Annotated in this window: 30 protein-coding genes and 1 riboswitch (2 of these 31 cut by a window edge); of the genes, 22 read left to right on the forward strand and 8 right to left on the reverse strand. The window is 47.0% G+C overall.

The annotated features are described in order from the left end of the window. On the reverse strand, positions 1-230 hold the 5' end (the start) of the coding sequence (locus FJQ58_RS13065) for a DNA-primase RepB domain-containing protein (protein WP_139994049.1). It extends 625 nt beyond the left edge of the window; only the first 230 of its 855 coding nucleotides appear in the window; its start codon is at positions 228-230; the stop codon falls past the left edge of the window. Positions 231-469: 239 nt separating this feature from the next. Between FJQ58_RS13065 and FJQ58_RS13070 the strand changes: the two genes are divergently transcribed. Together FJQ58_RS13070 and FJQ58_RS13075 are read left to right on the forward strand one after the other, a co-directional pair. Continuing rightward, entirely contained in the window at positions 470-2,365 is a 1,896-nt protein-coding gene (locus FJQ58_RS13070) for an AraC family transcriptional regulator (RefSeq protein ID WP_139994050.1), read from the forward strand. A gap of 405 nt (positions 2,366-2,770) precedes the next feature. Then, positions 2,771-2,954: riboswitch (cobalamin riboswitch) on the forward strand. 152 nt (positions 2,955-3,106) lie between these two features. After that, entirely contained in the window at positions 3,107-8,914 is a 5,808-nt protein-coding gene (locus FJQ58_RS13075) for an S-layer homology domain-containing protein (RefSeq protein WP_139994052.1), read from the forward strand. Between the two features lie 166 nt (positions 8,915-9,080). On the opposite strand, the gene FJQ58_RS13080 is transcribed toward FJQ58_RS13075, so the two are convergent. After that, a complete protein-coding gene (locus tag FJQ58_RS13080) occupies positions 9,081-9,488 on the reverse strand; it encodes a DUF6855 family protein (RefSeq protein ID WP_139994054.1) in 408 nt (135 codons plus the stop codon). A 130-nt stretch (positions 9,489-9,618) separates the two neighbouring features. On the opposite strand from FJQ58_RS13080, the gene FJQ58_RS13085 reads away from it, so the two are divergent. Then, a complete protein-coding gene (locus FJQ58_RS13085) occupies positions 9,619-10,437 on the forward strand; it encodes a methyl-accepting chemotaxis protein (protein WP_139994056.1) in 819 nt (272 codons plus the stop codon). Between the two features lie 129 nt (positions 10,438-10,566). Here the strand turns inward: FJQ58_RS13085 and FJQ58_RS13090 are convergent, their stop codons facing one another. From FJQ58_RS13090 to FJQ58_RS13100, 3 genes are all read right to left on the reverse strand, one after another. Next, positions 10,567-11,607: an NADH:flavin oxidoreductase gene (locus tag FJQ58_RS13090; RefSeq protein WP_139994058.1), complete on the reverse strand. Its 1,041-nt coding sequence runs from the start codon at positions 11,605-11,607 to the stop codon at positions 10,567-10,569. Between the two features lie 76 nt (positions 11,608-11,683). Further along, positions 11,684-12,259, reverse strand: a complete 576-nt coding sequence (locus FJQ58_RS13095) for a TetR/AcrR family transcriptional regulator (protein WP_139994060.1) — start codon at positions 12,257-12,259, stop codon at positions 11,684-11,686. A gap of 68 nt (positions 12,260-12,327) precedes the next feature. Next, positions 12,328-13,782, reverse strand: coding sequence for an MFS transporter (locus tag FJQ58_RS13100; RefSeq protein ID WP_139994062.1), 1,455 nt, complete (start codon positions 13,780-13,782; stop codon positions 12,328-12,330). 157 nt (positions 13,783-13,939) lie between these two features. Here FJQ58_RS13100 and FJQ58_RS13105 point away from each other — a divergent pair, with 157 nt between their 5' ends. The 3 genes from FJQ58_RS13105 (at position 13,940) to FJQ58_RS33195 (ending at position 15,649) form a co-directional block, all read left to right on the forward strand. Beyond that, positions 13,940-14,371 (forward strand): MarR family winged helix-turn-helix transcriptional regulator, encoded by a 432-nt coding sequence (locus FJQ58_RS13105; protein WP_139994064.1) that lies wholly within the window; start codon positions 13,940-13,942, stop codon positions 14,369-14,371. Positions 14,372-14,526: 155 nt separating this feature from the next. Further along, positions 14,527-15,108 carry a bifunctional transcriptional activator/DNA repair enzyme AdaA gene (locus FJQ58_RS13110; RefSeq protein WP_139994066.1) on the forward strand — a complete coding sequence of 194 codons (582 nt, stop codon included), beginning with the start codon at positions 14,527-14,529 and terminating at the stop codon, positions 15,106-15,108. Further along, positions 15,098-15,649, forward strand: a complete 552-nt coding sequence (locus tag FJQ58_RS33195) for a methylated-DNA--[protein]-cysteine S-methyltransferase (RefSeq protein ID WP_139994068.1) — start codon at positions 15,098-15,100, stop codon at positions 15,647-15,649. The genes FJQ58_RS13110 and FJQ58_RS33195 overlap by 11 nt, the downstream gene beginning before the upstream one ends. 40 nt (positions 15,650-15,689) lie before the next feature. Here the strand turns inward: FJQ58_RS33195 and FJQ58_RS13120 are convergent, their stop codons facing one another. Continuing rightward, positions 15,690-16,481, reverse strand: a complete 792-nt coding sequence (locus FJQ58_RS13120; protein WP_139994069.1) for a nucleotidyltransferase domain-containing protein — start codon at positions 16,479-16,481, stop codon at positions 15,690-15,692. Positions 16,482-16,751: 270 nt separating this feature from the next. On the opposite strand from FJQ58_RS13120, the gene FJQ58_RS13125 reads away from it, so the two are divergent. The 3 genes from FJQ58_RS13125 to FJQ58_RS13135 are packed head-to-tail and all read left to right on the forward strand — an operon-like array spanning position 16,752 to position 20,362. After that, positions 16,752-17,519 (forward strand): hypothetical protein, encoded by a 768-nt coding sequence (locus tag FJQ58_RS13125; protein ID WP_238404027.1) that lies wholly within the window; start codon positions 16,752-16,754, stop codon positions 17,517-17,519. Then, positions 17,509-19,197 (forward strand): vWA domain-containing protein, encoded by a 1,689-nt coding sequence (locus tag FJQ58_RS13130; RefSeq protein WP_139994071.1) that lies wholly within the window; start codon positions 17,509-17,511, stop codon positions 19,195-19,197. The genes FJQ58_RS13125 and FJQ58_RS13130 overlap by 11 nt, the downstream gene beginning before the upstream one ends. A gap of 25 nt (positions 19,198-19,222) precedes the next feature. Continuing rightward, complete coding sequence (locus FJQ58_RS13135) at positions 19,223-20,362, forward strand: toxic anion resistance protein (protein WP_139994073.1); 1,140 nt, start codon at positions 19,223-19,225, stop codon at positions 20,360-20,362. A gap of 114 nt (positions 20,363-20,476) precedes the next feature. Here FJQ58_RS13135 and FJQ58_RS13140 read toward each other — a convergent pair whose 3' ends face one another. Continuing rightward, positions 20,477-25,069 (reverse strand): endo-1,4-beta-xylanase, encoded by a 4,593-nt coding sequence (locus FJQ58_RS13140; RefSeq protein WP_139994075.1) that lies wholly within the window; start codon positions 25,067-25,069, stop codon positions 20,477-20,479. A 339-nt stretch (positions 25,070-25,408) separates the two neighbouring features. Beyond that, positions 25,409-26,038 carry a YfbR-like 5'-deoxynucleotidase gene (locus FJQ58_RS13145; protein ID WP_139994077.1) on the reverse strand — a complete coding sequence of 210 codons (630 nt, stop codon included), beginning with the start codon at positions 26,036-26,038 and terminating at the stop codon, positions 25,409-25,411. Between the two features lie 346 nt (positions 26,039-26,384). Here FJQ58_RS13145 and FJQ58_RS13150 point away from each other — a divergent pair, with 346 nt between their 5' ends. The 13 genes from FJQ58_RS13150 to FJQ58_RS13210 all read left to right on the forward strand — a co-directional run. Then, the gene (locus FJQ58_RS13150; protein ID WP_139994079.1) at positions 26,385-27,971 is read left to right on the forward strand and encodes an AraC family transcriptional regulator; all 1,587 of its coding nucleotides are present in this window, start codon (positions 26,385-26,387) and stop codon (positions 27,969-27,971) included. Positions 27,972-28,060: 89 nt separating this feature from the next. Continuing rightward, entirely contained in the window at positions 28,061-29,104 is a 1,044-nt protein-coding gene (locus FJQ58_RS13155) for an ABC transporter substrate-binding protein (protein WP_162341479.1), read from the forward strand. 13 nt (positions 29,105-29,117) lie between these two features. Beyond that, positions 29,118-29,687, forward strand: a complete 570-nt coding sequence (locus FJQ58_RS13160; RefSeq protein ID WP_139994083.1) for a nitroreductase family protein — start codon at positions 29,118-29,120, stop codon at positions 29,685-29,687. A gap of 274 nt (positions 29,688-29,961) precedes the next feature. After that, positions 29,962-43,656 (forward strand): S-layer homology domain-containing protein, encoded by a 13,695-nt coding sequence (locus tag FJQ58_RS13165; RefSeq protein WP_162341481.1) that lies wholly within the window; start codon positions 29,962-29,964, stop codon positions 43,654-43,656. Positions 43,657-44,076: 420 nt separating this feature from the next. After that, positions 44,077-48,018 carry an S-layer homology domain-containing protein gene (locus tag FJQ58_RS13170; protein ID WP_139994087.1) on the forward strand — a complete coding sequence of 1,314 codons (3,942 nt, stop codon included), beginning with the start codon at positions 44,077-44,079 and terminating at the stop codon, positions 48,016-48,018. A gap of 385 nt (positions 48,019-48,403) precedes the next feature. Then, complete coding sequence (locus tag FJQ58_RS13175; RefSeq protein ID WP_139994089.1) at positions 48,404-49,087, forward strand: hypothetical protein; 684 nt, start codon at positions 48,404-48,406, stop codon at positions 49,085-49,087. 114 nt (positions 49,088-49,201) lie between these two features. Further along, entirely contained in the window at positions 49,202-49,804 is a 603-nt protein-coding gene (locus FJQ58_RS13180) for a TlpA family protein disulfide reductase (RefSeq protein ID WP_139994091.1), read from the forward strand. 269 nt (positions 49,805-50,073) lie between these two features. Next, a complete protein-coding gene (locus FJQ58_RS13185; RefSeq protein ID WP_139994093.1) occupies positions 50,074-52,860 on the forward strand; it encodes a glycoside hydrolase family 3 C-terminal domain-containing protein in 2,787 nt (928 codons plus the stop codon). A 161-nt stretch (positions 52,861-53,021) separates the two neighbouring features. After that, a complete protein-coding gene (locus tag FJQ58_RS13190; protein ID WP_139994095.1) occupies positions 53,022-53,621 on the forward strand; it encodes a TetR/AcrR family transcriptional regulator in 600 nt (199 codons plus the stop codon). A 95-nt stretch (positions 53,622-53,716) separates the two neighbouring features. Next, entirely contained in the window at positions 53,717-54,535 is an 819-nt protein-coding gene (locus FJQ58_RS13195) for an SDR family oxidoreductase (protein ID WP_139994097.1), read from the forward strand. Positions 54,536-54,741: 206 nt separating this feature from the next. After that, positions 54,742-56,499 carry a cache domain-containing sensor histidine kinase gene (locus tag FJQ58_RS13200; RefSeq protein WP_139994099.1) on the forward strand — a complete coding sequence of 586 codons (1,758 nt, stop codon included), beginning with the start codon at positions 54,742-54,744 and terminating at the stop codon, positions 56,497-56,499. A gap of 1 nt (position 56,500) precedes the next feature. Next, entirely contained in the window at positions 56,501-57,241 is a 741-nt protein-coding gene (locus FJQ58_RS13205; RefSeq protein WP_139994101.1) for a response regulator transcription factor, read from the forward strand. Positions 57,242-57,354: 113 nt separating this feature from the next. Beyond that, positions 57,355-57,671, forward strand: partial view of an ABC transporter substrate-binding protein gene (locus FJQ58_RS13210; protein WP_139994103.1) — the start only. Its footprint extends 994 nt past the window's final position; only the first 317 of its 1,311 coding nucleotides appear in the window; the start codon lies at positions 57,355-57,357; the stop codon falls past the right edge of the window.

Consider the following 57,671-nt stretch of genomic DNA (forward strand, 5'->3'; position numbering starts at 1 on the left):
GTGAACTGAGGTGTGCGTTTTTCAAGTAGATTGAGAGGTTTATGGAGTGTTATCGCTGGGTGAATAGAAGAGGAGCTGAATTTCTTGTTTTTGTTTTTAGGGTCATGGACTAAAATAAAGTGAAGTTGTTCGTTCGGCTTGCAGCCTAGTTTTTTAATAAAATGGCGTGCGTGACTGGAGAACCTTCGCAAATTTTTGGAATATCTCTTTGAGCTTAGACGTTGTGCCATTGGACCACCTCTCCTTTAAAGCATGCGTTACAATCTCAGTTCTGTTCTAAACAATCATATTCTGGCAAGAGGATACAAGTGTAAGGGGCGGTACCCATTTTTCGATATTAGATATGCGGTTGTGGAATATGCATTCCCTCGAGCTTTTATTGCGGAATCGTCATCTTGACAAACCGTCATTGTAAAAAGATACTTATTCGAAGTGGAGATTGTTGGCACAGTCAGAGGGGGGAGAAAGCATGGATTGGGAAGCCCACATCGAAAGGTGGAGCCGAACTGCCGTTAGATTACTGGATATTAGACAGTATTGTGTGGAGAATGGAACGGTACCAGATCGCTATGTGGCGCAGGATAGCTTTTTTGTAGTTACTACCCATGGAGAGGCGAGGGTGAGCCTGTCGGGAGCGGCGTATCATACCCGTTCATTTCACATTTTGCACGGAGGAGCGGGATTGGAACTAGCTTTTATGCCGATGGGAAACGACTTCTCTTTCTATTTGATTCTGTATAAAGCCGAATGCGTCTTGCCAGAGGATCGGGAGAGCTTTCAAATGTCATATTCATTTACTCCTTATGCAATGCTGCCTTTGCAGGAAAAGTGTCAAGCGATGGATCGCCAGTGGAATCAAGCAACCCCGATAGACAAGCTGCAGGCACAGTCTGCCTTCCTTCCATTTGTGCATGAGATCATGCGACAATTGTTCACGTCAGCAACAGAAAACAGTAGACGGAACGTGGTCACTGAAGCCATTCACTATATACATGAGCATTACAGGAAGTCGATTACAGCCGAGGAATTAGCCGGATTTTACAACTGCAGCGCGAGCTATTTGTCTCGCTTGTTCAAAAACCAGATAGGGGTAGGCCCGATTGAATACCTTATTCATGTGCGAATCCACAAGTCAAAACAGCTCCTGCTGAGATCGGAGGCGCGTATTCAGGAAATAGCGAGCAGTGTGGGCTATGCGGATGTCTATTATTTCAGTCGCTTGTTCAAAAAGTATACCGGCTCCTCTCCGATTCAGTTCCGGGAGGACAATCGGCAGACTGTTCAGTATAATCCATTAAGACTGTTAAAATCGTCTATTGTATCTCCAAAGCTTGTTTCCCATAATGAGAATGAGAGTTATTATCAGTACAATGGGGAAGGGGACACATCGATGTTCAGATTTTCAAGACCAACGTTCGGAGCAATGATGCTTTTATGCACAGCTTTGCTTTTGAACGCATGCCAGGCAGGCAACAATACAGGGGCACCGGTATCCTCGCCTGCTCCAACAGAGCCCACTGCGGCAAACACAGCTGCAGAAACGCGTATTTACGAGCATTTGAAAGGCCAAACGGAAATTCCTGTGAAGCCTCAGCGTGTAGTTACCCTTTTTCATTTGGGAGAACTGCTGACGCTTGGCGTGAAGCCGGTAGGTGCAACTAGCTTTATTCTGAAAAATCCGCTGCTAAGCGATGTTTCTGATATTGTAGATGTTGGGGTTCCGCCTGATGCAGAGAAGATTCTGTCACTGGAGCCTGATCTCATTATTACAACAGGACCCTTTGCCGAGGTAGTTGAGGGCGGGTACGAAGCGCTAAGCAAAATCGCACCAACCATTATTGTGGAGCAATACAATGATCCAATCAAGGATGTTGAAATGTTTGGCGATATTCTTGGCAAGGAAGAGGAAGCGAAGCGGTGGAATGAGGCGTTTGCAACAAAAATAGCCGATTACAGGGAGAAGATTAGCCCGTTCATTGGGGCCGATGAAACCTTCTCGATTTTGAATGTGCGTCCCGATGCGCTTTATGTTTATGGTGATACCAACATGGGAGGCAATATTATCTACAAATATCTGGGTTTAAAGCCCACAGATAAAGTAGAGACTGACGTTATTAATGGAGAAACATGGGAGATATCTGCCGAGGTCATCCCTGATTTTATAGGTGATCGGTTATTCCTAGCTGTGAATAAAGGGTCAGAGGAAAAGCTGAAGGAAGTGGAAAAACTTATTCAGCATTCTCCAGCAGGAAAAGCGGGAAGGGTCTACAAAATTGATTTCGATCAATTTCTTCCCAGTGATCCGATTTCTGTAGAAAAGCAGTTGGATATTATCGTTAATATGTTGGTTGAAAGCAGTAGTTGAGAAGCGGCAATTTGACTCTGTTTCAATAAAAGTCGAATACGACATGGTTAGATGGAGCGGTTGGCAGGATTATTTATAGTAGTAAGCAAGCCCCAGACCGTCGTTAGGTCGGGGTTTTCTTTTTCGGACATAAAACTATGTATTAATAGATTCGTAGACCGGCCATCCATATCATCTTGTTCACTTCTTCTCACTAACTTACGATTGCGCTCTGTTCTTAAATGGGTTATTCTTCAATGAGCGCCCCATTTGTGCTGTGTAATTACATACTCTCGGTGATAGAATTGAGCAAGTGTGGGATTGATTAGGAGGAGTAGATTGGTATACATATGCTGTTTTTTGATAGGTTTGTTTCTTCCCGTTCCGGGAGCCTAGTCTTAAATCGGTAGGATTAAACGATAACTTCATAATACTTAGGTAATTGGTGCTGTGTGAACACAGCTTAAAATGGAAGATCAGTGCAAATCTGACGCGGTCCCGCCACTGTAATGCTGAGTATGCTAACGTGTTTCCACTGTATTGTATACGGGAAGGAGTTAGCCATACGATGAAGCAAAGCCAGGATACATGCCATTTGCTTTTTCTGCGACTTCACGAGGATGAAAGGAGAGATGTTTAACTGTGCATTTATTTGGGCATTGCTGTGTCCTTATGTCCGTTTGTCAAACACCTTTCACAATGACGAGTGAGAGGTGTTTTTTGTTTTGCCATAATAAAAAATAATAAAGGAGATGGATCAATTTGTTGCGAAAAACGAGGGAAAAATGTCTGGCATTAAGTTTAGCGCTACTCATGATTTTTTCATTGTTGAGCCCAATAGCTACCATGGCAGCGGGGGATGTTTCAGATGCTAAGGGCATAAAGGGGTATGCGACGGTATCTGTTGAGAAATTCACATTAGGACAAGGCTATATCATTGAGCCGGTTCGTGTTCCTTTCCACGAAGGAGACAATGTGGCAGCCGTTATTTCAGAGCTGTTGGGAGAAAACCATTACAGGCATAGCGGTAGTGTAGCTGATGGTTTCTATTTAGCTGCGATTCACGATCCGGGCGCCGGAGAAGTCAATATTCCCTCTTATATTTTGCAAGCCATTGGAGGAAAAGGGGAGATTGGTGACCGGACGAACGCGGATTGGTTAGGCGAATTTGATTACTCTAACCAATCAGGATGGATGTACGCGGTCAATAATAAATTTCCAAATGTGGGATCCTCGTCCACCTTTGTTGAAAATGGCGATGTTATCCGTTGGCAATTCACGGTCTACGGATTAGGGGCTGACTTAGAAAGTAGTGGCAATCTTATTAATCCGGCCAACAAGGACGCATTAACTGACAAAGTAGCAGAGATTAACAGCCGTGTCGATAAACTAGAAATTCTTGCCGACGATGCCATTCGAATCGCGTATGATAACGCTTATGATGCACTCACGGATATGGAAAGCAGCCAGACTGTTGTTGACGCTGTGCTGGAGGATTTGGTTGAAGCATTGGACGAAGGCCATGAGCTGAATACAGCTAAATTGGAAGCATCCATAAAAGATGCCGAATTAAACAAAGCATCCGTAAAGATTAGTAAAGACGGATCAGACATAATTACAACTGATTATTGGGTTGTCGAAGCAGAGCTTGACGCATTGGTCGAAGTAATTATATCAGCCCAACAGTTAGTTGCTGATTTGAATGCGACTCAAGAAGAAGTAGATGCAAAGACATTAGCACTCGATCAAGCTCAGGCTACCTTCAATGAAGCGAAAAAACCAGGTTTGTGGGAAGAAGTTAATCAGCCTGAATTTAATGTTACGTTTACGGTAGCGCCTAAAACAACTAAATTAGAGCTCTATAATGCTAAAGATCAGCTCGTGAATATTGGCGAGGGTGAAGAGGGCACTTATAAAATATATAAAGCATCTTTGCCTGCTGGCGTCTATAGCTACAAGGGGACTGACGCTAGCGGGAACAGTATTGGAGGAGGCAAGTTAAAGGTAACGACGGAGCCTGACCAGTCCTTTGGATTCCGTCAATTGAACCTTAAAGCAACCAATGCGGGATGGAACGCGGATGTAGATTATACGGTTCGGATCGGTCAGGACAGTCCTAGCGATACGTCTCTAACTTTGGGAACGAAGACGGCTGCCGGTCAATATCCAATCCTCGTTCTTGCGGGCAATACGTATTTTTACTCTTTTGAGCCAAGCAAAGCGCGCGAAGGTGAAGAATATATTGCACTTAGCAACAGCGTCACGGTTACGTTAGCCGCTCAAGCACAAGCGATTACAGGAGCCATTCCTTTATCGCGAATCATTACTTTTACAGTGCCTGAGGAAGCATCATTGTTCGTAGGCCGAAAAATCAAACATTTTGTTTCGTTTGAAAATGTTCAACCTCTGGAAACAAAAATTCAAGACGGTAAGCGAGTATCTAGCTACAAATTGATGAACAGCCAGGAATATAACTATCGGGTTAGCCAGACAGGCAAGCTGACGAACACAGGAACGTTCAGGGCGATTGAAGCGAATGAAGCAATGGAGATTACGGAACAACAATTAAATGTTCTCTCGCCGAATTCGATCTTAAACCGGGGAACTTATCTGGAAGGGAATATTTATCTCAATATTAATGAACAAAATCACTTAAAGCTGGCAGCGCCGGGCTCTGAATTCAAATTGTTAACTTTACGGAGCTGGCAGGCGTTAATTGAAGGTATCAGTAATTACTTCTTTGAACCTGATTTTCATTATGAAATTATTTCCGGTGAGGATGTCATCTCTATTGCAGAAGGAGAGCCGGGCAGCTATTCAACGATCCGTGCGAAAGCAAACGGTACAGCGATTGTTAAAGTAACTTATGATGCTCTTAAGGTGAATGGATCTGCATACATTGCAGCTGCAAACGATGCTTTTAGCGCAATTTGGCCGGAAAATGTCGGCTTGTTCGCTGTCACGGTAGGTCAAGGCAATACCGGTATTGTAACGGGTATCGAAAGCAACAAGGCACGCAATCAGAAGGCCAATGAGGGCAAGACAGGCAATCAAGTCATGAATCTTCAAAACGGTGCGTTCGATGCGGATATCGATAGCGTGTACTTCGTGGATACAGAGCCCGGAGCTACCTATACGTTTACCCCTACTGCAGACAGTGAAGTCAGTATTCTTCGGTCTGATATTAATCATGCAGCTGGAACCGTATCTTATGGAGACGGTACATTCTCAACAGAGAACGTAACAAAACATTCAGACGGATCGTTCAGTGTACTGCTGACGGAAGGCCGCAATATTGTCAAAGTGGAACGATCTGGAAAGGCCGAGTATCAGGTCATGACGGCAAGGCCGCTGAGCGTGACTATCGAAAATATAACTCATCCATCAGAAGAAGTTGGCCCGGGAGATCAAGTCAAGGTTATATTCCAAGGGCTATCGTTCCCAGCTAACAAGCTAGCGGGTATTTATAATTTCAATGCACAGCTAAACTTTTTTGCAGGATCGAATCGGACACTAATTACCAATGCTGCTAAACAATACAACATTACGACGCAAGGCAATAGTGTGGAGTTCAAGGTACCGCAGGATTTGGAAGGCGGTTATATTCTTAAAGACGGACATCTAAAGTTAGGCTTTTTCGGCAGTCCTATTGGAGATCATCGTAATATTAATCCGTTAGTAGGGGCTAATCCTAATTTCACGGCGTTGACTAGAGAAGGATACTATAGTATCTTTCCCAAGATTGTCATTGTTAAAGAGGCAGATAAGACTTTTCTGCAGCTTGCCGTGGATGATGCCAAGGAACAAGTCAAATCAGTCTCCGTGAGCACAGACGGAGTGGATGTTTATCCAAGCGAATATTGGGTGACAGAAGAAGTATACAGTCAGTCCATTCAGCTGATTGAATCAGCCCAGGCTTTAATAGCTGACGAAAACGCCAGCCAAAATAAAGTCGATGCGAAGGTGCTGGCGCTAGAACAAGCGCAAGATGTGTTTAATAATGCCAAGCAATCAGGATCGAAAAAAGAACCTGTAGAAGATATAAACGAACAGTTAAATAAGCATTTGTCTTATTTAGTTAAAACCGTAAGCAACCCTATATTCAATACGCTTGCTGGGGATTGGAGTGTTCTTTCTCTTGCACGCGCGAATTATGATGTTCCCGAAGACTATTTTGCAACCTACTACAGCAATGTAGTGAGTGAAGTCAGAAAGCAAATGCCTAAAGGAAAGCTGGATCCCAATAAAGGCACCGAGCATTCGAGGCTTATCTTAGGTCTTACGGCAATTGGCAAAGACATCTCTAATGTAGCCGGGTATGATATTGGCGCAGCGTTAGCGGACTTTGCTTACGTCACCAAACAAGGGATTAACGGGCCAATCTTTGCGCTGATTGCACTTGACAGCCATCAATATGATATCCCTGATCAAAATGGGGTTGCGAACCCGACGACGCGCGATAAGCTGATCAATTATATTGTGGATAAAGAAGTTGACGGTGGCGGGTGGTCCTTAAAGGGAGCTGCCGATCCGGATATGACGGCCATGGCGCTTCAAGCTTTAGCACCATATTACGATAAGAATGATGAGGTTAAAGGTGCCGTAGATCGTGCACTGCTATGGCTATCTTCTGTTCAAAACGAAGTTGGCGGTTATTTGAGCGGTGGCGCCGAAAACGTCCAAAGCGTCGCCCAAGTAATTGTCGCATTAACCAGCTTGGGTATTGATCCTCATACGGATGTGAGGTTTAATAAGAACCGCCATTCAGCAGTCGACAACTTGTTGACCTATGCGGCGCCGACAGGCGGGTTTGTTCATCCCAAAGGCGGCAGTGTAGACGGAATGGCAACGGACCAAGGCATTTATGCCCTAGTCGCGTATGCCCGTTTCCTAAATGAAGAAACTAGTCTGTATGATATGACAGATGTTGTGATTGAGAAAACGGAGCCGGGCGACACGGTTCAACTTCCCGACAGCGGGCAATCTATCGTCATACCAAACGATGGTAAAGATTACACGATACGTGTGGAGGAAGCGGATCAGGGCAAGCAGGTCTCTATTGAACTGCCTGATCGTGGGCAATCGAAAACTTTCATTAATCTGCCGGCTAATGCAGCTCTGCCGAATCTGTCGATTTGGAGAGGCGGCATCACTGTCGACTTCCCGCAAGGGATTGTTATGGATGAGGGTTCCAATCAAACGCTTGAACTAATCACGTCTAACAATAAAAAGGACGAGACGCTTAAGACGGGCTTGATCGGCCTGATCGAATCAAAGCAGCAATTAAATGACGTTCACGAATTTTTTACAATCGGCGGAAATGGATCGATTCACTTTAAGAATGGATTTGTTGCTATTACCTTTAAGGACATGAAGGGCAAAGAGGCAGCATTTATACAAAATAACCAGCTTTCCTCTATTCAAAAGTTTGCTACCAATCAAGAAGGATTAGCAAGCGGCAAGCACGAGTATGCGTATGAAGTTGGAAATGATCTTATTGTTAAAACGAATCACTTTACCGACTTCGTCGTCTATTCGCTCAAAGAAAAGGACGATAATGGAGGTGGCACTCCACCGGGCGACGGCGGCGGTGTTGGGCCAAACCCTGAAAAAGGAACGATTCAATTATCGATTGATAAGTTAACGATTAAAAAGGGTTTTGTGTTGTCGCCAACTACAGTTGAATTCACGCCGGGCGAATCGGTCTGGGAGGTTTTGAAAAGAGAGCTGGATAAACGCGGTATAGCGTATAAAAACTCATTTTCAGAAGAATTCAATAGTATCTACATTGAATCCATTGCAGGCGATGGAGAGTTTGATCACGGCGAGCTCAGCGGTTGGATGTATAACGTGAATGGAACATACCCTAATTATGGAGCAAGTCTATATAAGCTAAAACAGGGTGATAGTGTCCAATGGCGCTATACGACCAATATGGGCGAAGATTTTATCAAATTTCCTTTAATTGTAGACGAAGACATGGAAGGAACAGATGAACCTAACAAAGAAGAAAAGACGTTGGCAGACTTCTATACAGATAGCGCAAATATCTCTTCTTGGGCTAAAGATCTTATTTTGGAAGCAACAAAAAAAGGGTTTGTTCAAGGAAATAATGGGAAGTTGAATCCGAAAAACAAAATCACTAGGGCTGAATTTGCCAAGTTGATCGTGGAAGTCTTTAACGTTCAAGCAAACGGCGAGGCAGCGGGTCTTTTCCGTGATGTTCGGACAACGGACTGGTTTTATTCCTACATCAACGCCGCATATGCTGCAGGAATTGTGAAAGGGTACGGGGATCAGTTCCTTCCAAATGAAACCATTACAAGAGAAGAAATGGCGGTAATGATTGCAAGAGCAATGAAACGGGAGCCGCTTCAATCAAATGTTTCCTATCAAGACCGTGACCAAATTGCGTCATGGGCGCAGGGGCATGTTGCTGACCTTTCATCGTTAAAAATTATGGAGGGTTATGCAGATCAATTTAATCCAAAAGGTACAGCAACCAGAGAAATGGCTGTCGTTGTTGCAATGAGGGCGTATCAATACAGCGAGAGTCAAGTAGTGAAGTAAGTATTGAAAAAGATGCTTCAGATGAAGCTGACGAGTATCCAATGGTGGTGAATTGTGGTTTTGCAAACCACGTTTTGCCTCCACCATGTAAACCCCGACCAAAAGTGGTCGGGGTTTTTACTTATTTTTACATGTTAGTCATGGACATCATTTCAAGCTACCCCAATTACAATGCCCTCATCCGATTATTTCTTGGATGGTGTTCGACTTCGGCAAGTCCTAGTTCCTCCATTAAAGGCGGGATATACATGCCAAATCTTCCGCGAAGCCCTTTTTTCAAACCATACCAACCGCCTACGGGGTTTTCAGAAGAACGCCCCCATGCTTCTACCGTACCTTCTTTCGCTGGCTTTTGCTCATCTGCGCTGCCTAGCTCTATCCAATCTCCGTGCTGCTTGAGCATAGCATGTAAGTCGTCAATGCACTGATAGTCATAATGCAAAATCGTTTTGCCTACTGTGCAGACGATAATAGGCTTGCCGTCTTTCTCTCCCTTATACATCTCATATTCGGAGGTTTGAGGAGGAGTTTTTAACTTCCAAGGGTCTTCTTTGGTTCCTTTTGCTGTCGCCATAGCCATAACTCCTTTGATTTTGAATTGCATCTCTACTCATATTTACATTAACACACTAGGCTGATAAAATGGGGTGCTTGGCACAGACGCTTATTTAATGCACTACTACATGAAGTGGGGAGAATCCAAGATGAACAGCATTGAATCCCTGAAAGCTGTGGTTGCAATGATTCCAATCTTAAAGGCGGCAGTTCCTGCTGAATTATCGATTGCTATTTGTGATACAGAGAAATTTATAGCCTATTGGCCGGGCGAAAATATTGATTTGCATATACGTGTCGGTCAACAACTGCACCCTGAGGAACCGTTAACGCAGGCGATTCGAAGCAATGTAGCGCTAAGAGCGGAAGTCCCTGCCGCATTTTATGGCTTCGAGTTTACAGGTACGGCTACACCGCTCCACGATTTCGATGGCGCTGTGATTGGCGGCATAGCCGTTCAGCTTCGAAAACAAAGCGAGCTACTAGCCATTGCCGATCAAATGTCGGTTTCATTAACACAAGCGAATAATCAGCTGTCGCAGGTGACAGAAGGATCGGTCGTACTGGCGGAGTCTGCTCAGCAGCTTCTTGCCCTCGCCCATAGGACGGTCAAACAGGTGAATGAAACGGATAAAGTGGTCTCTATGGTCAGAAGAGTAGCGGATCAGACAAACTTATTAGGCATTAATGCGGCAATTGAAGCGGCTCATGCAGGGGACCGGGGAAGAGGGTTTGGCATTGTAGCCAATGAAATAAGGAAATTATCCAATGAAACAGTGTCCTCTACGCAAACGATTCAGCATACGCTGAAAACCTTCGAAGAAGCGATAAGCGGAATGCGCATATCCATTGAACAAATGACGGGAATCGTTGAGCAGCAGGCGACATCGTCAAGGCAGATTTTGGACTTCATCGAAGACGTTCATCGGATGTCGGAGCAGCTTAATCAATTGGCAAAGCGATTATAATCTTATTCTTGAGGCAATACGACGAAGAACCCGACCGGAATAGGTCGGGTTTTTTGGCTAAATGAAGCTGTTTTCCACATGACATGAACTGCTTACAATTCGGTCATGTAGGCGAACGTAAATCAAAGCTTAATTTAGTGTTTGCAATGCTTCCGATGTAAAAGGAATCAGCTCGTCTGCTCGGCCGTCCCGAATTTTGGCTGCCCAAGCGGGATCAACCAATAGTGCGCGGCCGATAGCCACCATATCGAACTCTTCACGCTCAAGTTTTTGGATCAATCCGTCAATTCCGACGTTAGCGGCTCCTTTTCCTTCGGTGAAAAGGCTCATGAAGTCGCCATCAAGGCCAACAGATCCCACGGTAATCGTTGGTTTGCCTGTAAGCTTTTTGGTCCACCCGGCAAAATTGAGGTCAGAGCCCTCAAATTCAGGCTCCCAGAAACGGCGAGTAGAACAATGGAATATGTCTACGCCGGCCTCGACAAGTGGGGCTAACAATTGCTCCAGCAATTCCGGTGTTTCAGCCAATTTTGCCGTATATTCAGTCGACTTCCATTGCGATAAACGCAGTACGATGGGGAATTCTGCTCCGACTGCCTGACGGCAAGCCTTGATAACCTCTACGGCAAAGGTTGTGCGTGCCAGCATGTCCCCGCCATAACGGTCCGTGCGCGGATTCGTTTTTTCCCAAAGGAATTGGTCAATTAAGTATCCGTGTGCACCGTGCAGCTCAATGCCATCGAACCCAATCCGCTTGGCTTCCAAGGCTGAATGTGCGAAAGCTTGGATGATATCAGCGATTTCTGCTTCCGTATAATCGCCAACATGACCGCGTGCGCCCATATGCCAAATTTGCGGAATAATCTTTCCTCCTGCTTCATGCACCTCAGACACTACATTTGCCCAGCCATTTAAGGCTGCTTCGCCGTAAACATGCGGAATGTTGGGCTGATTGGATGCATCCGGGTGATTGACAATGGTTCCTTCAGTCACAATCAGTCCTACACCGTTCTCTGCTCTATGACGATAATAGGACGCTACATTTGCGCCAGGTACGCCTTCAGGCGAAAATTGACGGGTCATGGGTGCCATGACGATCCGATTAGCTAATTCTAAATTTCCTAATTTAAACGGTTTAAACAGTGGTTCTACAGATTGAGTATAGTTCATAGTAGCCTCCAACATTGTATTTTTAATGGTTATTGATTTATTCTTGACTGAATGGTCAAAATCTTGGCAAAAAAAATCAAGGCAATATCATGGCAAAAGATGTACGCAAGACCGCCTCGATCTGTTCCCGAGCTGCGCCTGATTTCTCTAAAATTCTAGCGCCTGAAATAGCGTTGTTCAGATAAGCTGCAAGCTCTTTGCTGGAAAAACGGGAGGTGATCAACTGTTGCTGCTGACCGCTGCTGATGATTTTCTCTAGGACCTGCTCGGCTTCGACGAACATGAGCTCGATTTCGCGAGTGACCTGCTCATCTTCTTTGCCGAACTCCAGAGATGAATTCACCATTAAGCATCCTCGGCAAAAGGCTTCATCGTTTAGAAGAGAGCTGCGTAATGAGTCGAGCTTCTCCAGTGGAGAAATATTTTGCACTTCCAGTTCTTTCAGTAACGCGATGCTCTGTTCACGATAGTGTGCTAAAGCCTTTAGGAACAAGGTTCGTTTGTCGTTAAAGACACAGTACAAGCTTTGCTTCTTCACCCCCGTCATGAGGGTTAGATCCTCATAGGAGGTAGACTTATACCCTTTGGACCAAAACACTTCCATAGACTGGTGCAAAACACGATCGACATCAAATTCTCTTGGTCTGCTCATGGGATAACCTTATCACGTTCTTGACTGTGTAGTCAAGAACGAGAAAGGATACTTTAAGTTATGTGACTTTAGGCTGTTGCTCTTTTTTCTTTTTTCATTATGACGAGTCTCCAGCCAGTCAGCATAGCACATACTAAGCAAATGGCCGATGATGTCATGAATACGAGATGCATCCCTGAAAGGAAAATAGCGGGTTGGCCTGGAATCAAGTCGGTTACTCGGTATCCGGCCTTGCTGCTCATTTCGTGAAACAAGATGGTAGTGGCAAGGGTGATGCCAACGACCATGCCCACATTGCGGACCAGTGAGTTGACGCTGCCGGCGGAGCCAAGCTGTGTGCGTGGAACCTTGGACATGATTAGGGAATTGTTTGGCGGCTGAAACAAGCCGCTGCCGATGCCAAGCATAGCGATCCAAACGCCCACCAGCACCACAGAGCTGCCGTCATGCAGACGGGCTAGCCCAAATTGGGCAATGACCATCACGATTAGCCCCGCGAAGGTAAGGGCCTCAGAGCCGATTTTATCCGATAATGCCCCGCTAAGAGGAGAGATGACGACCATGCAGATCGGGAATAACATAAGTAGAAAACCCGCATAGAACGGGGATAGCTCCAGCATATTCTGCGCATAGAAAGGTGCAATAATGTTAAAGCAGAAGTTAGCTACAAACACAAGAAAGCCGCAAAGAATACTGAGTGAGAATAGAGAATTTTTGAACAGCGAAAGCTGCAATAGCGGGTGAGATATACGCTTTTCTACTCCTATAAAAGCGATGAAAGCAGCACCGGCGACGATGAGGGATAAAATAATTAAACTGTTTCCGTACCCCAATTGTTGACCAAGCAGCAGTCCAGCGAACAGGGCGATAATAAACACGGCGAATAGAAGGCTGCCAGGGATATCAATTTTGGATTTTACTTTCATAAAATCTGCAGGAAGGACCTTCCACCCAAGGACGATGGCAATCAGCCCAATCGGAACATTCACCCAGAAAATATATTCCCAGCCTAATGTTGATACAATAATGCCGCCCAAGCTAGGTCCGGCAATACTGCCTAATGATACGAAGGTGCCGATTAGCCCAATCGCTTTGCCCCTCTCTGTTGATGGGAAAATATCGGTGACAATGCCTTGGCTGTTGGCCATGGTCATCGAGGCTCCGATCGCCTGTATGATTCGCGAAGCGATGAGGAAGGGAAGGGATGCACTAATACCGCAAAGCAGGGATCCGAATATAAACACCACCATGCCAATTTTGAAAACTTTTATTTTTCCAGCGATATCGCCAAGCTTTCCGAAGAACAGTATGGCTGAGCAAATCGACATTAAATAGATGGTCGTCACCCACTCTACTTGCGCTAGCGGAAGATGAAGCTCCTTGACAAGCACAGGCAAAGCAATATTGACAATACTGCCATCCAGTGTGGCCATAAAAGTGAATAAATTTAATACGATCAGGATCATCCAGCGTTTTTTCTGGATCGCCTCATCCTCTTGATAGGTTGCACCAATTGCACTCATACCTAGCACCTCATGCCTCTTTTTTGATATATAGTTGCAAACGCAACCAAATAATACACCCAGTGTACTACAATGTAGTTGCGCGCGCAACCAATTTCATGTAGTGTTTGAGGAAAGGTTTGTTACCCGGCAGACATTAATTAAAGAGGTGTGCTTAATGAAATCGAACCATGAACCGATCGGCAAGCTGATCTCTCAGCTTCATCGCCAAAATCAAAAAAAGCTCGCGAGTGAGCTTCTGCCGTACGGTATCGGCAGTGGCGGGCAGCCCAGCTTTCTTAAGCTAATTCTAAAACAACCTGGCATTACACAGGATCAAATGACCAATGAATTGAAATTTGATAAGGCAACAACTGCCCGCTCAGTAAAGCAGCTTGAGGAGTCCGGTTATATCGAGCGGAGAATTGATCCTAAGGACCGCCGCTCATCTCTGCTTTATCCGACATCGAAGGCCATGGAGTTCGCTCCGGTGCTCCAAGCGATTCTTGCGGAAATCAATAACACCCTTGCCGAAGGATTAACAGCAGAAGAGGTAGAACTATTGATTACTTTGCTCCAAAAGATCAATAAGAATTCTAAAAAGTTATGAAGGCAGCCTGATCTTCCCCTGTTGTAGATTCATGTTTGGCTAATGCACGGAGTTGCTGTCGAATTGTTGCTATCGTATTCTGATTTTCGTGGGATTCTAAATGAATCTGGTTATACTCAATGTAAATGAGTTGATGGCTGCGAGGGGGAAAGGCGATGGATGCAGAATTATTCGATATGATTTACGATTCTATTGCGAACAAACAATCAACCTATGACGGTGTATACTATACCGGTGTAAAGACGACAAAAATTGTATGCCGTCCTTCATGCAGGGCTCGTACACCCAAACGCGAAAATATTACGTTATATCCTAATTTAAAGTCTGCCTTGCGCGACGGATTCAGACCCTGCAAGCGCTGCAAACCTGATACTCCGGGTTCATTAAATCCAGATGCCATGCTTGCTGCGCAAGTGGATGCTATGATTACAACAAATTATAAATCAGCGTTAACCTTATCCTTACTGGCAAATCAGCTGGCCATTAGCCCTTATCATTTGCAGCGTACCTATAAGCGCGTTACGAATCGCACGCCAATGGAGCAGCTTCATCAAGTGAGGCTTAAGAAAGCCAAACTACTTTTGGCCAATAGAGAGCTGAGCATACATGGAGTAGCTTTATCTGTTGGTTATAAAACCGCTTCGCATTTTGCGGTTTGGTTTCGCGAGCAAACGGAGCTAACCCCAACGGCTTACAGAGAGGGTTTAAACGGAAAGGACGACAGCGATGAGAAATGAGCTAATGTGGACAAGAGTTGAATTCAATCAGAGTAGTTGGTTGCTGCTTGCAACGGAAAAAGGCTTATGCCGAATCATATTTCCGCATGAGGGATTGGAGCATTTCAAAAGCTGGATGGCCCGGATTATTCCTAACGGAGAGCTGAAGGAAGAGCATGAAGCCATTAAGCGTACAGGGATAATAGAGTGGCTTGAGAGCTATTTTGCAGGCCAGAAGTTATCCATTGCAGGCGTTAAGCTTGATTTAATCGGGACTGAATTCCAGCAGGAAGTATGGAGAGAGCTTGGAAACATCCCTTATGGCGAAACAAGATCCTATGGAGAAATCGCGAAGGCAATCAACAGGCCGCAGGCAGTACGTGCGGTGGGTGCAGCTAATGGAGCGAATCCAATTCCCATCGTATTGCCTTGTCATAGAGTAATTGGAGCCAATCGGAAGCTAACGGGCTTTAGAGGCGGGCTAGAGATGAAGAAAAAATTGCTTACTATTGAGGGTATAACCAATGTTGAGGATGGCGGTCATGAACGATTCTTATTTTAAATGAGAAAGAGCACCTAAACCAGGTGCTCTTTTTTGCATTTTATTTTATTAAAGAATCATATATTTCTTCAAGGTAAGCGACCGATACATGCTCTGCTTCTTCTTTTAATAGGAGGGCCTCAGAAGCTTGCCGAAGTCGTCGATAGAGGCTGATCGTACTTTTTAACGCATGATAGCAGCTTTCGGAGCTGTGTGCAGGGATCGTCTTTTTTAGGTCCTCTAATTCATTAATGGCATACTGCTCCAGTTTTCTAACGCCTCTAGGAAGTTGACCATTTTGTATCAAAACCAAAGGACCGAGCACGGCACTTCGAATATAAGTAATATGGTCGATCAATTCAAACCATTCGCCTCTCCCCAGCTTCGTTGCACCGTAATGGACCCAGACCCAGAAGCGGTCCTCTATCCATTGGGCATCGGGGTATGGATGTGAAGGGAAGGTTTTTTCGAAAATTCGGCTGATTACCTGATCTTGTTCCCATAGTATAAGAGGATTTTCAATCCGAGCATTGAGCTCTTCCAAGGTAATGAATTTTAAATCGACATGCAGCGGGTCTGGTCCATATAAGCATATAACAACACGAGGTTCACCAACGTGCTCACCTGTAAATCCAGAAAGCAATGTGCCTAATCCTTCGGCAATGGCCAGCCGTTCATTCATGATCTGATCTTGATAGGCAGATTCGTATACGATGATCAGGTCTAAATCGCTATACGCGTCCATGGTATTCGTCATCATGGAACCGCCGGCTAGAAGCCCGCGAACTCGCCGATCTTGGCTTAGCTTTTCCTTGGCTTGGTGAATGAATTGTTCATGAATAGGCAGCAGCATATAAAGCACCCCTTATGATATGACCCAAAATGGGTATTACGCCAACTTATCATCTCCATTGGTCTTTGTCAATTCTAACTGGAGCTCTGCTCGGATGAGAAATTCAACTGAAATCAGAAAGATTTAGGGGCTTGTTCGGTTATTCTCTGATGAAATTAAGCATAAAGAGAGTTATATCTTCCTTTTTGCCATAAGGACTGTATGAGCTCAGCGTTTCTTGAAGAAGCCAATTCGGAGTAAGTTACTGTAATAGTAGGGGAAGTGTGTACGTTGGATAACGGGAAATTTATGAAGCTGTTTGGGCTTGTTGGCGGAGCTGCAGTTCTGAATATTATCGTATTGTCGCCTGGGCTACTAGGTGTGGAAATAGGAGGTGAAAGCATACTTGAAACGGCTTCGGGCGTAACGTTATTGGTTGTGAGCTTTCTTGTTGCGCTTTACGGGAGTTATGGTTTGCTCTTTAAGCCTCCTGCCGTGCTGCCTGTAAAAAACATGACGACTCGTGAGGATTATATTGCTGCGCTTCACCAGTACCGAAATGCCAAGGATCTAAAAAAGGATATAACCCTTGCTTTGGATCAGTTGGAAAGGATCGTGAAAAAGAAGAGTGCTTTGATAGAGGTTCTTGGACAGCGATTCGATCAAAAGGAGATTAGTTATAAAAAGTTCGATTCGGTCATTTATGAGGTGGAGAAGCTGTTCTACCTCAATATTCGGGGCATTCTTAACAAGCTCAGAGTATTCGATGCCTCCGGCTATTCCGCTTTTGCAGGGCAGCAGCAATCGGCGAGGCTCTCTGACAAACTAATACGAGAAAAAACGATTTTATACAAGGAGTACTTATCTTACGTGACGGGATACCTAAGTGCGAATGAAGAAATTTTGCTTAAGCTGGATAAGTTATTGTTGGAAATTTCACTGTTAAACAGTACCGATTATAGAGATATCGAGGAAATGCCCTGCGTGAAGGAAATTGATTTATTAATTAAGCAGACCAAATTATATAAGCATGGAGAGGAAGACGGATATGGCAGGTAAAGGGAAAGCTTTTGTCGTGTTAGTGGCTATTGCATTGTCTGTTTTTTTGCTTGTTTATTTGGGCATCAGCTTAACGTCTAATCTAGGGAAAACAAAGACGCAGATTACTACGGAAGACGCGACGAAAAAGCTTGATAAATTATATAAAGATGTATCGGTGAGAACCATGGAGCCTATCAAAGGCCAAATCGATCTCGATCCAGCGGCAGTCGGCGACTCGTTGCCCGATATATCCAAGTTTCCCGTTTCGGTATCGAATACTACGGACAGCTATGTAGAAATCTTTTCTTCCACGGAGAAATCCGGAACGGGTATTGATGGCTGGTTAAATGAAGTAGCTGCCGAATTCAATAGCGCCAATATCACGGTGGATGGGCAGTCGGTTTCGGTTATGATTCGGAATATTGCATCGGGTACTGCTGCCGATTATATCCGATCAGGCAAATATATGCCGGACGCGTTCACTCCATCGAACGAGCTGTGGGGAGAAATGGTGAAGGCCGAGGGCATTCCTACTCAGCTGATCTCAGATCGACTCGTCGGCAATGTAGCCGGTATTGTAGCAACCAAAGCAAAGTATGACGAGCTGGTAGATAAATACGGTTCCCTGAATATCAAGACCGTAACGGATGCTATTGCCGACAACGAGCTGGCGATGGGGTATACAGATCCATTTGCCAGTTCTACGGGACTAAACTTTCTGGTGACCGCTCTCGGAACCTTTGACAGCAATGATTTGCTTGGGGAGAAAGCGGTGCAGGGCTTTGAGAAGTTCCAGGCGAACGTTCCGTTTATTGCTTCAACTACGCTGCAAATGCGCGAGGCAGCCAAGACCGGCATGCTGGATGCTTTTGTCCTAGAGTATCAAACCTTCGTGAATGCAACGGATTTTAAAGCAGGTTACGTGTTCACTCCTTTTGGCGTGAGACATGATAGTCCGCTTTATGCTTTGGGAGACTTGCCAAAGGCTAAACTCGATATTATTCAGAAGTTCGCCGATTTTGTGGAGCAAGAGAAATATCAGAAATTAGCCGAGGAGAAAGGTTTTAATGGCCTGCAGGATTACCAATCCGAGCTTGCAGCCGTGGATGGCAGTATCTTGTCCGCTGCGCAGAAGCTGTGGAAGGAGAAAAAGGATGGCAGCAAACCGATTGCGGCAGTGTTTGTAGCTGACGTATCGGGGAGCATGGGCGGTGAACCTTTAAATCGGTTGAAGGAATCGCTGCTGAAGGGTCAAAAGTTTTTGGGCCGGGACAATAGCATTGGCTTCGTTTCTTATTCCAGTGATGTTGCCATCAATCTTCCGATCGGGAAGTACGACACGAATCAGCAGTCGATGTTCGTTGGAGCGATTAACAGCCTTCAGGCCAGTGGGGGGACAGCTACTTTCGACGGGATTGTGGTGGCGATGAAAATGCTCCAGGATGAGATTGCTCTGAATCCCGATGTGAAGCCGCTGATCTTTGTTCTGAGCGATGGAGAGACGAATGAAGGCCATTCGCTTAAGGATATTAGAGGATTAATTGAAACGTACAAAATTCCGGTCTACACGATAGGTTATAATGCGAACATTAAGGCACTTCAAAGTATTTCGAGCATTAATGAGGCGGCCAGTATTAATGCGGATACCGAGGATGTTGTTTATAAGATCGGCAATTTACTTAACGTTCAAATGTAAAGATAAACAATAAGGAGGGGCTGGAATGTCATTTTCTATGGAAGTGATCAGCGAGGAGAAGCTGAAGTCGGCAATCGAAGAGGAAGTGAAGCCTGAGCCGGAGGAGTTAACGCAGCTGAAGGAGCTGGCGTTAAACAACGTTTCTACAATTCTGGCGTTGGATATCGAATCATTGGAGAAGCGAAGAGCGGTCTTGCAGTCCATTGATAGCTTTGGCATGGGCTCGATGAGGTCGTCCTCAGAGAAAAACGCCCTTTTGCAAGTTTCTGTAGGGAACTTATCCAAAACAGGGGATGAAGGCGGGCAAGTAGCCAAGGGTTTGTCGGAGCTTCACCTTCAGTTGAAGGATTTGGACCCAAGCGTCATCGATTTTGCAAAAAGCGGCATTTTGGGCATGCTGTTTAATCCCTTGCGGCGATATTTTGTGAAGTACCAGAAAGCGGATGCGGTTATTTCGGACATCATATTATCATTGGATAAAGGGAAAACGGTATTGAAAAATGACAATACAACCTTGGAGATCGAACAGCAGGTGCTTAGAGATCTCACCAAAAAGCTGCAAAAGGAAATCCAGCTAGGCGTGCTGATGGATTCAGAGATCGAGTCCCAGATTGAAGCAGCAAAGCTGCGCCAGGAGTCGGAAGACAAAATTCTGTTTATTACGGAGGAAGTCTTGTTTCCTTTACGTCAGCGACTAATGGATTTGCAGCAAATGCAGGTCGTCAATCAGCAGGGAATTATGGCTATAGAGGTTGTGATGAGGAATAATAAGGAGCTTATGAGAGGGGTAGACAGAGCCCGAAATGTCACGGTTTCTGCTCTGAAGATCGCAGTCACCGTGGCAAGCGCGCTGTATAATCAACGAATTGTTTTGAAAAAGATTGAGCTTCTTAATCAAACGACAGACAGTCTCATTAGCGGTACTTCAAAAATGCTGAAAGACCAAGGCGCAGCGATTCATAAGCAATCCCTTGAAGCCAATATTTCAGTTGACACGATGAAACAGGCCTTTACTGACGTGCTGTCAGCTTTGGATTCGATTAGCACGTATAAACAGGAGGCGCTTCCTCGCATGCGTGAAACGATTAGCCAGTTTAGAGAGCTGGCGAATGAAGGAGAAAGCAGGATTTTGCGGTTGGAGAAGGGACAGAAGCTAGGCCTTTAGGAAGCTTCTATAAAGCAGCTGCTGGAATTAGGTGCTTATGATGTAAATCGGGGTTGGTCCATACAGTGGGGAAACTAAAAGAGCCAAGTCATGTAATCATGACTTGGCTCTTGATTATAGATTCCAGATCCGGTACAGAATGACTGCTGCTTCAGCGCGGGTAAGTAAATCGTTTGGCGCAATTGTGCCGTTTTTGCCGTTCACAATGCCAGAATTCACTAAGCTTTCAACGCTGTCCTTCGCGTAATCGGAAATGCTCGCTGCATCAGAATAAGTGTCTAAAGTTCCACTCTTTTTAAGCGGCTTAGAAGTGGCCGCCAGTGCCCGAGTGGCCAGAACCATCATATCTTGACGGGAGATAAGGCTGTTAGGCTTTAACGTATGATCAGCAAAACCAGTAGCGATTCCCAATTCCTTCGCAATGACAAGCTCATCATAATAATATGCACTTTTTTCTACATCGCTGAACATCGCTTCGTTTTTCTCAGTTCCTTTCAGTTCAAGTGCTCTGACCAGAAGGGCGATAAAGTCCGCTCTCTTGATGGAAGCAGTTGGAGAGAAACTGTTCTCTGAAATGCCTTTGATAACATCACGCGCAGCCATGGCGTCAATCGCTTGCTTCGCCCAAGGCACATGATTCAAATCTCCGAAGGTTTTAAATGCGGAAGCCACAGCATAGGTGCTGAAGTGCGTGGTTTGGAATACCACTTTTCCTGTTGCTGCAACATAACGGCCATTCGGAATCACAGTTACTTCACCATTGTCAGCGATGTACCAAACTACAATGGAATCCAGATTGCTTAACTCTTCTGCTGTCGGCGTGTAAGGAATAGAGATCGTTACAGGCGCCTTTGCATTGTTCCAAGCAATCACTTTACCATCGACAACCAAGCTTAGATCCAGCACTGGACGGTTGCCGATCAGTTGGCGAGTAGCTGCATCCATGTGATCTGTAGAACTCTTGGTTACGCGAACAGATACTTGTTCAGCGTTCACTGTCACATCGGATAGCATGTTGCTTGGAATATCGATCGTAGCCTGTTCACTTTTCATCGAAAGCACGAAGTTCTCGGTACCTTTCAAGCTTTGAGTTGGCAATTGTACTTCATACGCATTCGCGCTAGATTGCTTCGGCACTTCAATGACGACTTGTTTCTTACCGTTAGCTGCTGGAGCAGCTTGCGCTAGTGCTTTCTTCAGCGTTTCGTCGGAAACGGTTCCTGTTGTACGGCTTCCGTCGCTTTTCACTAGTGGATGGATGGTAACAAAGCCGTCTTTCATTTCAATAACTCCGGTCGACGGGGCAGGTCCGCTGCTGACGGGGTCGCCGGGAGGAACCGTATTATTATTGATCAGAGTCAGTATGCCGTATCCGGAAGTGTCCATATAACTATTGCCAGTCGTATCATTCCAAGTGGCAACACTTTGACGGGCACCATCCTTAGCGTCATTGATCTGAACGTCGAATCCAATTTTCTTGTCAGCGCCAGGTGTCACTTTCTTAAACGGTATCTTCACTTCAACCGTATAGTTCGTGCCGGAAATGGCAGCTGCCGATACGAAACCATCTGCTAAGCTTGTCGGATTGAATGAGGTTTCGTTGTCAAAATTCACTCTATACTGTCCATCGTCGTCTTGATAGAACGATGTTTTTGCATTGTTTTCATCCAGGAAGATTTCAACTGAGTCCTGTTCATGATCAGCTGCGCTGCTTTTGTCAAGCTGTGCGTCGCGTACCTGGATTAGAACATACAGGTTTTCATTGTCCCAGAGCGTTTTCGCCACTCCGGTTGCACCTTGCCACGCCATCTGATAGCGATTAATGGGAATTTCAGGTACACTGTTCCAAATTGCATCAACCGTGCCGTCGATAGTAGGCGTGCCAAAATGGGCACTTGATTGCTTGGCATCTACCGTTACTGGAGCGTGCTCTTCCAAGTATTTAGCGGGGTTGATGACAGCGTGATAAGCAGGTTTGGCACGCAGGTCTTTATTGAACAACAACGGGTTGTTCTCTGCCCTCCAGCTAGAGCTGTCATTCAGTCCCCAGAAGGTTACGCGTTTGATATGCTCAGCGTTAGCCTTATAAAGCTCGAACAGCTGGGCATACAAGTAGCCTTGAGCATTTGCAAGCTGCTCGGGAAGCTGATAGTTGCTTCCAGCCTGAATATCAAGTTCGGTTATGCTGACTTCAACACCTAAAGAAATAAATTTCTCCAACGACAGCTTAACGTTAGCTGGGTTCGTGTTGACATTGTAGTGCGCTTGCATGCCCACGCCGTCGATGAGAAGCTTGCCAGGGTGAGTGAGCGCATACTTATCATTGATTTCTTTGACCATGCTGTAAATGGCATGGGCTTTGTTCTGATTATCATCGTTATAATCATTGTAATACAGCTTGATATCCCATTCAGGATTCTCGTCCAGCACTTCTCTTGCTAGTAGGAATGCCTGTTCTACGTAATCTGTGCCAATCGCGCTTTTCCAAGGGGCTTGCCGCAGAGCTGCTTTCCAATCCGAAGGATTGGACGGGTTATCGTTCATCGCCTCGTTGACGACATCCCATGAGATCACTTTGTTGCCGTAATGCTCCATGACCGTTTTGATATGGTTTTTCATATTGGCGAGAGCTTCCTCGCGTCCCAAAGGCGCATCATTGGAGCTGCTCATCCACGCTGGTGTCTGCTGATGCCATACGAGCACATGCCCATGGACCTTCAGTCCCTCGGCCAATGCTTTGTCAACGAGCGAATCTGCTCCAGCAAAAGTAAAGTTGCCTTTCGTTGGCTGCATCTGATCTGGCTTCATTGCATTTTCTGCAGTGATGACATTGTGATGCATCTTGAGAAGCTCAAGTCTAACGCCCGCAAGATCATTAGAGGATACTGCGTTACCAATCAGGAAATCGTTCTGATAAGCATCCTTGAGCGGAGTGAGATCTTTCTCCACGACGATAGGTCCTGAGCCTACTTTCTCGAAGCGGACATCATCAATATAGAAAGAGGCTGTCTTCTGATTAGAGCTTTCCAAATAGATTGTTAAATATTCGTCGCCAACATTGGTGTATCGGTAGGTTCCTTCGAACTGAACCCAGCCGTCACTAGCGTTGATCGTTTTGGCTGAAAGAGTAATATAGCTCGGGCTGCTATTGCCAACCTGCGTGGACAGTTGAAGCTGTGAGCTAGCAGGCGAGATCAGCTTGGCCCAGAGCGAAATTTTATATTCGGAGCCTTTGTCTACATATTTTTCTACGCGCAGTGATGGTCCGTGCCATGAATCGGATCGATTCTCTACCTTTAATGCGTATGAACCGTTTTCGGTATGGTTAACTTCATTGGTAGCGGTTAGTGTTTCTGTACCTGCTCTGCCTTCAAAACCGTTTGTCGTTTGATTCTCAAAGGTAATGGTAGTAAAGTCTAAAGCTGGCGGACGAGTTTCTTCCTCTTCACCACCCCCGGAAGCTACCTTCTCAGTGATCAAAACATCACCAATATAGAATGGAACTGCCGCCCCAACAGAGTTGGACTGAACGCGTAAGCTCACATCTTTGCTGGTATCCACCGTAAATTCCTTCGTTAATGTAAAGGCTTTGCCAGCAACAAACTCTGCGCCTGCCAACCAGCCGTAGCTGTCCACCGTTTGGAGAGCGGCTTGTGCTCCTGCAGGTACAACAACATCTGCATCAACATAGCCTGAAACGGTTACCGAATAGGTTTTTCCATTGGTCAGACCGATAGTCGCGAATTTGAAATCAACCGCATCATAGTCATTTTGTCTGTTGCTAACGGATAAAGCTGCTCCGTCAGCATTGCCATCGAATGTTTTATCGGTGGACAACGTCAGACTGGCGTTACCCGATTGGGTGGCAGCTCCTTTGCCGCCTGCAAAGGATTCATGGTAAACCGTATTAATCTGTGTTTGCTCGGTTGGTGCGGGTCCGCCAACCATCGTAGCGAATTGGCTAAGTGTTGTGGTTCTCTGCATGTAGTGACGGCCCATAGCGTAGCTGCCTTGATTCGGATAACCTACTTTAAAGGCATATTTGATGTTACTTTCCGCTGCTGCAGCTTCTGCGTTTTCATTAAAGGTACCGTAAGGATAAGCGAAGAGGATAGGGTCTTTGCCTGTGAGGTTCTTCAGATAGGCACTCGCTGAGGCAATCTCGCTTGCAGCTTGCTCCTTAGTGATTGAACTTGTCCAAATTTCACCGCCTGCAGTATCGCTGCTTTGGCTATGTGTCTGGGAATGGTTTTGAAGGCTGACGCTAGGCTCTTCTGCAAGCGTTTGCAGTTGTGAGGTCGTCATACTGTAGCCGCCATTGATCCAATCGCTGACTACAAATTGAACGGATTTCATTTTGTATTGCTTTAATACCGGAAGTGCATGGGTAATGAAATCAGGCGTGGCATCGTCGAAGGTAAGTAGGATAGGCTTGTCTGGGGCGTTTTCTGTTCCTTCGAGGATGTCAACATACTGTTCTGCTGATAAAGAATTATAACCATTGTCGCTCAGATACTTCATTTGCTTTGTGAAATTTTCTACACTGGTATGAGTCCAGTCATCCGTCGCATTTACAACGATACGGTGGAACAACATGACAGGTATTTCAGGCGCTGCTGCTTTTGCGATTGGCGCAATCCAGCCAGCAGGGCTGAACAAAGCAGCTGTGAGTAAGAGCGCGATGATCTGTTTGAGCTTTCTACTCATGAGATACATTCCCCCTTCAATGATTTGAAATATTTGATTAAGCGCTTTCAAATTATTTGGAATAATCCTCCTTTCCAGAGCTTCATTATATCGTGTATCCAAAAATCGTTGGACTAGAGGAACTAAAGAACATACTGTACTTTTTATATATTTAGTTGAAAAATAGTGTGAATTTCAGTGATTTCACCCTGAAGGCATGACAAAAGAAGAGGAGTGGAAATGAGTGGAGGGTAAGCTGATGACCTAACGGAAGGCTGCTGCAATGCAGCAATTCATGCTGAATATTATGTGGCGATCGGATGCGGAGGATTGGATGAGAGGAAGCGGGGCTAAGGAAGGTTATAGCTCCAAAGCTTCCTTCGTAATTTTTTGGATATCAACGGGGCAATTGGAGCTTTCCTTAACGATGTCAGGTAAAATATGCTTTAGAAAATAATCTACGCAATGCAGCTTAATTTTTTTGATTTTGACGAGCGCTTCGCGGTACATAATAACGAATTCCTTCTCCGTATTCCCTCGCTGCAGTTCAGTAAGAGCCTCGTACACTTGATCCAATTTATCGGCCACTTCCAAAATGAGGCCTTCAACAGAATCATCTTTGCCCTCACGGAGTTGTCTGCGGAAAATCGGCTTGAGCTCCTCCGGAATATTCTCCTCTATAAATAGCGCAATCATTCCTTCTTCCACCTGCTGCAGCATGCCGCGCAATTCCATGGAATAATGCTTAACCGGCGTTTTAATATCACCGATAAATATTTCGCCATAATCATGGCTGCTCGTAATTTCGTATAGCTTTTTCCAATCGATCGTGATGCCGTTGCTTTCTTCAATATCAGCCAAGGTTTTGGCGTACTGTACAACTTTCCAGGAATGAGCGGATACGCTGTGTTCTTCGAACTTAAATTTTCCAGGGCAACGAATAATGCGTTCAAGGTCGTTTAATGATTGAAAGTACGTATGAATTCCCATGGCATGCCGTTCCTCTCCGGATTTGATATAGGTTGTGATGCATTACAGGTAGTATAAAGCTTGTTTGTTAAGGGACGATTAATTTAAGAAGGTAATATTTAAAAATTGAAATGCCTTTTAAAACGGGTAAACGGAACCTATAAAATATTGAAATCAAGAGCAGTTGAAAAACAGGTATAATTAAGCTATGCTCTTGAATGAGAATGAATATCAACTAGTTTGAGCGAAAAAATAAGGTATATGCACGATATTATAGATATACTAATCGCAATCTTTTCTAAGAGTCAGGAATGGCTTAGACCTAAATAGATGAAAGCCAGCGCAACGAAAGGAGCGGACAAACAAAATGAGGAAATCGGACAGAAGATTTACGCTCTTGGACGCACACACGTTTACAGCAGCCTCTATGGTGCCTCAGGTTCAGCAATCAGAGCAGCATATGCTTCTTGTAATTACAAATGGCAGCGGAGAGATGGTTGTTAATGCTCAAAGGCTAGTAGTGCATCCCGCTCATGTACTGCTCCTTCCGCCGGGTATGGAGTGTAAATTCAACTCTTGGAGCAGCCAGCCGCTTGCATTTAATCAATTTTCCTACGACATCTATGGGCAGGGAATAGACGGTGAGATCTGTAGGGAGACAGAGGAATCCGTCATCCACCAGGCGATGCCATTGCAGGAAGCAACTGTGCTCGCCCGAAGCATAGCAAGCGGTTGGTACGGTAGCCAATGGGACCGGATGGAGGCGAATATTCGTTTTCAAGAGCTGCTGCTGTCTGTTCTTAAGCGGGCAGAGCTGGAACCGCATCCTCCATTCGATCATGTCCGCGAGAGAATTCAGCTAACCAAAGCATATATTGAAGCCCATTTTCAACAAGACCTTACTCGTGAGGCTTTGGCGGCAATGGCCGGGATGAGCGTTGCTCACTATGCCAGGCTGTTCAAGCGGGACGTTGGGCAAGGGCCGATGGAGTATTTGAATGAAATCCGGATTGCGCATGCAGGAGATATACTGCTCGGTGCTGAGCGAACGATTCGGGAAACGGCACATCGGGTCGGGTACCAAGACGAGTTTTATTTTAGCCGTAAATTTAAAGCGATTACTGGCTTTTCCCCCACAGTATATATAAAGAAGCACCGGACATCCTCACGCATAGCTTCCGCTGCCATTCCTTATACCGGTCATCTGCTTGCGCTGGGCGTTCAGCCTTATGCGGCTTTGGTCAACCCGTCTCAAGAGCCGACTGCTGGATTGCGCGATACGTTGGAGGTTGGCCATGGACAGCCAGAGCTTGATCGACTCCTGATTGCACGCCCTGAGCTCATTATTGGATTTGAACGAACGGACTATGCCGAGCCTGACAAGGCGGATCTATTCCGGCATATCGCTCCGACCTGTACGGTGTCCTTTCAAGGAGAATGGCGTGACCATCTGCGTATGATTGGGAGAGCGGTCAACAAAGATCAGGCAGCAGAGTTATGGCTGGAGCAGTATGAAACGCTCGCCGAACGATCACGTGCTGCTATGAGAGATAGAATCGGCGACCAGACGGTGGCTGTAGCGCAATTTCAGAGTGGGCGTTTCCAATTGTTCGGAAGTAGAAATCTAGGGACCGTCCTGTATCGGGATTTGCAGCTGGAGAGGCCAAGCCAATTAGCGGAAGTCTCCCATTCTCGGATGCTGACGATTGAGCAACTGGCAGAGTATGATATTGATCATCTTATTTTGTTCACTGCAGATGAAGTCCGGCAGCGCGAGGCACTTCGGTATTCACTGGCCTCTCATTCGGTCTGGCGGGAGCTTAAAGCCGTACGAAGTGGCCGCGTCTATGACCTTGGCGCATCCCGAAGTTATTCCTGTTACACGTCGTTGTCTCATGATTCGTTTCTACGCCGCACGGCCGAATTGTTCATGAGCCAAACGTCCATGCCGTGAGCATGGACGTCCATGGCTATGAAAGCAAAGTCTGCTTATAATAAACAATGATAATGATTATCAAAATCACATTGGAAGGCGTGTGGCAAGTGTTGTCGAACATTCATTTTTTCTCGCATTTTATTAGACGGGGGGCCGTCGTTCTCGCGGTTATGCTGCTTGTAGCTTTGTTAGCTGGTTGTGGGGCTAACGGGAATTCTGGAGGCAGTGCCAATGGTTCCACATCAGAACAGACGGATTCATCGAGCAATTCAACAAGTTCTGCTTCTCCATCAACAACCGAAGCGGAGACAAGGACCATTGCTACGGTTAAGGGAGACGTGGTAGTGCCGGCTCATCCGAAAAAGGTAGCGGGAATGCTTTATGTTTTCGCAGATCACCTGCTTGCGCTCGGCATGGAGCCTCATGCTATGGTTACTTACAATGATCTTGGGTTTCCTGAATATTTAGCGGGCCAGATGAAGGATACGCTGGTCATTGGATCAGGGGAAGCTCCGAATTTTGAAGCATTGCTTCAGGCTGAGCCGGATCTGATCCTGGCGTCCAAGACCTTGAATGAAGCTAATTACGACGAGTTATCCAAAATTGCGCCTACGATTCTTTTTGACAATGAGAATGAAGGGGATTGGGAACGATTCCGCGAAACGGCAGCTGTCTTCGGTATGGAAGCTGAGGCGGACCGCATTCAAGCAGAGTATGAGACGAAGGTTATCGATGTACATGATCGGCTAGCAGCCGAAGCACCGGATGAAACGGTAGCATTTATGCGGGTGCAGGACAAGCAATTGCAGCTGATTCAGCCTAGTGATAACTTTACGCTGTTTGGAGCGTTAGGTTTGACGCCTGCATCCGTGGGGGGTATCGATTTTAAGGATTCATGGAACGTTCCGATTTCGGCGGAGGTACTGCCGGAATTGAATCCGGACCGCATGTTTGTTATTCTTCGACCTGGTGATGCTAACAAGCTGGCGTTGGATAATATTAGGGATACTTCGATATGGTCTTACTTGAACGCCGTGAAAAATGAAAAAGTCTATATTGGGGATGCGAATCTTTGGTTTGCGGGCTTCGGGCCCATTGGCCTGAGCAAGGTTATCGACGAGGTTGCTGCTGCATTCTCGCTTCAGCCTTAAAGGTTAATCGGATATGAACAGATTGAACAAGATCATAGAGACGATACGGGAGAGAAGAACCATTCAGGAATTTAATGGCGATCCGATATCGAAGGAATTGCTCCTTGCGGTGCTGGAGGATGCCGTATGGGCTCCGTTCCATTCGAAGAAGGAGCCTTGGCGGTTCATCCTGTTTGTGGGTGATGGGAGACTGGCGTTCGCAGAGGCGGTATTGAGCACTCGGTCTTCGGAATTCGTGGCCAAGCACGGTTCGCAAATGCGGGAGGCTTACTGCAGCCAAACACCTGCTCATCTTATTGTGGTTATGAAGGCCAACTTGCCACAGAAGGCATGGGAGGAAGCTTTTGCGGCATCCGCTGCGCTAATTCAGAACATTCAACTGCTGGCGTGGGAGCGTGACATTGGAGTCGTGTGGAAAACAAGTCCTTATAATGAAGACCCTCAATTCTTGGCTGCAGTCGGCGTAACGTCTGAAGAGAAGGTTGTCGGCACGCTGCATTTGGGGTATTTTGATCCGGAAGCAAGGCCTGATCCAAAGCTCCGCACACCAGCGCTGGAGCTATTGACGCTAATCGAAGATTAGAAAATACAGTGCGCATCCATTCGGGTGCGTACTTATTTGTGTTTGACAGAATATAAAGAGCGAACGATAAATATTTTTGACAGGTCATGAAGACCGCGAAGCCGTGTGGCTGCGCGGTTTTTGTCGTTTTTCGTGGAAATCTTTTATTATTCTTTTATCGTAGGTCATTAGACTTAAGCCTAAGGGTCACTAACGCTGCCGAATTCGGGCTCTATCCAATAAAGAGTTGTAGGTTAAACCAATTCCGATTGGCAAAATGAAAGGGGATTTTACGGTGAGGAAAAAAGAAATAAGGAAACTACGGGGCTTGCTGCTGAGGTGGATCATGATCGCAAGCTTGGTAGTTGGTCTTGTCGCTCCCGGTCTGGGTAACGCGAGTGAACAAGCCTTCGCAGCATCCATGGTTCCGCCTCCGATTACGGGCTCGTTCTCGGATTTATCGGGTCATTGGGCTGAGAAGACGGTGAGGGAATGGGCGGGACAGGGCTTGATTCAAGGGTTTGAGGATGGCAGCTTTAAGCCGAATCAGGCTCTAAGCCGAATTGAATATGTAACGCTGATTAACCGCTTGTTTGTTTTTAAGGGTGCGGGAGACAGCCGCTTTACGGATGTGGCACCGACAGCATGGTACGCTGCGCAAGTTCAGTCAGCGTCGGGAGCCGGATATATACAAGGCTATGCCGATGGCACATTTCGTCCTAACCAAAAATTGAGCCGAGTGGAAGCAGCCGTTGTCCTGTCGCGGCTTGTGCCGGTCATTGGCAAGGAGGGGGAAGAGAGGCTTAGCGGGTTCAAGGATCAGGCGAGCGTTCCGAGCTACGGACGAAATCCATTGGAAGCGATTATGGATGCGGGTTATATGAACGGGCTTACGGATGGAACGATTCGGCCGCTTCAACCGATGACACGTGCGGAGGCTGTTAGCATGCTGGATCGGGTGCTGAAGCAATCGACAAGATCAGAGGATGGCATAACTGCCAATGCCAAGATTCTTGAAACTGGCGGCATATGGGGTCCATCTCAAGGGAACTTAGAGATTGCCGGCGACGTCATTATTCAAGCTCCGGGTACGACACTCCGCAATGTGACGATCAAGGGGAGCCTCACCGTTGGAGAGGACGTTGGTGAAGGCGATGTTTTCTTAAATGAAGTAAAGGTGCTTGGAACCACGTTCATTAACGGTGGCGGTGAGCATAGCATTCATATTAATAATTCGCAGCTTGGGAGCGTCGTCGTTGAAAAAGTCGACGGTCGGGTTAGGGTCGTTGTCGGAGGCACGACAGTGATTAGTCAGATGGAGGTTCTGACCGCCGCAACGGTTGAATCTTCTACAACCGAAGACAGTGGAATCGACGGAATTAGTATCTCCGCATCCGGCGATGTTATTTTGTCAGGGAGGTTTAGTCATGTCGATGTAAAAAGCGATGTTCAGCTTACGGTTGCTTCAGGATCAATAGCGAAATTGACGGTGGTTGGACAGGTTAATGGCTCGATCATCACTCTCGCGGAAGGTGTCAGCATTACCAACATGGAACTGCATGGGGCTGCGAGCGTGAAGGGCAAAGGAACAATTGAAAATGCTCTCATTGATTCACCAGGAGTTACCTTTGAAAAGGAGCCCGTACATAAAGAAGTAACGGATAAAGGTGGCTTGTCTGGCGGGGGAGCTACAGGGGGAACGGGCTCGCCTGGTGGGCCAACAGGCCCGACCGGTCCAACCGATCCGGTGGATATAACGGTCACCGCCACTGCCGGACAAGCAGGCGCTACGGGATTTAGGCTCGCGTTTAGCGCGCCAGTACCGGGGCTTGCCGCCGCTAATCTAACCTTAAAAAATTCAGCAAACAGCAGCATAGCGGTAACATCTGTCGCTACGCTGAGCGGAGGCAGCTCTTACTTTGTCTCAGCCGCCCTCACAGAGGGTGAGTCATATAAGCTGACGATCGCCAAAACCGGTTTCCGGTTTGGCAGTGATATCGGGTTTCAATTCCCGTTCACTGAGCAGCCTACGGTATCCGTTACCGCATCGGTATATGGAACTAGCTCCGCTGGCTTCTCATTATTACTGAGTCCTGCGGTTGCTCATTTGACTAACGCTGCATTTACATTAAAGCATGGGAACAAAAGCGTCGCTATTCTAGCTATTACAGAGGGTGCGGACGGCAGCTCCTATGCTTTTAATGCGCCACTTGTTGAGGGTGAAACGTATTCGTTATCGGTGGTCCAAAGCGGATACGATTTTGGCGGCGCTGTGCCGCTGTTCGTTCCGGTAACCAATCCGGACGTTATCCCCGTGAGCGCCTCCGTATCTGCAGTAAGTACGGCAGGCTTTATGATTTCGCTGGATACTCCAGTCACAGATTTAACGGAAACTAATCTAGCGTTGGTAGACGCTGCAGGTACTGCAATTGAAGTGACAGATGTTAATGCCGATGATGGCGGAATGGCCTACTCCGTTAAAGCGAATTTGCTGGAAGGAGAGACATACACGCTAACCATTCGGAAAACGGGATATAGCTTTGGCGCAGCCCTTTCGGTTACCGTTGCACCACGCGGCAACATTTCGGTCCATGCTGCCGTTAGCCGAATTTCGACCGCAGGCTTTATGCTGGAGCTGGACCGGGCAGTTCCGGGAATTGACGCTCTTAGCTTTGTATTGAAGGATGACGCGGGATCGGACGTAGGCATTAACATGCTTAGCGCGGTTTCCGTGGGCAAAGAATTTGAAGTCTATTCCTCCCTGACCAAAGGGGAAACTTATTCCTTATCACTCGATGTAGAAGGTTACGAATTTAACGGCGAAGTTGTTTTAAAAGTTGAACCTTCCCTTATTCCAGCGAACGTAGGCTGGGTTAACCGCCAAGGCTTTCAGCTAAATTTTCCAAACGATGTGGTTGATTTGGCTCATGCCTTAATCACGATTGAGGATGAAGAAGGGGAGCCGCTTGCCGTCTCTTCGGTTCAGACGAATGCGGATGGGCGCTCTGCAACCATTTCGGCTAACTTTACGGAAACGGGTAGCTTTCATTACCGAATTGATGTCGATGATGACCGATACACGGTCGGCACACTCGTCATTCCAGAGAACATAACGGTGGAGAGACAAACCGTGTATGAGCTGTCCAATGCAGGCATTATCGTGCACTTCAGCGTGCCTGTTCCGGGATTAACCGCGGACGCGTTTTCTCTGGCGAATACAAATGGCACTCCAATTACCATAGACAGTGTCTTTACTTCGGATAACGGCAACAGTTATTTCGTTAAATCAGCTGCCATGCAGTATCAGCCTGTAACCCTTCAAGTGAGCAGCGAGGGCTATGATTTCGGAGATATGGCAAGCATTGTGCGGACAACGATTAACCCTTGGTATTCGGGCGTCGGCCCGAACAATGTTATGGTGGGGCTTAACCCGAACCTAACAGATATGACCGCGGAACATTTCAAGGTCACGGATGCTTCGGGCAATGCAGTAGCCATTACAAATATCTTATGGGACCCTCAGCAAAGATTTTATATTGTTTCCTATAATGGCTTAAGGGGAAAACCTTATTTTATTAGCGTGAGACGTGAGGGCTACGACTTTGGGATTCCGAAGTCGGTGACTCAAGCAGAGAAAAATGCCATTACGGACATATCCTATTCCGGATTCACGTTTGTTCTTAATCCTCCGGCTATCATAGATCCAATCCATGGCTTTGTTCTCAAAAAGGCAGACGGCAGCAACGTGACACTGCGATCTGTCCTGACGAGCGATGGCGGCTGGAGCTATCGAATTGAGGCTAATCTGGCTCCTGGCGATTATGTAATGAAAGTCAGCGCAACCATGGACCAGACGATTTATAACGTTCACGTTCCTGTCGTCACCACGATATCGGCAGATGAAATCGTTGATACGGGGCTTCGCGTCAAGCTCAGCTACGCTATTGCCGGCTTAATGCCAGGACAATTTGTTCTGACCCGCAAGAGTACGGGGGAGCAGGTGACGGTGCAAGACGCGGTGACAACCGATGGAGGTCTCACTTACCGACTGAAGGCCGACTTGTCTGGCGGCAGCTATAACCTGAGTCTTCCCGGCCATCTTCCGGCACAAGGCATTGAGTTTGAAGCGGGAGAGACGATCGATGCAGGGCAACCGACCATCAGCAATATAGCTATGAGCGGCTTTGACCTGGCATTTGAACAAGCAGTTCCGGGCTTGCTGCCGGATCATATTCAATTGACTGATGATCAGGGCAATCCGGTTAACGGATTGGCGCTGACGACTAGCAACGGTGGCTTGTCCTATCACGTCAGCGTGAATCTAATCAGTAATCGTGATTATACGATTGCTTTCCGCAAGGCTTACACAAAGTTTAGCGGGCCGGTGCCGTTTTACGTCAATCAATACGTGACCGGAGTCATTACCGACGTTTCGAAAGACGGGACTGTGTCGGTCACCTTCTCTACGCCTCTTAGACAAATGGAGTATGGGCAGGGCCTTGCGGTAAAGGATGAACAAGGCAACCGCTATCACCCAGGTACGCTTGCGATGTCCGCCGACGGGAAAAGCTTTGAAATGACTTTTGGCGGTACTTTTGCTTTGACGCGTGGACAAACCTATATGTTTGATATTGAAGCAGAAGGCTATTCGTTCAGCTATCTAGCCTTCAAGGTACCTTCTGCGGCAACCATTGCTGGATCTTCCGTTGCGGGAGTTACCGTACAATTTGATACTCCTGTTCCCGGACTTGGGAAGCGGAATTTCGTTATTCGGGGGGCACTAGGGGAAACCGTTACCGTAGCTTCGGCTGTAACATCGGATTCTGGTCGCAGCTATCTATTGGGAGCAACACTGATTGCTAGCAAAGCCTATACGGTTCTAGTCAAACCGGAATTGACTTATCAACGTTACGAGCCGGTATCGTTTATCTTAACTAAGATGATTACCGCCTCCGTATCCGAAATGAAGAAGGATAGCTTTAAACTCAGCTTTAGCGAAAAAGTGGCCGATTTGAAGCCTTCCGAAATCATTCTTCGGGGCCCAGACGGACAGCAGATTCCGTACACGGAATACTCCTTATCCACAAAAGATCAGGGCCTGACCTATACGGTAGCCGTATCTTCCATATTCAGCGCAAAATATTTGCTGGAGCTGAACCGGAAGGAGTTTGCGCTGGCGGCACCTGTAAAGGTGGATACACCCGCAGTAGGCTTCGTTAGGTTGACAGGCACGACGGCAGCGGAAATTGTCGTTGATGTCTATCCGATTATTACGGAAATGACTGGCGACAACTTTAAGCTGACAGACAGTAAAGGTCAGCCAGTCGGATTTACGCTTCAATTCGAAGGAGGGGCAAGCTATTCCCTGCATGGTAATTTTAATGTGTCCGAGACATACAGCCTTGTTGTTTCCTATCCGGGATATGACTTTGGTTACCCACTATCGGTTGGACTAAAGGTTCGCGTTGACGCGGTACTTATTCGCCAGTCGCAGCAGGGCTTCACCGTCTATTTCTTCCCGTCGGTGCCGAATCTTCAGCTCGCAGACGTGAAGGTTAAAGACCATAACGGCAATACCCTTGCGATACAATCCATTCAGACGAGTGATGAAGGAGCAAGCTATGCCGTTAAGGTTCCTTTAAAAGGCGGAAACACCTATACGGCCACTGTAGAGAAAGAGGGCTACCTGTTCACGGCGCTCGACAAAATTACGTTGAACGCAAGGTCCATCGCTTCTGTGCAAGCCACCGTGTCGCGAGTCACTTTGCACTTTACGGAGCAAACGATGCTATCGACCTCGGATATTCAAATCTTTGATGAAAACGGAGCAAGAATCGCAATTCGCACGAATGTATCACACGACGGCGGTTATTCGTACGAGCTTGGCGCTACGTTTGTTCCTGACAAAGCTTATTCTGTGCTCATTTCAAAAATGGGCTACGATTATGGCGATCCGATATCTTTCTCTATTCGCTCCATTGGGGTGAGTTTTGGCGGGATGATCAGCGGGAACAATCAAGCATTTATTCTAAATTTCAATCAAGCCGTACCTCATTTGCGCTTAAGCGATTTCCAGCTTAAACGCGCGGACGGCGGAACTAAGGCAATCACCTCCGCAACCACAAGCGATGGGGGAAATAGTTACCTTATCGAAGCTGAGTTTTGGGGGGCAGATCAGTACACGATTGTTCCGATCAAAGCCGGTTATGATTTTGGCAAACGGATCGTAATTGATGTCCCAATCATCGCAAATGCTGCGCTTCTAAGCACAGGCGCATCGGAAATTGTCATCGGCCTTAGCCCTGCCGTAACGGGCTTGAATGCCAGCCATGTTGCCATTACGGACGAGGAAGGCAATCGGCTTACCGCAGCTTCAGTCGTATCGGATGATGACGGACTAACGTATCGGATTAAAGCCTCTTATGAGGGGGGCAAAACGTACTCCTTTGCTCTAAGTAAAGTCGGATACGATTTTGGTCAAAAATTGTCGGCATTGCTGCCAAGCGCAATGATAGGGACGGTGGAGAGCGCGACCGAATCGGGACTTGTTGTCTCCCTTGCGCCGGGATTAAGCGGACTGACCGTGGGCAATTTTACGTTAAAGGATTCGCAAGGCGGCTTAGTAGCTATAAAAACAGCAATATCTAATAATGGCGGAAGAACCTATACGTTATCCGCAGCACTCGAAGGAGGAAAAACATACAAACTGATCATGATGGCGGGCGGATATGATTTCGGAGCGGCATTGAACGCTTATGTACCCATATCGATAAATCCATCTGTAATAGAAGTCGGCAAGGAAGGTTTTGAAGTGCAGCTGGATACCGCTGTTCCAGGCCTGAGCATCAGTGACTTTAGCTTGCGCAATAGCCAAGGCGCTGTGGTTACGATTGTCTCCGCATCAGCGTTGAACGACGGCAACCAATATGCGGTTCGTGCTCTGCTCCAAGAGGGAGCGGCATACAGTCTGACTCTGGCGAAGAGCGGCTACGCATTCGGCAATGGATTGCCGATTCTTGTGCCGGCTGCGCCTGTGCCAGAAGCACAGGCCCCCATTCAATTGGCGGCAGCTCAAATAACGACCAATGGTTTTACATTGGAACTAAGCAAAGTAATTGCTAATTTGGATCGTGCTTGGCTTACCTTGCAGGATGACCAAGGACGAGAAATTGGCTTCCAGCTTACGAATCCAAATTCGAATCATCCTGACGCACCGAGTGCAGGAAGGGTCTATAACCTCGTTGCTCCGCTTTCTGCAGGCGTGAAATACAAGCTGATTGTTCAAATACCGGAACGTGTGGTAGAAGGACCGCTTGATGTTTATGTACCTATAACGGAGTATCCGAAAAGCTTGACTGCTGCCAGAAGCGGATTGAAGGTCACTTTCGTTGGAGCGGGTCCGAAGGATCTGCAGCCGGAAGATATTACGCTCTTGTCGGAGGACGGGACGGAATTCGCAGTCACTGGAGTAGTTGCTGGCGAAGAGGCAGGATCCTTCTTAATTAATGCGAATGTGGCCGAAGGGAAAAAGTACACGGTATCGTTTAGCAAGCAAGGCTATATCTTTGAAGGGCAAGCAAATTTAAAAGGGGTGTATGTCCCGTTTTTTATCACCGCATCCTTTGTACGCGTAAACGAAAACGGTTTTAATCTGGTGCTTAGCGCTCCGGTACCGAATTTGAATATCGAAATGCATAATGGCACCGCAGTTTGGTATCGTCCAACCTCAAGTTCGACACCGGACTTTGGACAAACCTATTCAATTACCGAATATATCGGGTATAACAAGGAGTTTAAGCTTCGCCTAAGCAAGGACGGGTATGATTTCGGGCCCGAAATGGTTATCAGCAATGTGAGCACGCCTCCCGAGCTGGTCGAGGCGGTATCTAGTACGAATGGAAAGGCCATTACGCTGACCTTTGATAAACCGCTTGCCTCGGTTATTTCCGGATCCACGTTTTCCGTGAAAATTAATAATCAATGGCAAAGCGGGGTTATGACAAGGCTAACGGCCGATGCAACGAAAATTGAGCTGACTTGGAGCAGCAGCGGGGCAGTAATTAGCTCCACTTCGACCGTAGCTATCGCTTATAGCGGTAACAACCGGGTGAAGGCGGTCAATCAGACTTATCTGGCTACTTTTGGAGAATATCAGGTAGCTAACGTCTCCACGCTGGATGGCTTCCTTCAAAGTTATTCCAGCCAGTATGATGCGGTCTATCCTGTACATGTATTGCGGGTTGATTATGGCAAGACTGCGCTAGAGTCATTAAGGCTGCTCCGGCAAGCGGGATTTACTGTGGCTAATTATGCGAAGGCGGTCAAGAGCGAGTACAGTTTGGCATGGAGTGAATTCATCCGCCTGTTCTATGAGATTAGCGCAGATGCGCCTACGCTGTTTCAAGCTTTAAGCGGTTCAGGCTATAACGCCAACTATGTTCTTCTGATTCCGGATTTCATCTCGGCTGGTTACGAAGCGGAGGATATTGCACTTCCACTTCGCAACAAAGGCTATCAGACGCGGGAGCTGGTGGCACCATTTAAACTGGCAGGGGTAACGGCTGATGCTGCCGCCTATGTCCTGCGCTATACGTATGCGGAGCAGGCTGCCAGCGCCACTGCAGCATTAAAGCTTGGCAAGTACAGCTTGAGCGAGATTAGGGAAGCTATTCAATCCGTTTATGACTTATCGAACGCAAGCACTGTTGAAGCTATAGCAGCCGCGAAGTTTCTGGCAGCGGAAGCTGCCGTTGTCATTAAGGATGCTTATTCAGCCAATAGTGTGGATAACGCGAAGCTTCTTGGAGAAGCCGGATATCCGGCTAGCGAAATAGGAGTTGCGCTGCGAGACTTGTATTCGTTCAGCCATGCCAATGAGGCGGTTCAGACTTATATGGGCGCTGGATTTGACGCGGAACAAGCCTATGCAATTCTTAGAAGCTCCTTCGGCAAGCAGGAAACAGCCGAAGCCATGCTTTCGGAAGATATCCCTACTGCGGAGTTGGCCAAAGGCATTCAGGCTTCCGGCGATGGAGCGACTATTGTCGTTGGCGCTATGAAAAGCAGAGGATACGAAAACGTTGATATTGCGAGTGCCTTACTGAGCGGATGGGGATCCGAAGTGACTGGTTTGAGTGAGGCCATGAGAGGGTTTGCCGATCATGGGTATGACATGGAGAGCAGGGCGCAATTGCTTCGGGAAGGCTTTGGAGCGGATATCTCAACTACCATCAGCGTGCTGTACCCGGCCGTCTCAGGTACGCAAAGAAAGACGATGTTATTGTCATTGATTCACGCCGGATATGACCCGGCGGAACTTACGGCTTACATTCTGAATAATCGACTGGCCAGCAGTCGCTCGGAAGCTTTAACGCTGCTGCGACAGTCCGGAATGTCTACCGCACAAGGATTAAGCACGATTCGGAATGCCGTTATTCGCGGAGGCGCATCCTTTACGATGGAGGATGCGGTGGAAGTCATTTACCGCAGCTATGACCGCTTTGAAGCGGTAGACGTACTGAACGCGCTTCGTACGGCTTTTGCCAGTGATGAGACGGTGAGTGTGGATGCCACGACTATGGCCCGATCGCTTACAAGCATCAAAAGCTGGGAGAAGCTGGTTATTGGACAGGCTCTAAAAGCTCAATTAGGTTTGACGCTGCAGCAATGGGTGGAGCTTGAGAGAACTAACGCATTTGATTATTTTAAATGTCCTTGCCAAGTATCGACGGTCGTCAAGGATTCGCAATATTTGTTCCCAGGAACGTCAATACAAGAAGTAACCGTTGCGATGAGTCTCTCTAGTCTCTATACACTGGGCGACATTATTGAAGGAACGATCAATCTGTACCCAACGGGCGGGATCCGGGCGAATGGATTGCCCTATTTAACCGCGGCACTGAAAAACTCGGGATACACCTTCGTAGAAATTGCAGAGGCATTTGAAGCACGGGGCTGGTCTGAATGGATTGGGGCGTTCCTCCGGCAAGGCATTGCAGCGAGTGAGGTTGCCGCCTATTTCAAACAAACCGCCGTACCTCCAACGATTGGGCAAGTAATTGCACGCCTTGCTCCATATCCGATAAGAGATATTGCATTAGTACTGAGAACGGAGTACGGCTTGGAGTCTTCCGAGGCCTCGACGCTTTTGCTTGCCGCGTATGCGCCTGAAGAAGTAGGCTCTGCCATTGCATCCGCTTATGGCGGAGATCCGATGACGATTTGGATCAAAGTGCTGAAGGAGCAGGGAGCGACAGCTATATCCGTCATTAATACGCTAGGCGCGCTTTATCCGTCCTATTTCGACTCGGGTAAAGTTGGGCCGGCATTAATTAAAGGCGGGTATACGAAAGAAGAAGTAATGGAAGGGCTCCTCATTCATACTCGGAGATTTGGGAACTTGAAGGCGACCATAGGCATTATGCAAGCCTTATACGGACAAGAACAAGTAACCATCGCTGAGCTATTGGACGCTTCGTCTAGCGTGGAGCCTAAGGACGGCATTGCATTCCTTAGAATGACCGGTTATTCGCTCGCAGTTGTTGCAAATAGCTTGAAGGACTATTATCACCTTAGTTCCAGCGAAGCTTCATTCTTGCTCGCTAAAGAATATCCGAACGATATCGATAATATTCTGCTCGGACTGGCCTCCTTATACGGTCAAGGATTGGATGAAACGGTTGCGGGCGCGTTGGAGCAGCAAGGCATTACGACAATTGGAGAAGCCGTACATTACCTTTATGCTGCGGGATTCCCGGTTAAGGATATCGTAAATGTTGCCAAAGGCCATTTTAATCAATCGGCTGGGGAAATTGCGTTTCGCTTGTCAACCGTATACTTATCATCCAGCCATGTAATCATTCAGGCAGTAGCCTCGGTATATGGGCAATCGGCCGAGTTAACGATGTACCAGCGGCAGGCAGCAGAAGGTACGCCTTCCTTTGCTCTCGGAATTGAACTTGCTTACAAAGCACAATTTAGTCTGGCTTCAATGGTACGAATGGCGAAGGACGGTTACGGCATTTCTTCAGGAGCAGCCCTACAGGCGCTGATGAATACGGGAAGGTACCGCCAGTCTGACGTAGTGTCCGCCGTATCGACGATTTACGGCAGCTCCCAGAACGCCAGCATTATCGATTCCCTTGAGGTGCAGCACCTTGTAACGTTCACTGACGCTGTGCCTTATCTCAGAAAAATGAAGTTTAGCCTCCGGGATATGATCCAGGTAGGGAAAGATTATTATCAGCTCGATTCCTCGCAGACGGTATCGGCTTTAATGGATCATGCAGTCGATGAGGAGAGCCGGATACTGGCGGAAGTTTCAGCTGTGTATGGCTTGACGCTGGAGCAGGTTACGATTCAGGCTATGATCGACCTGGGCATTGGCCAGTTGTCGGATGCCATTCCGCAGCTCAGGCTGAGCTATAGCTTGCGGGATATTATCCGCATTGCAAAGGATTATTACCGTATGACGGCAGGAGAAACACTAGGTGTCCTTACCGAAACAAGCAGCTATTCATTTAATGAGCTTGTTGCCACAGTATATGAGATTTACGGCAAACCAATCGATGAAAGCTTGGCCAGCTTGCTGAAGAGAAGTCAAATCAATACATTAGAAGCGGCTGTTCCTTTCTTGCGGGGAATGGGCTACACCTTAAACGATATTGTGGGTGCGGCCAAGGATTACTTTGGATTTAGCGCAGATAAAACGTTGGCGGTACTGAAAGCTCTCCAAGCGGACAACGAAAAGGTCATTGAAGTGACGGTAGCAGCCGTTTATGGGCAGTCTTCCGAGTCAACGGCGCTGCAGCGCTTGGAAGAGGGAGGAATTACGAACGCGTCAGCGGCTGTTCCTTACTTGTGGGAATTTGGAGTACCAGTGGCGGACATCGTACGCGTATTAAAAGAGTTTTACGGAAAAACAGCCGGCGAAGCCGTGACATTGCTCATTGGCAGTCAGCTGTTCGGGCTGGACGTCATTCTAAACAGCGTAAACGCCGTTTATGGCCAGTCGGTAACCGGCTCCGTAATTGAAGCGATCAAAGCAAGCGGAGTGACATCTGCCGGAGCTATGGCAGAGCTGCTGCTGCATGCGGGGTACCGTATGGAGGATATCGCTAAGGTAAGCAAGGAGCAGTATGGCATGACGAGAGAAGAGACGCTTGCCATTCTTCAGGGCCTTGCTGCGTATCAAGAAACGGCCATTCAACTGGCGCTGAGTAAAGTTTATGAAGAGGCTGTTACGCCGGTAACAATTATTAAAGACGTACTTAAGCTAAAAGGAGTTACGACAGCACAAGGTGCGGTTTTGTTTCTGAAAGAGGCCGGTTATGAGGTCAAGGAAATCGCCCAGTATCTAAGGTACGATTACAAGCTAGACTCGGGCGAAGTGACGGAATTGCTTTCTCCTTATTTTAAATCGGAAGCCATTGGTCTTGCTATCGTAGCTGTCTACTACACCAACACAAACCTGCGGGTATTGGAGGATATTTTCCCGGCTACAACCGCCTTTGTACCGCTTAACGTCGTTCGGTTTATGATAGACAAATTCACGGTCGCGGATATTGTGCTCGCTATGAAGCTGCTATTCCAACTGGATGCTGCAGCTGTCATGGAACTCATCCCGGCTACGTTGATTCCGCAGGATAAGGTTCGCATAGCCGTTGGCGAAGTGTTCGGCGGCAATCCGTTGCTCACTTATCTTGCCCGCATGAAGGCAAATGGAACCGATGTGATCGGCATTACAACTGAGCTTGAGCGTCAAAATCTATTGGGTCCCGACCAGTCCGGTTACTTGACCGACACGTTGCTCACTCTCGGCTTTGACCGGTCCAGCATTATCCGAGCCTTCTACATGTTCTTTACGAGTGGCAGAGGGACCGGAACTACGGTAGAGGAACAATCGGCGATGTTCGTGAAGCTTGGTTATACGCAAGCGGGAGATATTCTCGACGTGCTGAAACAAAACGGTTACGTAAATAGCACAAGCTACGCTTACCGCATCTTAACTACCGTCAAGCTGGCTTTGCCGAATGCTTCTATGGTCGAGGTTGCCAAAGCAATGAAAAGCCGCGGTTATGCCGGCAAAGACATTTTGAACGCATTAAATCAATACAATGTGCGAGAAGATGCCATTCTCGGTCTTTTGAAGGAGTACGGTTATAACGCGGTGGAAGCTCTGAATTTTATGAGAGACCGAACTCTTGAAGATCAGCTGTATTGGGTGCATAAAAACGGGTATTCCGTTAGGGAGTATCTGAGATACACATTCAATTGGGATAACAATGCAATCTCGATTTTGAAACAGCTGGGCGTTTCATCCAGCGATATGGCGATTGCGTTGAATAGTTACGGGAATAGTTTATATTACATCGCTAAATATTTGTATGATGGCGGGTTTACGGAAATTGAAGAGCTTACTCGGGCGCTGCTGGCTACGAATGCCCGTGTCCAATGGATTCCATATAATCTGCTGGAGCTCGGGCACTGGTCATTGAAGGAAATTGCCAAGGGGATGCTGGACTCGGGACTGATTACTCTCGTTGAGCTAAGCAGCGCAATCCGGATGGCCAACTCCAACAATTTAGCCGAGACCTATCTGATTATTAAGGAAATATCGACTCGTGAGCAGCAAGCTTTTTACGACGCTCTGTCTTCTGTAGAGCGCAAGCTGCTGAGCAATAATGAAATCGCGGTTATCGTTACAGTAACTACGCTGCGGAACGACAATGTGAAGATAGCGGAGATCGCGACGCTATTGAGAAGTACCGAAAGAGAGGATTATAAGAAAGCCATCATTCTTATGGCCTTGTCTGGTTACAATGTTGTTGATGCTCTTGAAGCGGTATGGGACGTGTATCGTTTCGAAATTGGGATCGATATCCTCAAAACCATGATAGGCCAGACTTGTACGAAGGTGCTTACCGAGTTTAAAGATTATTACAAGCTTGGAAACCTCATTTACAGAATCGTAACGAATGTAGCAAAGTAATGAACGGAATAGTAGGCAAAGCATTTAGGTAATAGGAAAACACCCTGTCAGGTTCGTCACCTTTGTGTGGCGAGACAGGGTGTTTTTTCTATTTTTTAACGTTATGAAAATAATTCCGACTAAAACGATGTGAAATAAGGAAAAACCATTGACAGCAAGTAGAATGACGCTTTATGATGGATTCATGGGATGAATTACGAATCATTTCGTCGGATAATGAAAGAGCACACATCTACTGGACAACCAGAGATTCGCTGTAGGAGCAACGCTGCCTACTACGAATCTCTTTTTTTATCCTCATATTCATAACAGGGAGGGGCGGCGTCAGAGCATACTAGGTAGAGAGATAGAAAAGTAAGAATAATGAATGATTTGTTGCCATTATAATTCCAACTATTCTGATAGGTAGAGGTGTATAAGATGAAAAAAGCAAAAAAAAGCCAGCGGTGGATCGCTTTGCTTCTGGCAGCCGTATTGGCTTTTCCGGCATTCGGAGCAGTCAGTGCAAGTGCGGCTGGCAACTCTGAGGTTAGCGCCACTAAACTAGATTATTTCGGTGAGCGGTACCAATCGCTTGCAGGCAAAGATCATGTTTTTGAAACACTGACTTATTACGAGCTTGATTATTTACTAAGAAATGCGACAGACGGAACTAATCCAGCTCCAGATGATAACTATGTTATTTTGTTTGGTGGTTCTTGGCAGCCAGAGACGCAAGCAGCAATTAGCTACATCAATGACGTGGCTAAGGAGTACGGCGTGACATCGATCAAGAACTTCGATACGAAGCTTGATGGGCCGGACGGTTGGGTTGATATTACAAAGCCTAATGCTCAGCCTACATATGAAATTCTTCCTGGAGGCACGGTAGCTAATGCAGCAGCAGCAGCGACTGACCAACAAAAAAGAACTGATTTTTCTAGGCGATATGTTGATTTGGGAGCCCGTTATTTGACCAACCTTAATGAGGTTACTGCTGGAAATTTAGGCAAGGTTAGCGTAACCTATACAGGCGACAATTCACCGGGTACGCAAGAGGTTAATGTTGTCGATTCTCCATTCTTGTTTATCTATAACAAAAACAATAAGGATGCCGAGGGCAAACCGACGCCTATCATTGCTTCCCTTGAAGGCATTAGCAGCGCAGGAAGCCTTGCCGCTCTACAAAACGGCAGCGGAGCAGAATCCTACAAGACGGCACTTCGCACCGTATTTGATAAAATTTCACCTGAGGGCACAAAAAATGCGAAGTATAAAGTCCTGACGAACCAATCGTATATTTCAGGTTCGTATAATGAATTTAGATCTGCTCCTACAGGCGGAAACACTACCGTAACTCCAGTCATTTTTAACAATGAAGATCCTAAAATCGTTCTGGATTCGGTTACGCTGGATGAACTGAAATATACGCTTTCTACAGAAGGCACGTATGTGTTTCTTATTGGCTGCGCTTGGTGCGGCGATACGCAAGGAATTGTGAAATACGTAAACCAAGTGGCCAATGAGTATGGAGTTGAGAAGGTATATAACTTTGATGCCAAGCTTGATGGCGGTATTGGCAGTGCACCAGCATATGCGACTAATCCACGTCCAGCTTGGGGTGATCCTGGCGGCAACTTCCTGCACACGCGGGATAATAGCCAAGCGATTACACCAATCTATACCAACTTAATTAATACCTATTTGCAAAACATAACTTCGGAGAATACAAAGGCAAGCAATAATATTATTTACTATAAGGATGCTGACGCTAAAACGAACAAAACGCCTATCATCGCAAGCAGAATCCAGGCTCCTTTTGTATTCGTGTACGACAACCGCAATAAAGATGCTAATGGCAATCCGGCGCCAATTCTTGGCCATGTGGAGATTATGGGCTACTGGCGAGATACCAATAGCAACGCTGCAACAAAGAGCTTAAAAGTCAACAGCCTGAGAACGCTATTCTCAAGAACAGAACTGAAGCCAAGCGGCTTAACCGCTGTGCCTCCGACAACACCAGGCGGCGAGGATGCGAAAATTGAAGGTATCGCGAAAGTAGCAACTGTTGGAGCTAATGAAGTTGTGTCTACAAAATCATTGGAGTACCGATTGAAAGCTGCTGAAGGAGAAGAGGCAGCGCCATATCTCCCGGTACCTTATAAGCAAAACGGGGGAGTTCCGTTGTTTGGAACTGCAATTCCAAACTTAACACCAGGCGTATATGAAATTCGATATGCGGCAAAACCAGGATTTGATTCCGAAAATAGTTCTTATACAACTGTACAAGAAACCCTATATGCTGCAGGTCCAGCTGTAGAAATCATTGTTCCTGACTTCCAAGCTGCACCGACGGATCTGTTCGATCTGGCGCCTGAATCAGAAACGGGCAAAGGGAAAATTGTACGAATCGAGAATGGTGTTCAGAAATCTCTTCCTGCTGGTCTTGAGTATAAACTGAAAGAAGCGCCAGAATCAGCTTATGTACCCGTTACTGGTGATGAAATTAGCGTAGACCCAGGCAAGGATTACGTTGTTCGGTTAGCAGCGAAAATCGAAGATGGCATTTCATATGCACCAAGCGCTGCGTTAACCGTTTATGTTCGCGGTTATAAAGAGCTAGGCAAGCCATCGGCATTGAACGCGGTTCATCCTTCTACGCTTCTCAATGATGATGGACAAATTGAAGGCCTGACGGCAGGCCAGGAATATCAACCGGAGTACGCTTTGGAATATAAGAAGGGCAGCGAAGAAGGTTCTGTTTACGTAACCGTGCCAGAAGCAGCAATACTCGCAGGCAAGCTTACAGGCCTCACGCCTGACCTATATAGTGTTCGTTACTCCACTTATGGAGACTTCAGCGCAAGCCCGGCTGTTGAGCTTCGCATTAAAGCAAATGTTGCTGCTCCTACAGGTCTTGAAGGCTTAGCACCGACCAGCACTTTGCAAAATAACGGTAAGATCACAGGAGTAAACTCAGCTCTTGAGTATCGCTCCGCTGGTCAATCCACTTATCAGGCTGTGATCGGTTCGGAAATTAGTGGATTGCTTACAGGCGACTATCTTGTTAGATACAAAGAGACAGAAAGCACGCTAGCAAGTGCAACGGTCACAGTTAATGTTCCTGAGTTTGTGGCACCGTCTACACCTGGTGGCAATATCGGTGGCGGTGGTGGTGGCACAACAACACCGGCAGGCATTACTCAATCCGGTGACACTGTAGTGGCAACAATCGCTTCTACCGTAAATGAAGAATCAGGTACGGCTGTAGCTGTAGTTTCAGCTTCCATTGTGACAGCACTACTTGATAAAGCTAAACAAACGGAAGCCGATGGCAAGAAAGCTTCACTTGAAATTAAAGTGGAGGATTCGCAGCAAAAGAACGATATTCAAGTGACCATTCCGAGAGCTTCTTTCAACGGGCTTGTAGCTGGTACAACTGCTGATCTGAAAATCAACGTTGGCTTTGGTTCGATTGTATTCAATGCAAGCACACTCAAGGCGATCAGCACGAACACGGATGCGGGCGATATCAGCTTCATTCTCTCCAAATCCGAGCTTACGGAAGAAGGCAAGGAAGTACTGGGCGATCGTCCGGTCTACGATTTGTCAGTATTCGCAGGACAAACCAACATTAGCTCGTTTGGCGGCTCGAAAGTATTCGTATCATTGCCGTACACGCTGCAAGCAGGCGAAGATGCGAATGCAATTATCGTCTATCATCTGACTGACGAAGGCGAGCTGCAAGTCGTTAAAGGTCATTATAATAAGTCTACGGGCGCAGTTGAGTATTCAACGGTCCACTTCTCGCAATATATTATTGGTTACAATAAAGTTGATTTCTCTGATGTTTCTTCCGCATCATGGTATGCATCGGCCATTCATTTCTTGGCAGCGCGGGAGATTACGAGCGGAACGGATGATACCCATTTCAGTCCGAACGCGTCTATCACTCGTGGTCAATTCATCGTTCTGCTTCTGAAGGCTTACGGCATTGAAGAGGATGAGGCTGGAGCAAGCAACTTTGCGGATGCTGGAGATACGTATTACACCGGCTATCTAGCAGCGGCAAAACGTCTCGGCATTGCAAACGGTTTTGAAGGAAACCGCTTCGCGCCAGACAAGACGATCTCCCGGCAAGAGCTGTTCACATTGCTCTACCGCGCTCTGGATGTGCTTGATGAGCTTCCGGCAGCACAAGCAGGATCTGCTTCGCTATCCAGCTTTGCAGATGCTGGTAAAGTAGCGGATTACGCAGGCGAAGCGTTCAAAGCACTCGTTGAAGCAGGCGTAATCTCGGGTTCGAATGGCAAGCTTCTGCCAAGCAACGTCTCGAGCAGAGCGGAAGTTGCACAGGTGCTCTACAACCTGCTTTCCCGTTAAGAGCTTTGGCCAAAAATCGTATAAGGGAACGAGAGTGGGCAGCCTTGGGCTGCCCATTCTTTCCCTTTTCACGAACAGAACAGTAGGAGATAAAATCAAATTATTTTAATTCCGACTAAAACAATGGGAAAAAACACGAAAACCATTGACATCCTTACGGGGTGCTACTAAAATGAGGATACATACTCAATGATGAAGTGCTTGATGACGGCATCTGAGGATAAATTATCGACTGGACCTCCAGAGATACAATTGGCGTGCGAATGTGCACCCTATTTGTATCTCTTTTTTTATTCAGACACGCGAACCGAAGCGCAAGAACGAGCAAGGTTTGCGTTGGATTACAAAAGAGGCTCAATCTGAGCGAAAGGGATGTTAACTATTCATGAAAAAACTATCATTATTCGTCATTATTGCCGTAGTAGCCTTTTTGGCCTTGACCTATGCCGTTGTATCTGCCAATAAGAAGGCCGATGAGAAGAATCCGACAAGCGACCAAGTGACAGCAACGCCAGAACCTGTCTCCACTGCTTCCGATGCCGTACAGCCTCAGGCTCAGACAGAAGAGCTAGTCGTTGTTAAAGAGAATCCAGTAGAAGCTGCTGGTGCTGTTCATACAACCCAAGAGCAAGCAGAGCCTGTTAAAGAAACTACAGCTGCCATCGTTCAAGAGGTCAAACCGGAACCGTCTACGGCACCGGCTGTTAAGAAAGACACGCAAAATCAAGTGAAACCGAACGCTGCAGGCACTGCTGCAAACAAGGCAGAAGAAGAAAAGCCGCAAGCATCGACAGCGCCTGCAGTAAGCGCACCCGCTAATCAAACGGGTACAGGCACACCTAAGGTGAGTTCTCCAGCTGCAACAGAAAAGCCTGTGCAGGAGACTAAAATCGCAACGAAGGAAGACACACAACCGGCTACTGCTGCACCTGCCGTGAAAGAAGAGAGCAAGAAATCCATCACGTTTACAAAAAAGGAAGAAGTTAAAGTCGTGACGCCGGCGGTGACCCCATCCTCATCTTCCTCCTCCTCCTCGGCATCTGAAGAATTTTGCGAAGAAGGCTGCTAAGATTTAGGCTGGGTTACTATTTGAGAGAAGGGCGGTCGGTTGACTGCCCTTTTTTTCAATAGGCCAGCCTTTATAGGTTGTACGCGATTTTAACGATTATAAGGAGCTAACCCCATGAAAAAGAACATTCTCATCGGAGGCGCAGCGATATTGCTGTTCCTGTTTGTTATTTTTACAACGAATCAACAACGGTCAAGCAGCAAGGAGAAGGAAATTAGCGAGCCCGTGCAGCAAGCCGTGGTTGAACAGCCCGTAACTAGTCCGATTCCGGTAAGCAGCATACTTAATGCTTCAGCCACGCTGGCGGATTCGATTGATTTTACATTGACGGATCTGGATGGGAATGAAGTTAATCTTCAAGACTTAAGAGGCAAAAACGTGTATCTTAACTTCTGGGCCACTTGGTGCAAATGGTGCAAGAAGGAGCTGCCCGATATTAATAAGGTGACGGGCCTGTACAAAGATAAGGATTTGGTTGTTTTGGCTGTTAGCGTAGGCGAGAATCAGAAGCTGGTGAGCAGCTTCATCCAGGAGCACGGCTATGAGGTGACCACCTTGGTAGATCCGGATAAGAAGGTGGCGGAGGAATATGGGGTGACGGCTCTTCCGGTCTCTATCTTTATTGATAAGAATGGGAAAATAGCCCACCGCAAGTTAGGCACCATGTACGAGGAAGAATTGAAAACGGTCATTGATGAGCTTCTTCTGAGAAGCTGATTCGCCGCCGCAGGGAGAAGCTCCCTGCGGCTTTTTATATTTGCTAAGCTGGATTGAAATAGCCTTTGTGCTAAAGAGGAAGAAGCCGTCGATTTTGCTTTTTTCGGAGCCGTACTTGTATATTAAACGTATAGCTTATATCCTTGAAAAGTGATTCCTTAGGAGGAACATGCACGGTTTCGCGAAAAACGAGAATTTTCGAGAAGGGCTAGCTGCCCTTTTTATAGAACCGGCAACAGATTTGGATATGACTATCAGGAGGAAACAACTTGAGTACACAAAATGTAGGCGTACCATTGGAAGGTTTTGCTGAATTTAGCCGAACCGTAGCTGCAGAAGGCGCGGTATTGTTAAAAAATGAAGGACAGGTGCTTCCGCTTCGAGATGGCGAGAATGTCGCTATATTCGGCAGAACCCAAGTGAATTACTACCGCAGCGGGACAGGCTCGGGCGGAAGTGTTCATGTTGCTTATACGACCAACTTATTGGATGGGCTTCGCAGTAAAAAAAATATTGTCGTTAACGAAGAACTGGCGGCTGTTTATGAGAAATGGATTGAACAAAATCCGTTTGATAATGGCGGAGGCGGCTGGGCAGCAGAGCCTTGGCACCAGAAGGAAATGGCATTAAGTGACGAGCTCGTGGCGGAAACAAGAAAAACATCGAGTAAAGCGATTATTGTGATCGGTCGTACAGCGGGAGAAGACCAGGATAATGCTGACGAGCCGGGAAGCTACCAATTGACTGCAGATGAGAAAGCGATGCTAAAGCAGGTAACGGCTTATTTTGAGCAAACCGTCGTTGTACTGAACGTATCGAACATCATAGATATGAGCTGGATGAACGACCAAAGCTATGCGCACCCGATTCCGTGCGTGATTTATTCTTGGCATGGGGGAATGGAAGGTGGCAATGCGATTGCCGATGTGCTGGCCGGAGAAGTGACGCCGAGCGGCAAATTAACCGATACGATCGCCTATTCGATCGAGGATTACCCGTCGACAAGCAATTACGGCAATGAATTTAAAAACCTGTATCAGGAAGATATATATGTCGGCTACCGTTATTTTGAGACATTTTGCCCGGATAACGTGCAGTATGAGTTTGGTTTCGGCTTATCTTATACTTCATTTATCGTAGAAGCGCAAGAAGCTAGGCTGTCCACTAAGGCAGGCGAGAACTACGTTGAAGTTGACGTCACGGTAACGAATACGGGATCTGCTTATGCCGGTAAAGAGGTTGTACAAGTGTATTACGGAGCGCCGCAAGGCAAGTTGGGACAGCCGGCTAAAGCTTTGGCGGCACTTGGCAAAACAAAGGTGCTTCAGCCAGGAGAATCGCAGCGTCTTACGGTAGGCTTCCCTGTACATGCCATGGCCTCTTATGATGACGCCGGTGTCACGGGACATCCTTCTGCTTACGTGCTGGAAGCCGGAACTTACCGTATTTTTGCGGGAACCAGTGTCAAAAACGTAACAGAAGTTGGCGTTCAAGGGCAAAAGGGTTATGCCGTGGAAACTCTTCAAGTAGTGGAGCAGCTGCAAGAGGCGATGGCGCCGACGGAAAGCTTCACGAGAATGAAGCCGGGTAGCCAAAAGGAAGACGGCTCGTATGAGCTCACTTATGTAGAGGTGCCGAAGCGGGCTATTTCTTTAGCAGAGCGGATTGAGGCCAATTTGCCTGCAGCGCTTGAGCAAACCGGTAATCAAGGGTACCTCTTAAGAGATGTCTACGACGGGAAAATTAGCATGGAAGCCTTCATCGCCCAGCTCAGCGACCAGGATTTGGCCGCGATCGTCAGAGGAGAAGGCATGAGCAGTCCGCTCGTAACTCCAGGAACGGCTTCGGCTTTCGGCGGGGTAAGCGATGGACTGTTTAATTATGGAATACCGGTTGCTTGTACGTCAGACGGCCCTTCCGGCATACGGATGGATAGCGGACAGAAGGCTACCCAGGTGTCCATCGGAACCTTGCTTGCGGCCACTTGGAACGTGGAGCTGGTCGAGGAGCTTTATGTCATGGAAGGCCAGGAATTGGTAAGGAACAACGTAGACACGCTGCTCGGGCCCGGCTTGAACATCCGTCGCAGTCCACTCAATGGGCGCAACTTTGAGTATTTTTCGGAGGACCCGGTTATTTCGGGCGTATTCGCCGCAGCATGCACGCGAGGCATTATGAACGGCGGCTCTAACGCTACGCTTAAGCATTTCGCCTGCAACAACCAAGAAAAGCACCGCAGCAAGGTAGATGCCATCGTATCGGAGCGCGCGCTTCGGGAGATTTATTTGAAGGGCTTTGAAATTGCCGTGAAGCAAGGCGGCGCCAACTCGATTATGACCTCTTATAATCCGGTTAACGGGCATTGGGCGGCTTCCAATTATGATTTGAACACTACGATTCTTCGCGGTGAATGGGGCTTTAAAGGCATTGTGATGACGGACTGGTGGGCCATTATGAACGATGTTGTCCATGGAGGCGCCGCTGACCGTAAATTCACCAACTGGATGGTTCGTGCGCAAAACGACCTGTACATGGTTGTGCCTAACTACGGTGCGGAGATCAATGGCTGGGATGATAATACGATCGAGTCGCTTGCGGATGGTACGTTGACACGAGGCGAGCTTCAGCGTTCCGCCATAAACATTTGTGAGTTCATCATGCATGCACCGGTCTTCTCTAGAAAGCAGGAGATTATCGAAACTGTAGAAGCCTTCAAAGCAAATGCAGCGTTAGCATTAGAGCAAGCACAGTTTCTTTCCGATAATGCTCAGGTTAAGCCAGCGGCAGCCGGTTCGACCTTTATGAAAGTGGATCACGCCGGCCAATACCGGATTATTGTCAGCATCATGTCGCCAGAGCCTGAACTGGCACAAAGCGCTTGTAACGTCACGCTGAATGACCAACTGATGACCACTATTCAGACGAATGGGACGGAAGGCAAGTGGATTAAACAGAAGCTTGTGAAAATCGAGCTGGAAGCAGGACTTTACGAATTGAAACTGGATTTCGTGAAACCGGGCTTGCAGATTGATTGGATTGAATTTAAACAAGTATAAGAATCCATAGTTCGATTTGCAGCGCCCAAAACCTATAGCCGGCTTTTCCTAACATTGGAGAAGCCGGCTTTACACTTGCAGGTTGCCCCAGTTGACAATCCGCCAATAAAAACATAGTATAGAATGAACGTTCTATCTATTGATCTGAGGAGGCGCGGGGCATGTTTGAAAACTATAATAAAGTGCAGCAGGCTGTTCTAAACACCACGCTCCGAATCATTATCCAAAAAGAGCTGCAAGCTACGTCTATGGCGTTGATTGCGAAAGAATCGGGCGTATCTACCGGTAATATTTATCATTATTTTAAGAGCAAGGAAGAAATCGTCAATGAGCTCTACACCGCCATCGTTACGTTCAACGGTGAATATGTGAGCAAAGGGTTGAATCAAGAGGGGACAATCCAAGAACGCTTCTTTGGGGGCTGGGAAAGGGTTATTGAGCTGAGCAAGCAATACCCTGAGGGCTTTCAGTTTATTGAGCAGTATTCGTTCTCGCCTTATATTTATGAGCCAGTCAAAATGAAAGCCTACTTGGGTGGCTGGTGTGCGCCGATGAATCTTTTATATCAAGAGGCCATTGATCAAAAGCTGTTCGTCCCGATGGACCCGAAATTATTGGTCCAAATGCATTATGGCTCCATGGTCTACCTCGTCAAAGGCCAATTGCATGGCAATTTTGAAATGGGGCAAGATACGATTCAAAACGCGATACAAGCCTGTTGGAAAGCGGTCATGCTAAAACAAGAAACAAAAGTGCCATAAAGGTCCTGTTGAGCAAAACCTAATGTTTAAGTTAATTAGAATGAATGTTCGATCTAAAAATGATTTTATTTTTAACCATAAAAGGAGAGAGAAACATGAAAAAGACGATTTTTATTACTGGCACAAGCACAGGGCTTGGAAAACTGACCGCTATTCATTTTGCCAAGCAAGGCTGGAATGTGGCCGCGACGATGCGCTCGCCAGAACGGGAAACCGAGCTTACCCAATACGACAATATCAAACTATTCAAGCTGGATGTTACCGACGTGGAGCAAGTACGTACTGCTGCCGCGCAAGCTATTGAAGCATTCGGGCGAATCGATGTTGTTGTCAACAACGCAGGAATGGGTACCTACGGGGCGCTTGAGCTGGCCGAAGAGAACGTTATTGACTGGCAATTCGGCGTTAATGTGCGTGGCCCCATCAATGTCATCCGTGCATTCCTGCCGCATTACCGGGCTAATGGCGGTGGGATGTTCATTAATATAAGCTCATTAATGGGCGTAACGACGGCAGTGCCGATTGGTTCCCTTTATAATATGTCCAAATTTGCCTTGGAAGGGCTAATTGAGGGGTTATATTATGAGCTCAAGCCGCTGAACATTGAGCTTCGTTTGGTGGAGCAAGGCGGCTCCTCCGGGAACAACTTCATGAACAACATTGTATGGAATACTAGTCAAGACATTACGGCTTATGATGAGATTACGGCTAAGGTGAAAGCCTCGTTCGAGAAGACGGACAGCAGCAAGGTTGATGATCCTCAGGATATCGTACAAGCGATTGACCAATTGGCGACTGGGGAAAGCACAAAGTTCAGAACGTTAGTGGGTCCAGCTGCCCAAGGCTTGGTTGCTATGCGAAACGCCATGCCAATTGAAGATTATTTAGAGAAAATAGAGTCCAGCTATCGATAAAGGTTACGCTTTGGCGGATTAGCATGATACTAAAGAATAGGGCAGGTGCTGCCCTATTCTTTTTTTGCTGTGAACTTCATTTCCTCCTCTATATCATCCCAAGATGATTCCGAAAGGAATGTTTATTCCGCTTGCCGATCCGGCTTTAACCGTTATAATGAAGAGCATACTTCGATGAAAGCGTTATCGAAACGGAGGAGGTTCCCATGCCGGCCATGCCCCAGTTCATTTCTATTCGTACCAAGATGCTCGTTCTATTCTGCTGCTTGATTACGGTGCCGTTTCTAATCAGCGGCATGATGACCTACTGGAAGTATTCTGCGAACATGGAGCGGGACGCGCGTACGAGCTCCGAACAGATCGTTGAGCAAGTCTCGATTAATTTGGAGCGGTATATAAAAGAAATGGAGCGGATTACGATGGCGCTCTATTACGATGATAATGTGAGCAGAATATTGGAGAAGCATACGGGTCCCCTCCAGGCTAACAGCTATTTAAGATCGGACGAGCTGTACAAAATGTCGCAAATGATGAGCTCCGTCATCTATGAGCGAACGGAAGTAGAGGGCATTTTTATTTTTGCTTTGGATGGCAGCTTATTCAGCAATTTGCAGGAGACGGCGAAAATCAACTGGCAGCCGTCTGATAACGGCTGGATGGAGACGGCCAATGCGAAGGACGGCGGCCTGGTTATTCTTCCTCCCAATGACGGAAGCTATTATTTGGAAAAGCCAAGAAGAGTTATTTCCTTGGCGCGGCTTATTAAGAACCCGCTCACGAACCAGCGGATCGGTTACGTGAAGGTTGATTTGACGAGCAAAGGCTTTGAGAAAATTTTGACCTCCATTCAAATAACGGAAAACAGCAAGCTGTATGTTTTCAACGAGAATAAAGAAACGATTTATCCATTCTCCGGAGAGGGCCAGGAAGAGATTCCGGTTAACACGAGCGAGGTCAATACGAGCAGAATGCTGGTATCGGAGAGAGCTACGGATTACGGAGGCCTTCATATTTTGGGCATCATCCCAAGGAGCGATCTGCTTACGGAAGCAAGGCAGCTGGTCAGCTATACTGGATGGATTTCTCTGGCTTCCCTGTTCATTGCGTTCGTAGCATCGGTGTTTACGTCGAACAGGCTGGTCAAGCCGATCCGCAATTTGCATGTCAAGATGAAGCGGGTGCAAAATGGAGAGCTGTCCGAACGGGCAGAGGTGACTACAAACGATGAGATTGGGCTGCTCACCTCCGGCTTCAACGTAATGGTTAGCCAGCTCGACAAGACGATTAAAGAGGTGTATGAGCTGACGATCCGGGACAAGGAATCAGAGCTGGCCGCGCTGCAGAGCCAGATTAATCCACATTTTCTGTACAATACACTAGAATCTATCAGCATGGCAGCCCGCAGGGACCGGAATGAGGAGCTTTCGCAGGTCATTGCGAGCCTCGGCAGGCTGCTCCAATATACGGTCAATAAGCAAGAGCGCCTCGTTCCCCTTCAAGAGGAGCTTGCATTCATAGACCATTATCTAAACATTCAATCCTTCCGGCTGGAGGACAGGCTACAGGTGGATATCCAAGTGGATTTGTCGCATGAGTCGATACTCGTTCCGAAGCTGATTCTGCAACCGCTTATCGAGAATGCCATCGAGCACGGTATGGGCAGCGGCACATTGAAGATAACCTTGACGACGAGGCTGGACGATCAGGATTTATGGATAGGGATAGCGGATGACGGCAAAGGCATAGACTCGGAAACGATGGCGAAAATAGAGCAAAATCTAGCCAAGCCATTGATCGGTCCCGAGCCGCAGCAGGGCAAACGAAGCAAGGGGTTTGCCTTGCGCAACATCCATCGCCGCATTCATATTCTTTACGGGGAGCCGTATGGCTTGTATCCGCAAAAAAATGTGACAGAAGGCGCTGCATTCTTTATACGAATACCGTTTTCATGGGAGGAAGAATAGGATGAACATATTGCTGGTAGAGGATGAGCCCAAAATTAGGCAAGGCCTGCGCGCCATTATCGAGGATGTAATCAAGAAGGGCCTGCACATACGCGAGGCCGGCAATGGGAAGGAAGCGCTGGAATGGCTGCGGACCAATAGCGGTACGGATTTGGTCATCACGGACATCCGCATGAGCGAAATGAATGGGCTTGAGCTGACGAAGCGGGTCAAACAGCTGTATCCGGAGCTTCTCCTTATTGTTATTAGCGGCCATGACGAATTCGGCTATGCACGGGAAGCGCTTCGGTATGGCGTGCTGGATTATTTGCTCAAGCCGATTGAAAGGGTTGAGCTTGCCACACTGCTTAACCGGGTTCAGGAGAAGGTGCAGGCCAAGCAAGGTGCCGATGCCGGGGAGGAGCGGGTGGATGACCAGCAGGAAAGCGGCAGGCTGCTGATTCGCAAGGTGAAGGAGCTCGTGCGGCAGTCGCTGGAAAAGGACATATCGCTACAGTTTCTCGCCGAGCATGTCTATTTGCATCCGAAATACCTGTCAGACCTGTTCAAGAGGGAGACCGGGCAAAACTTATCGGAATACGTGACCCAAAAGCGAATAGACAAGGCGAAGCAGCTGCTCAAGGACACCACTTTAAAAATAGCGGAAGTATCGGAAATGTGCGGCTTCGCCAACCATAAGTATTTTGCATCCTTATTCAAGCAGCATGTCGGCCAAACGCCTTCGGAATTTCGGGAGAGCTGAAGGACCTTCCGATATCAAACCTTTTCTGGAAATCGTGTCGTTACGGCGGCACGGTTTTTTATCTATAATTGCAAATGTAAGCGCTTCTTATAATAGCGTAAAGGGGTAATCAAATGAAAAAGCGGGTAGGCTTCACCTTGTCGCTGCTGCTTGTCGCAGGCATGCTGGCAGGCTGCGCATCAGGCAAAAACAGCGGTGAAAATAGTAAAGAAGGCGTGAATGCGAACGGAGGCGGCAAGCAGATTTCGCTGAAATTCAGCATATGGGGCAATGACACCCATAAACAAATGTACGACACGATGATTGAGAAGTACCGCGAGGACCATCCGAATATTAACGTAGAAATTATGACGATCCCCGCGACCGATTATCAGCAAAAGCTCTCCGTCATGATGGCGTCTAAAACCGCGCCGGACATTATGTGGATGAT

Source organism: Paenibacillus paridis (assembly GCF_006345825.1).
Lineage (GTDB): Bacteria > Bacillota > Bacilli > Paenibacillales > Paenibacillaceae > Pristimantibacillus > Pristimantibacillus paridis.

Coding starts and splice junctions, on each gene's coding strand:
- FJQ58_RS13070 (WP_139994050.1), top strand. CDS start 470: ATGGATTGGGAAGCCCACATCGAAAGGTGGAGCCGAACTGCCGTTAGA.
- FJQ58_RS13080 (WP_139994054.1), bottom strand. CDS start 9,488: ATGGCGACAGCAAAAGGAACCAAAGAAGACCCTTGGAAGTTAAAAACT.
- FJQ58_RS13085 (WP_139994056.1), top strand. CDS start 9,619: ATGAACAGCATTGAATCCCTGAAAGCTGTGGTTGCAATGATTCCAATC.
- FJQ58_RS13090 (WP_139994058.1), bottom strand. CDS start 11,607: ATGAACTATACTCAATCTGTAGAACCACTGTTTAAACCGTTTAAATTA.
- FJQ58_RS13095 (WP_139994060.1), bottom strand. CDS start 12,259: ATGAGCAGACCAAGAGAATTTGATGTCGATCGTGTTTTGCACCAGTCT.
- FJQ58_RS13100 (WP_139994062.1), bottom strand. CDS start 13,782: ATGAGTGCAATTGGTGCAACCTATCAAGAGGATGAGGCGATCCAGAAA.
- FJQ58_RS13105 (WP_139994064.1), top strand. CDS start 13,940: ATGAAATCGAACCATGAACCGATCGGCAAGCTGATCTCTCAGCTTCAT.
- FJQ58_RS13110 (WP_139994066.1), top strand. CDS start 14,527: ATGGATGCAGAATTATTCGATATGATTTACGATTCTATTGCGAACAAA.
- FJQ58_RS33195 (WP_139994068.1), top strand. CDS start 15,098: ATGAGAAATGAGCTAATGTGGACAAGAGTTGAATTCAATCAGAGTAGT.
- FJQ58_RS13120 (WP_139994069.1), bottom strand. CDS start 16,481: ATGCTGCTGCCTATTCATGAACAATTCATTCACCAAGCCAAGGAAAAG.
- FJQ58_RS13130 (WP_139994071.1), top strand. CDS start 17,509: ATGGCAGGTAAAGGGAAAGCTTTTGTCGTGTTAGTGGCTATTGCATTG.
- FJQ58_RS13135 (WP_139994073.1), top strand. CDS start 19,223: ATGTCATTTTCTATGGAAGTGATCAGCGAGGAGAAGCTGAAGTCGGCA.
- FJQ58_RS13140 (WP_139994075.1), bottom strand. CDS start 25,069: ATGAGTAGAAAGCTCAAACAGATCATCGCGCTCTTACTCACAGCTGCT.
- FJQ58_RS13145 (WP_139994077.1), bottom strand. CDS start 26,038: ATGGGAATTCATACGTACTTTCAATCATTAAACGACCTTGAACGCATT.
- FJQ58_RS13150 (WP_139994079.1), top strand. CDS start 26,385: ATGAGGAAATCGGACAGAAGATTTACGCTCTTGGACGCACACACGTTT.
- FJQ58_RS13160 (WP_139994083.1), top strand. CDS start 29,118: ATGAACAGATTGAACAAGATCATAGAGACGATACGGGAGAGAAGAACC.
- FJQ58_RS13170 (WP_139994087.1), top strand. CDS start 44,077: ATGAAAAAAGCAAAAAAAAGCCAGCGGTGGATCGCTTTGCTTCTGGCA.
- FJQ58_RS13175 (WP_139994089.1), top strand. CDS start 48,404: ATGAAAAAACTATCATTATTCGTCATTATTGCCGTAGTAGCCTTTTTG.
- FJQ58_RS13180 (WP_139994091.1), top strand. CDS start 49,202: ATGAAAAAGAACATTCTCATCGGAGGCGCAGCGATATTGCTGTTCCTG.
- FJQ58_RS13190 (WP_139994095.1), top strand. CDS start 53,022: ATGTTTGAAAACTATAATAAAGTGCAGCAGGCTGTTCTAAACACCACG.
- FJQ58_RS13195 (WP_139994097.1), top strand. CDS start 53,717: ATGAAAAAGACGATTTTTATTACTGGCACAAGCACAGGGCTTGGAAAA.
- FJQ58_RS13200 (WP_139994099.1), top strand. CDS start 54,742: ATGCCGGCCATGCCCCAGTTCATTTCTATTCGTACCAAGATGCTCGTT.
- FJQ58_RS13205 (WP_139994101.1), top strand. CDS start 56,501: ATGAACATATTGCTGGTAGAGGATGAGCCCAAAATTAGGCAAGGCCTG.